Below are 52,821 nucleotides of genomic sequence, written 5' to 3' on the forward strand. Positions count from 1 at the left end.
TCGCCCCCGAAAAACACGGGGTGGGAAAACACCGAATGAATTATTTAAGGGAATACGAACATGTTTACTTCCAGATTAACGATGTTGCACTTATTATGTGAATCTACCAAATCTATTTATTCCGAAAAAAAACTTATTTCAATTAATTATTCAGACTCTTATAAGAGTCTGAATAACTTTATTCTCCAATAATTAACGTAAAAAGAAAACAATTTATTCTAATATTTTCTCTGCATATAAAATTAATGATGAATTAGCTCCAATAAATACAGCGTTACCGTTGAAGGTTTCGCGCCTTTATCTACCAACGTTAATTTATTATTAGCTATAGACACATTAATCTGGTTAGTCACCTCTGGCGGCGTCATTTTTTCCAGCGATCCGCCTTCTTGAATACGATATGCTTTAACTTTAAATTTCTTGCAACCTATATGATCAATCACCACTGTAACGCCGTGATCACTATAAGTATAATCACGAGTTTTAGGCCTCAAAAGAGAATCTTCAGGAAGTTGTTGTACTGGCTCTTTCTGCACTACCGCATTATTAGATTGAATGGTTGTCGGATCAACACCGCCAAACCATTTATTCTTACTACCGGTATCCGTTAATTGATCTAATGTTCGGCTGGTATCCAAATAGTATTGTCGATATAAATCCGCAGGAACTGGTGCTACATTACCATCAGAAAAACCCTTATCCACTTTATAATTTGCCGCGAGGATGTTAATTTTATTACCCGATTTATTTTCGGCAGCCAAAACCGTCAAGCCAGTTGAAAAATCCTTTTGACCACTTAATATATAAGGTGTTTTCAACATTTTAGCAAAAAGACCAAAAGATTGGGCTGAATAGGTACAGAAATTTCTAACACTTGGGTTTTTAGAATTAGGTTGATCATTAAATAAACCAAAAGGTAAACCATCACCCCGATAATAATGAGCCAGGTCAACTTTGGTATATTGCATATAAATCAATGAGGAGGCGATATAGGCTGCATTTTTAGGACTCTGCACTTTTGTAAATGTATTTCTCGATCCAAAAGGAGTAGAGTTCCACTCAGTACAAATACTCTCAGTTTTAGTAAAGCCATAAGTATGCAAACTTTTCTGAATCGTATTACCCATATCAATAATGTTTTGCGGGTCCCCAGTATCAACGTATCCATGCCAGGAAAAGAAATCTAACGGTACATTATTATCACGACAATATCGGAAAAATCCATCAATATAATGTCCTCCTGCATGATTACTAAACGAAATACCTGCACCACCGACTTTAGCATCAGGATCAACCACCTTAATTAATCTCACTACTTTTTCATATAATTGATAATACTTTTGTGGATCATCACTATTCCAGAAAAACAGCAAATCAGGCTCGTTCCAAATCTCCCAATAACTTATTTTTCTCGGCAGCCCAATGTTGGCATAGTTTACACCATAACGATTCACCAAGGCTTTAACTAATGCTGCATAAACATCAAAATCCTCTGGCATTTCATAACCGCCATCAAGTGAACGCCCAATACGAAAAAAAAGTTGTCGCTGAATATTATCTGGATTCACATCTACTTTATTATTCAAAACATCACGCAAATAAGCATCGGTCATTTCATAATTGGCATCTTTTAATGCAAGATTCACATCATGATTTCTCATCCCAATAGCCGCATTGGGAAAAATACTTCTGACATTTGCAATATCAGCAACAAGCTTTTTAGCCGCCGGTTTCTTTTCCTCCGGCACATTGATAATCATTTGATCTTGGTTGTTTTTCCTATCCACCTGGAAATAATTATCTATATCCCCAATACCAAAGCCGTCATGGAGCCGGACATGTGTAACTCCCATCTGATTAAATTCATTATCTAAATCAGGGAAACCTGGCGCTATCGATTTAGGAAGACCATTGACACCATTAACCGCTTTAAGATGTGAGTTATACCCCGCTGATAAATCTCGATGATTTTTATTAAATGAAAAAATTTTAGTCATAATACCCTCTATATTAATTAAGAAATTGTACTCCTATAAACCAAAAACAATATCAAAGAATAAATAAATTTATCTGAAAACTCAATAACAATAAATGAATGGAAGACCCAGACAATAGTTAAATATTACTTTTAACTACACCTTAAAATTACCAGCTATTACTTTGAATTTATTGAATTAAATAAACAATTACATTAACACAATTATTTAAGATAATAAAATTGACTCGACGGCCTATTTACTCATAGAATCATAAAAAGAGAAAAAAACACACAATAAAACCATACAGAGCGTAGATTATATTTAAAAACATCGTACAAAAGATCATTGACACATATTAAAAACATATTTCCAACCTTAACAAGCCACCATGAAATATAAAAAACCATATAATTCAATTAATTGCTATCAAAATGGCTCTTTTCAGAGCCTATCAGATTAAAATAATTTTATTTTTCATTGATTAATTGAACAGGGGAGATAATTTACAATAATATCTCTATTGCATATAAAATCAATTATCATCCAGCTCTAATGAATATAATGTTACCGTTGCAGGCTTCGCTCCCTTATCCACTAGCGTTAATTTATTATTAGCTATAGACACATTAATCTGATTAGTCACTTCCGGTGGTGTCATTTTTGCCAGAGATCCACCTTCTTGAATACGGAATGCTTTGACTTTAAATTTTTTATAACCTATATGATTAATTACTACGGTAACACCTTGGTCGCTATCAGCATAATCACGATTTTTAGCTCTCAACATATTATTATCTGGAAATGGCTTAACAGGCTCATGTTGTACTACCGCGTTATCAACGTGAACGGTTGTCGGATCAACACCGCCAAACCATTTATTCTTACTCCAAGTATCCGTTAATTGATTCAGTGTTCGGCTGGTATCCAAATAGTATTGTTGATATAAATAATCAGGGGCTGCATTACCATCGGCAAGACTCTTATCAACTTTATAATTTGCGGCAAGGATATTAATTTTATTGCCTTCAGCATTCTCAGTTGCCAAAACGGTTAAACCTGTTGAGAAATCCCTATGACCACTTAAGATATAAGGTGTTTCAAACATTCTGGCAAACAGGTAAAAGGATTGAGCTGAATAAGTGCAAAAATTTTTAGCACATGGGTTTTTAGGATTAGATTGGTTATTAAACAAACCAAAAGATAAGCCATCTCCGCGATAATAATAAGCTCTGTCAGCTTTTATATATTGCATATAAATCAACGTAGAAACAATATATGCCGCATTTTTAATTCCCTGAACTTTTGTATATGTATTTTTTGTTCCAATTGGGCTAGAATTCCATTCAGTACAAAAACTTTCTGTATTGGTAAAACCATAAGTATGCAAACTTTTTTGAACCACATTCCCCAAATCAATAATGTTTTGTGGATCTCCAGTTTCAACGTATCCATGCCAGGAAAAGAAATCTAACGGTACATTATTATCTCTACAATATTGTAAAAACTCATCAAGATAATCTTCTTGTCCTCTATCAATAAATGCAATACCCGCACTACCTACTTTAACCGAAGGATCAATAGCTTTAATTATTCTTGCAATCTTGGCATATAATTCATAATATTTTTTAGGATCATCATTATTCCAGAAGAAAAATAAATCAGGCTCATTCCAAACTTGCCAGTAAGTTATTTTTCTTGGTAAACCAATTCTGGCATAGTTTAAAGCATAGCGATTTACCAACGTGGCGACTAATATTGCATAAATATCAAAATTCTGCGGTATTTCATAACCACCATCACCGGTACGTCCAATACGAAACATGATTTGTCGCTGAATATTATCTGGATTCAGCTCTGCTTTATTATTCATAATATCGCGCAGATAATCGTCAGTCATTTTATAATTAACCTCTTTTAATGCCAGACTAATATCATTATTTCTCATCCCGGCAGCCGCATTGGGAAAGATGCTTCTGATATTTGCAATATCAGTGAGCAGTTTTTTAGCCGCGGGTTTATTTTCTTCTGGGACATTAACAATTATTTGATTTCGATCATTAACTCTATCCACCTGGAAATAATTATCCATATCGCCAATACCAAAACCATCATGAAGCCTGATATTCGTAATTCCCATCTGATTAAATTGATCATCTAAATCAGGGAAACCCGGCATCAAAGATTTAGGAACACCATTGACACCATTAACTTCTTTAAGCAATGAATGATTCCCTGCGGATAAATCTCGATGATTTTTATTGAATGAGAAAATTTTAGTCATAATAAACCTCTATACTCATTAAGAATGATATTGTTATAAGTGTAAAATAATATAGAAGAATAAATATATTTCTCTGACAACTCAACAACAATAAATGAACCGGATACTTAGAGAATAGTTAAATATCACCTTTAACTATATCTTAAAATTACCACCTATTAATTTTAATTTATTACAGCAATCAACAATCACATAGATATAATTATTTATGCCAATAATCTAACCTGTGATTTATTTAACAAAATCAGCACCAAAGAACATATATTTCAATAATAAATTGATATTAATAACGATAGTAAAAAAACACCCAATAAAATCGTATAGTGAGTGAATTATATTAAATAATATCACATAAGATCATTAATATATCTTGGCAAGCCTCTTTTGCAATAACGACATAAATACCGTTAATTTTGCTGGCGGGTGAGCAAGTGCCCGCAGTAAATAAATATCTTCTTTACGTCCATCTGGATCATCAAATAAAGGAATAAGTTTTTCAGAACGAATATCTGCTGATACCACCCAATTAGGCAGAAGCGCTATTCCAAATCCACTCACTGCGGCCATTCTCAATGTTTCAAAGTCATCACTGCGAAAAATTCTATTCTCATCGTTGAAGTTAATATAATCCCGATAACGTGACCAGCAAATGCCCACGGGGTCATGATGTTTATCAAGCAAATAGTGATTACTTAATTCGGTAAATGACGTCGGTGTTCCATGCCTTTGAATATAGCCTGGGCTGGCACAAATAATCCAAGTTTGTGTAGAGATGCACTTTGAATAAAGCGTGCTATCTTTTAATTCACCAATACGAATAACGGCATCAAGACGATCTCTGACAGGATCAGTTAAACGTTCGGTTTGATCAAGTTCAACCTGAATTTTAGGATATTGAGTAAATAGCTCTGCTAGCATCGGAATAATATGTTGACGCCCAAAGGTTGGCAAACAAGCTATACGTAATACCCCTTGCGGCTCACCATTCAATGCCGCTAATTCAGCCTGAACATCAACAAGATCATTGATAATACCTTGCGCCTTTGAAAATAAAATCTCCCCGGCATCAGTCAACGATAAACCACGGGTAGAACGAAAGAATAGTTTTGTCTCTAGCATCTGTTCGAGGTTATCTACTTGACGAGTGATAGAAGATGCCGCCATACCTTGCAAACGAGCAACGGCAGAAAAACTTTGTGAGCGGGCAACATGAATGAATGTTGCTAGCATATCGGTACGTAATAAATCTTTCATCGCAATTTTTACCTTCGAATATTCAAACGCCTTATATACCTTATAGATTTCAAGATGCATCGCGACGGCAAGGGAGCGAATCCCCGGGAGCATAGATAACGATGTGACCGGGGTGAGTGAGTGCAGCCAACAAAGAGGCAGCTTGAAAGATAACGGGTATATATTACAAATAATACACAACATCATAATAACGCTATCATCTTTGCATTCTACGCAAAACAACTTCGCTCGCTCTCTTCATTCCCGCAATCTGCGGATAGTGTCAAAATCATTTCATCATAATTCCGGCCAAATGCTGAGAGTTCCCATGTCAAATACAGCAATTAAACCAAATCCTATTTCTTCCGTTTCTCTTATCTTATTATCTGCTGCTTGTGGTTTTGCTGTAGCGAACATTTATTATAACCAACCATTATTGCCAGTAATTGGGACAAGTTTTAACGTTAATGGTTCAATATCTGGCTGGATCGCGACACTAACGCAGATCGGCTACGCAATGGGGCTTCTCTTTTTTGGACCACTTGGAGATGCACTAAGCCGTCGCAAACTGATTTTCTGCCTCTTAATCGGCAATATAATCAGCCTTATCTTATGTGCCACAGCACCAAATTTTACATATCTTCTGGCAAGTAGCCTGATTGTGGGGCTAACTTCTATTTCAGCACAGATCATCATTCCTGCCGTATCCGGCTGGGTAATCCCAGAAAAGCGCGGCCGAGCGGTAGGAAGCCTGATGAGTGGCCTTTTTGCCGGAGCACTGCTTGCCAGGGCACTGAGTGGTGCAGTCGGAGAACATGTCGGCTGGCGTGAAATGTTTATATTGGCAGCTTTAATTGATATATGCCTGCTTTTTCTGGTCTGGTTTATATTGCCACAAATAGAAATACCACACACGATAACTTACAGCCAACTTCTTATTTCACTCGGTAAATTAATAAAGCAACAATCCCTTTTGCGTGAAGCAGCATTATCCGGTTTTTTACTGTTTGCCGCTTTTAATACGCTGTGGGGTTCTCTGGCCTTATTGCTTTCTCAACCACCTTACGGATGGGGAAGCGATATTACAGGCCTCTTTGGTTTGACGGGAATTGTGGGAATGTTAGCTTCACCAATAATAGGTTCATTGACAGATCGCTTTGGTGGGAGAGCTATTGTTGCCACAGGTGCTTTATTAGTGACATTAGCCTTGTGTCTAATTAGCGGCACGAGCCACAGTATTCTATTTTTATTCGCCAGTATTATTCTATTGGATCTTGGTAGCAGAGCGGGTTTAGTGGCAAATCAAACACGGTTATACACATTATTACCTGATGCCCGTAGTCGGCTTAATACCGTATTTATGACCTGCTATTTCACCGGCGGCGCAATAGGTTCCTCTTTGGGAGCTGTCGCAGCCTGGCATTTTTCTTGGTATGGCGTCGCTTTCAGCGGCGGAGGATGCGCATTATTAGCCGTTCTGAGGGTTCTGTTTAGTTCAAACAGCAGATAGAAGTTACGTCAGTGAAAATCATACATTCAATCATAACCCATAAGTTATGCATAACTCTTGAGTTATGCCTCAAGATGCGATATAACCTCCTCTGTTAAAGGAGGCTGAATGTTTGAGTTGATATTTCACCCTGATGCTTTAGATGAAATTCGGGCGCTTGATAAACCAATGAAAGCAAAAGTATTAACGGCACTTGATAAGCTAGAAGCAAAAGGCAATGCATTACGTTATCCCAATACTGATATTATTCGTGAGGGATTATTTGAATTGCGAGCTGGCAAGAAAGATATTACGCGAACTTTTTTTGCTTTCGCCAAAGGAAAGAAAATTTATATCTTACGTACATTTATAAAGAAAACACTAAAAACACCACCCACCGAAATAGCCATAGCCTTAAGAAGGCTTGAGGAGTTGAATGATGAGCATTAAAGGTGTCCCATATTCCGACGTTAAAGCTGAACTGCTTGCTGATCCAGAAGTTCATACCCTTTATATGGCTGAGAAAAAAGAAGAAGAGTTGAAGGAGCTTCTTCTTAATATGCGTAATCAGGCAGGATTAAATAGCACCCAAGTTGCCGAACGGATGGGAATCACTCAACCCGCCGTAAGCAAACTGGAAAGAAATGCTGGAAAGGCCAGTATTTTAACACTTGAGCGCTATGCTGCTGCTTGTGGAGTCAGTTTAAGCATTAGCTTTCTGTCTAATTAAGAGCAAGTAAAGCTGCCACCCTTAGTGACTGAATTAAGTTATTAGCAATCTGATCCTCATGATGAGGTTTATCTGTTCTCACCGAAAATCTCATTTACCACTTTATTTCCACTAATGCTTTCTAATCTCAACCGCGCTTTCCAGCGCGGTGATTTATTGAAGCGGTCACTAACCTGATGAAACTGTTTCCATCCCTACCAAACCTACTTTCAGATAGCCCGATTTACGCAAAGAATCCATCACGCTCATCAGTGTTTCATAATCCACGGTTTTATCAGCTTGAAAGAAAATGGTTGTCTCTTTATTGGATTGGGTCGTCTGATCCAATACCGCCGCCAAAGTATCATAATCGACCTGTTGATCTCCGACATAAAGCTGGCGATCAGCTTTAACCGTCAAGAATACCGGTTTTTCTGGACGCGGCTGCGGTTTTGCCGATGAAGCGGGTAAATCCACTTTAATATCAACGGTTGCCAGTGGTGCTGCTACCATGAAGATAATCAATAACACCAACATCACGTCAATAAATGGTGTGACGTTGATTTCATGCAATTCGCCACTATCATCCAGATCTTCATTAAGACGTATTGCCATAAATCACCTTGTCTTGCTATTTGCTAAATCCAGATCACGGCCAAGCAGTAATATTGACTGTGCCGCCATGTCACCAACCTGACCACGGTAAGCAACGATCATACGGGCGAAGATGTTATATATCACAACGGCAGGGATCGCTGCGACCAAACCAAGTGCTGTCGCTAACAAGGCCTCCGCAATACCCGGCGCCACAACCGCGAGGTTAGTTGTCTGTGAGTGGGCAATACCGATAAAGCTATTCATGATGCCCCACACCGTACCAAATAAACCAACGAAAGGAGAAATCGCCCCAATGGTTGCCAGATAGCCATTACCACGCCCCATATGACGGCTGATAGCCGCAACGGAACGTTCCAGACGGAAAGCGGCACGCTCTTTCGTGCTATTCAAATCAGTACTCTCAGAAGATAATTGACGTTCTGCCTGTACTTCACTCAGCAACAAGCGGCCAATACTGTGTTTGCTGAAACCTTCGGCAATTTCCGTAGCCTGATCAAGGCTATTCACGTCCGTTAAAGCGAATTGCTCTTTACGTAAACGACGGCCGGCAGCTATCAGTTCAGTACCTTTTGAGAAGAACAGAGCCCAAGTAATAACAGAAGCAATCACCAAGCCAATCATCACGGTCTTAACCACAACATCAGCGTTCTGATACATCCCCCAAATAGACAGATCAGTAGCAAAGCCACTAGAAAGGCTGGCTTCATCAGCAGGAGCTTTAGGTGCAACCTCATCCGTTGCAACCGGCGTCACTTGGGCGCCCTCCGTCGCAGATGCCGTTTGCAACGCAATCTGATTTGCAAGTGGTGCAGTTGCATCCGTCACCGCCGGGGGGGATGCCGGAATAGACCCTGAAATCTGTACGGTTTTCGCCGTGTTATTGGTCTCTGTTGCAGATGCTGGTGCTGTATCAGCCAATGCCGAACCTGCCAGCCCGAGCGCTAATATTATTGAAACAGTCAAATTTCGCATCAGTTGGCCTTTACTCCCTTTGCTATAAACCTTGTTATTTAGCAGTGAATTACTTTTCGTCATCTCACTAACCTTATTTATACTGAGTCTTTGCTCATCTTCACCAGATTGAATGAACATGCAGGCTGATAATATCAAACCTTAAGTGATTTGATAGTAATTATCATTATTGTTTAATAAAAAAGTATTACCCCTTCACAAAATAAAGTTAAGCACCCCCTACTCACAGGTAATGAGATGAATTTTCGTCAAGTTGTTCTAATCCCTTTGTACAAAAAGGTCTAAATCTTTTAACGTGTTAACTCTATTTTTTACACCATTTCAAAAATTGAAGTGTTCTAAGGTAGCAATGGATCATGGCAGAAAAAAAACTGGAAACTTCACTGGTCAATGCTGGTAGAAGCCAAAAATTTACTCAAGGCGCGGTCAATCCCATCATTCAGCGAACATCATCGGTGATCTTCGATTCTGTCGCCGCCAAAAGACATGCGACGCAAAACCGGGACAAGAGCGAACTGTTTTATGGCCGCCGTGGGACACAGACTCATTTCTCTTTTCAAGCAGCAATGGCTGAACTAGAAGGTGGCGCCGGCTGTATGCTTTACCCTTCTGGTGCTGCCGCGGTTAGTAATGCCATTCTCGCTTTTGCCGCCGCCGGTGATCATATTCTATTAACCGGTTCGGCTTATGACCCGACGCAAAGTTTCTGTGACAAGATATTGTCACGGATGAATATTACCACCGATTATTTCGATCCCATGATTGGCGAAGAAATTGCTGATCTGATTAAGCCTAATACCAAAGTGGTGTTTCTTGAATCCCCTGGCTCCATCACAATGGAAGTACAAGATATCCCCGCGATTGTCCGCGCAGTGCGCCAAGTCAATCCGGATATTGTCATCATGATCGATAATACTTGGGCAGCAGGCGTGCTGTTTAAAGCGCTAGAATTCGGCATCGATATTTCGATTCAATCAGGCACCAAATATATTATTGGTCACTCAGACGCAATGTTAGGTATTGCTGTGGCTAATGAACGCTGTTGTGTACAACTGCGAGAGAGTTCCTATTTGATGGGACAAATGGCAGATGCCGATACAGTTTATATGGCCAGTCGTGGATTACGGACTTTAGCTATTCGCCTGAAACAGCATGAAAAAAGCAGTATTGAAATCGCACGCTGGCTGCAACAACGAACCGAAGTCGCCGCAGTCTATCACCCCGCTCTGCCTTCCTGCCCCGGTCACAATAATTTTATCCGTGATTTCAGTGGCAGTAGTGGCCTGTTCTCTTTTCAATTGAAAGAGAAATTAACCCCACAGCAATTTACGGATTATCTGGATAATTTTCACCATTTTAAAATGGCATTCTCATGGGGCGGTTTTGAATCCCTGATCCTGGGTTATCAACCAGAAGAGATAAAAATGATGCGCCAGTACGGTGCGCCACAAAGAACGGGCACCCTGTTCCGCCTGCATGTCGGGCTGGAAAATGTTCAAGATTTGATTGATGATCTCACAGAGGGATTTAGTCGAATTTCGGTTGATTAATTTTGTTGTTATTCAATGTAATAAACTGAAAAACTTAACACTTGGAAGTCAGCATGAAACAATAATATAGATATTGCCAGTACAATGCATTTGCATTACACTTCGTTGAACAGATTCTCAAATCAGCATAACGAGGTAGAAATATGCACGCATTACCAAGTGTTGAGTTCGAGGTTGGTGCAGAATCCAAACTTACCCGTCGCAGTCAGACAACCATCCCAACATCTGTCCGTAAAGCGCTTAAGCTAAAACCAGGTCATGACAGTATCGCATATAAGATTTTATCTTCCGGTGATGTACTTATCAGTCGTAAAAATAGTGAAGAAGAAAAAGATCTTGTCATGGAATCATTTCTGAACTTTCTGGCAAAAGACATTCAGAAATATCCTGAACAAGTACAACAATTAGATGAACAACTCATTAACCGGGCGAAGTCACTTATCGCTGGAATAGACATAGATCTGAACAACCCATTATCTGCTGACGATGAGTAAAGAACTATGTATGATCGAGTGTGTGTAATAAACGGATGGGCTCTTTTTGCTCATCCATGCTTTATAGAACAATTAAAACAAGCAATAGATAAGGTAGTACAACTTCAGCAAAAATATCCAAATGACTACTTGAAAAAAAATGATACAAAACGCCTGGCTGCAATCATAAAACTCGTTACTGAAATTATTCCCAATGACCCAGCTAATATAGCCTTTCGTTTAGGTGACACATTGGGTGGAAAAAGAAAACACTGGTTCAGAGCAAAATTTTTCCAACAATATCGCCTTTTTTTCCGTTTCCACGCCGAAAGTAAAATTATTATCTTTGGCTGGGTAAATGACGAGAGAACAAAAAGAGCATATGGTGATAAGCATGACGCTTACAAAGTATTTGGTGAAATGCTTAACGTTGGACATCCACCGGACGATTGGAATTCTCTTTTAAAAGAGTCTATTGATTCACCACATTTAACTGAATTTATTAATGATGAGGATATTCTGGATGTGGTTCGTGAGCGTACCAAAAATCCAGCAAAGCGGATCAGAATTAATCTAGATGAAATTTAACATCGATTTTGATGAGCGAGCCTTAAAATGTACTTTGAAAAGGTTGCGATGAATCGCTCCTTTTCTATTTTTTTAACTTTTATTTGATGGTTATGTGCCCCAATTGATTCATTAGTATCAGCCATTAATTTTCTCTTATAAGGGATAAAGTCAAGCCATGCCAAAACTTTTACTGTAAACTGACTTTATATATACAGATGAAATAAATTTATTTTATACCCTATAGATTTCAAGATGCATCGCGACGGCAAGGGAGCGAGTCCCCGGGAGCATAGATAACGATGTGACCGGGGTGAGTGAGTGCAGCCAACAAAGAGGCAACTTGAAAGATGACGGATATATAACAGTCACAGGATAAGCAATGGAAGTACTAAACGGGATCATGCAGGCATTATGGCAGCATGACTTTTCTAAACTTGCCAACCCCGATGTTCTCTGGATTATCTATGGCATTCTATTCGTGACGCTGGTTCTGGAAAATGGCTTATTACCTGCCGCTTTTCTGCCTGGTGATACTCTGTTAATCCTTGCCGGTGCATTAGTTGCCAAGGGAGTCATGAGTTTTATCCCAACCGTTTTTATATTAACAGCGGCGGCAAGTATCGGTTGCTGGCTCGGCTATCTTCAAGGGTTATGGCTTGGTGATACCAAACGGGTTAAAGATTGGCTGGCACAACTTCCTATTCAGTATCGTCAGCGAGCTAACGAGTTGTTTTTCAAACATGGTCTGGCCGCGTTACTGATTGGCCGTTTTTTGGCTTTTGTCCGCACTCTGTTACCAACATTGGCTGGTATATCCGGTCTTAACAGTAAACGCTTTCAAGTTTTTAACTGGTTGAGTGGCTTGCTATGGGTTGTCATCGTGGTCGGTTTTGGTTATCTCCTCAATCAGATCCCGTTTATTAAAAATCACCAAGATTTGGTGATGAATATTTTGATAATTTTACCCATAGTGCTGTTGTTAAGTGGTTTAAGCGCCTCTCTGTTGATGTACTGGCGCCACAAGAAAATCTCGGCGATAAAACGTAAATAAAAGTCATTATGGTTTACAAGCAGCAGCAGGGTTTTTATCCTTAACTTAATGTACCAATATTATATAGGCTAAGGCTCAGCACTAAGTGATATTGTTGGTATCGATGCGCCACCAAACCGGTTAATTCATGTGTTTGGCCATGTATTGATCACAATACATGGCTTAGATCACGCCAATTGTATTACTTCCTTCAATTACGCTTAATATCAACTTAATATCAATCGCCATAATTTTAACTGATATTTTAAGTCTATCTTTTTATAGGAGTTAGTAATGGATAATCAACCTATTATCAGACTTGCTGATGGGAATCACATGCCACAATTGGGGCTTGGATCATGGGCCGCAGACGACCAGCAGATAGCAGAAACAATCCATGCTGCACTGGATATCGGTTATCGGGCAATTGATACCGCCGCTATCTACAACAATGAGAAAGGCGTAGGCAACGCGTTACAAGAAACAGATATCCCCCGTGAAGATATCTTTGTTACAACTAAATTGTGGAATGACAGACACCTTGATGCCCGTGCTGCCTTGGCAGAAAGTCTGGAAAAGTTGCAACTGGATTATGTTGACCTTTACCTCATTCACTGGCCTGCACCACCGCAAGATCAATATGTCGGTGCCTGGCAACAATTGATTGAATTACAGAAAGAGGGGTTTATTCGCAGTATCGGTGTTTCTAACTTCCAACCTGAACATATCCAGCGACTGATCAATGAAACCGGCGTTCATCCCGTCATTAATCAGATTGAGTTGCACCCTCTGCTACAACAACGTCAGCTTCATGCCTGGAATGCCACACATAATATCGTTACCGAATCCTGGAGCCCACTGGCACAAGGTGGTGAAAACGTATTTGATAATCAACTGGTTCAACATCTGTCACAAAAGTATGGCAAAACACCCGCGCAGGTTGTTATCCGCTGGCACATTGATAACGGCATGATTGTGATCCCAAAATCAACCACGTTATCGAGAATTAAAGAGAACTTTGATGTGTTCAACTTCAAACTAGAAAAAGAAGATTTGACCGCGATGACTACGCTAGATATCGGTAAACGTCTGGGACCAACCCCTGAAATATTCGTTGATTTCAGTGAATTCATTCAGCTTCTTGAGCAAAATAACGCTAATAATCAGTGCTGAAAAACGGCTGATAAAATTGATAAGGTGATAGTGGGCAAAACAGAATTAAAACGTGCGCGGCATCAACGCCGCGCCCCGATTTTGCTGAGCTATTTTTATAGTTCTACCGATTATCACTCATCTGGTTTTTTCCATTATTGATTGACCGGTATAGTCACTAACTGCCCAACAGAGCCACGATCGGCCATTTCCAGAATCTGACTGTAATATAGGAATGGGAAGTGTTCATAAGAGGGCTGGTTCATATAAACCAGCAACTCCACCCGCCCATCAACCCAAACTGTATCCTTCCAACCATAATCTTGCGGTTGAGGGGCCTCACCGTTGTGATTAATCACCTTAAACTGCACACCTTCAATATGGAATGGTTGTGGGGCAGAGGCATTTACGATCCAACGCTCCCACGTTCCTTGCTGGCTAGTAATATCCACCCGATTCATATTCCATAACGCACCGTTTATTCCAGGCGTATTATCATCAAGATAAATTTCCCGGTTACGGATTGCATTGGAAACTGGCGTAACATCATCAACCAGACGAGATGGGAGATTATCTGTCACCAGAGATAATAAACCGGTTGCTTTAATGGTCAGAACAGTGCTGGAAATCAACACGGTAGAGGGTTCAAACAACCCACGTAACTTATCAAGTACCCCGGCTGATTCACCTGCGGTAACAACAACTTCGTCCTCTTTGGACATATCAATTAATACCTCACGCCGTTCTCCTGGCGCAAGGGAGAGTTGCTGAATGGCTATAGGAGCAGGTAATAACCCCAAATCAGTGCCTATCATATAGAAAGGACGGCCATCACCAATCTGTAACTGATATCGGCGGGCATTGGATGCATTGAGTAAACGTAAACGGATCCAGCCACGAGATACCTCAATAAAAGGATTTTGTACGCCATTAACTAACAGAGTATTACCGATAAATCCACTATCAGAGGCCGGCTGATACTCAGGAACCCCAAAGTTATCCAACCGTTTATCTTGAAGAATAACCGGGAAATCATTAACACCATAGTGTTTCGGCAACGGCAAATGGCGGCTGGTTTCATCTTCTACCAACCACATACCAGCCAAACCTTTATAAACATGTGGCGCCATCCGATTAGGTGTATTGGCATGATACCAGCAAGTTGCCGCCTGCTGACGAATAGGCAACACTGGCGACCAGCCAGACCCCGGAGAAATCTGACGGGCAACCCCACCGGTCAACGTACCCGGTAATTGCAATCCGCTGACAGTCATCGAAACCGGCTCCGCTAACCGATTACTGTATATCAGTTTGACATCATCGTTTTTATGAACCCGTACAGTCGGACCAAGATATTGGCCATTAATTCCCCATACACTGGTTTTATATTGTCCATCAAAAGTCCAATGCGCTTTTTGTAAAGTCAGAAATAACGGCTGCCCACCACGGGATTCCAATAAAGGGGGAACCGGCAAAGCAGTCTGCTGATTTTTGCTGGCTCGAACCAATAGAGGAGCGGCTCCGATACACATCGCCAAGCCTGATACCTGAATAAATTGGCGCCGACTAAATGACATATTTTCTCCGCGACAAACCTAATTAAATTCCGGGTTTATATGCCTCAAAAATAGTTGAGACACTGCAATCATTCACCCCGGAAGCGAATAACTCATTATTGAAGTTATTAAAGCTTATTATCCTTTTGATTGCGCTTAACAAAAACATTATTTATCAAGCTCTCATCATAACGCGAATATGGAGGGAATTAAACTATCTGAATGCATTACACGAATCTCTCTCGGTCAGCGATCAGTACATGTCATTTCCGACTAAGAATAAATTGTGGTCATAGACAACGAACAAAAATCCTCACATATACTAAATATGTGAGGATTAAAGTACGCTTAAAAGCTATCGCCTTTGTCAGACCCGCACTTTATTATAAAAGAGTGGCCCTATATAACCTATTATGAGTATATTATGAGTACTTACCCTATTTCTCCATTACAACCAATTCTTCATCCAATGCATCTATCTTAGCTTTCATCACTTGATGACAATATTCTGCCAACTCGCGCACCTGCTCTTTGGTATAGCCAGAAGTATCAATGGGAGGCAACATTTCAACAATGACGGAACCATTATTCCAGCGATTCAGCTTAATACGTCCATTAGTGATGGAAGAAACGCAGACCGGGACAATCGGCACTCCCGCAGAGATCGCAGCATGGAAAGCGCCAGTTTTAAACGGCAATAAACCACGACCACGACTACGTGTCCCTTCCGGAAACATCCAAACAGAAAGACGACGATTTTTAATCTGCTCCACAACCTGGGTAATCGTGCCATGTGCTTTGGCGCGGTTAGCACGATCAATCAGAATATTGCCAGCCAACCAATAAAGCTGACCAAAAAATGGGATCAGCACCAAAGTTTTTTTACCGACTGTCACTGTGCCCGGCTGAACCGCATTGGACATAGTTATCATGTCATAGTTGTTTTGGTGGTTGCCAATGTAGATACTCGGACCATAATGCCTGGCTTCAGCAGGAATACGTTCAATAATTTTGACGCCAAATATTTTTGACAACCGACCAAACATATTACCAAACACCATAACATGGTCAGGGTGACGTGGTCTGAATAAACAGTAAATAGCACCAGAGACACACACTACAATCGAAAACAGAATAACAATAATGCCGCGAATAATTGCTAACATAGCCGCCTCTTATAATCCCACTATTTAATTACGTTAGTAGCAGAAGGTGGGGTCTCAACCTGAACCCGTTCAATACGCTGCAATCCACGAGGCAGAGGTGTTCCCTTACGACCACGTTCTGCACGGAATTTCTGAAGATCTTCAGGACGCAACGTCAATTTACGCTTTCCAAAGTAAAGTGTAATAGACGATTGTGGCGGTAGTATCAATAACCAACTCAACAGGTCATTTTCTGCGGCTGACTGAACAGAAATTATCTTATTCCCTTTCCCTTTAGAAAGTTGCGGCAAATCTGCAACCGGGAACATTAACATCCGGCCTGCGCTGGTAATTGCCAACAACATATCATCCTGCGGGTTATTTATTTCCAGCGGCGTCATGACGCGAGCATTTTCCGGCAATGTAATCAGTGCTTTACCTGCTCGATTTTTAGCAACCAAATCACTAAAAGTACAGATAAAGCCATAACCAGCATCAGAGACCATCAGAAACTTCTGCTCATCCGACGCCATCAGTACATGCTCTACCGTTGCCCCCGCGGGTAAAGTCAATTTACCCGTTAGTGGTTCCCCCTGCCCTCTGGCAGAAGGTAAATCCCGCGGATCAAGCGAGTAACTGCGACCTGTTGTATCAATAAAAACAACCGGCTGATTGCTCTTACCACGAGCCGCACCACGGAAGCTATCACCTGCTTTGTAATTCAGCCCAGCCGGATCGATATCATGGCCTTTCGCACTACGAACCCAACCCATCTCGGACAATACGATTGTCACCGGCTCAGAAGGTGTGATGTCATGCTCACTCATCGCTTTGGCTTCATCACGTTCTCTCATTGGAGAACGACGCTCATCACCATAAGTGGCCGCATCAGCTATGATCTCTTTCTTCAACAGCGTATTCAGTTTGCGCTCAGAACCCAAAATCGCCTGTAACTTATCGCGCTCTTTTGCCAGCTCATTCTGTTCGCCACGGATTTTTACCTCTTCCAGTTTAGCTAAGTGACGTAATTTCAGCTCAAGAATGGCTTCCGTTTGCGTCTCACTTAAACCAAAACGTGACATTAATACCGGTTTTGGCTCATCTTCACTACGGATAATGTGAATGACTTCATCAATATTGAGAAATGCGATCAGTAAGCCTTCCAACACATGCAGGCGCTTAAGGACTTTTTCCAAACGATGGTTCAGACGTTTACGAACTGTTTCCCGGCGGAATACCAACCATTCGGAGAGGATCTCAACCAGCCCTTTCACGGTCGGACGATTATCCAATCCGATCATATTCAGGTTGACACGATAACTCTTTTCCAAATCTGTAGTGGCAAACAGATGATTCATCACCTGCTCCAAATCAACCCGGTTTGTACGAGGGACAATAACCAGACGAGTTGGATTTTCATGATCAGATTCATCTCGTAAGTCGTCAACCATAGGCAGCTTTTTAGCCCGCATTTGGTTAGCGATCTGTTCCAACACTTTGGCACCAGAAACCTGATGCGGCAGCGCAGTGATCACGACATTGCCATCTTCTTTTGACCAAACAGCTCGCATCCGTACCGAACCACGGCCATTTTTATAAATCTTACGGATATCTTCGTGAGAAGTGATGATCTCCGCTTCAGTCGGATAATCAGGACCTTTAACGTGCTCCATCAGATCATCAAGGGAACTCTGCGGCTTATCCAGCAGCGTGACTAGTGCATTCGCCACTTCACGCGCATTATGGGGCGGAATATCTGTCGCCATCCCCACCGCAATACCGGTGGTGCCATTCAGCAAAATATTTGGCAAACGCGCCGGCAGCATTTTCGGTTCCTGCAACGTACCGTCAAAGTTTGGCACCCAATCAACTGTACCGTGCCCTAACTCAGTCAACAGTAACTCGGCATATTTGGACAGGCGAGACTCGGTATAACGCATTGCGGCGAAAGATTTGGGATCATCCGGCGCCCCCCAGTTCCCTTGCCCATCCACTAAAGGATAGCGGTAAGAAAACGGCTGCGCCATTAACACCATAGCTTCATAACAGGCGCCATCACCATGCGGATGGTATTTACCCAGTACATCACCCACGGTACGGGCGGATTTCTTAAATTTGGCGGTATTGTTCAACCCCAGTTCTGACATGGCATAAACAATACGGCGCTGAACCGGTTTCAAACCGTCACCGATAAAAGGCAACGCCCTATCCATGATGACGTACATGGAGTAGTTCAGGTAGGCGTTTTCAGTAAATGAGTGGAGCGGCAGACGCTCCACGCCATCATGAGTTATCTCACTCATTCGCTAATTTCCTCAGAATCTTTTTGACTATCCCTGTGGGTGTTACACTTCAATTTCTACCGTATCGCCCTTCTCTTGCAGCCAGTTACGGCGATCTTCTGAACGCTTCTTCGCTAGAAGCATATCCATCATAGAGAAGGTTTCCTGGTAGTTTTCATCATCGATAGTCAACTGCACCAGACGACGGGTATTCGGGTCTAACGTTGTTTCACGCAGTTGCATGGGGTTCATCTCACCCAATCCTTTAAAGCGCTGTACGTTAGGCTTACCCCGTTTGCGGCTTAGACGATCCAACACCGCACTTTTTTCCTCTTCATCCAGTGCGTAATACACTTCTTTACCTAGATCAATACGATATAAAGGCGGCATTGCCATATAAACATGGCCGTTCTTAACCAATGTTGGGAAATGGCGGACAAACAGGGCACACAATAGCGTCGCAATATGCAAACCATCTGAGTCTGCGTCTGCCAGAATACAGATTTTGCCATAACGTAACTGACTGAGATCGTGGCTATCCGGGTCGATACCAATTGCAACAGAGATATCATGGACTTCCTGTGATGCCAACACTTCATCTGAAGAAACTTCCCAAGTGTTCAGAATCTTCCCTTTCAGCGGCATAATGGCTTGATATTCACGGTCACGCGCCTGTTTTGCCGATCCCCCCGCAGAATCCCCTTCTACCAGAAACAGTTCGGTAAAATTGAGATCCTGTGATGTGCAGTCAGCTAGTTTCCCCGGTAATGCCGGGCCACTGGTCAGTTTTTTACGCACAACCTTTTTCGCTGCACGCATTCTACGTTGTGCACTAGCGATCGCCAGTTCGGCCAACTGCTCTGCTTCCTGAACGTTCTGGTTTAACCATAAGCTGAAAGCATCTTTGACAACACCAGAAACAAAAGCGGCGGATTGGCGCGAAGAGAGGCGTTCTTTCGTCTGACCCGCAAATTGCGGATCCTGCATTTTTACCGACAGAACATAAGCACAGCGATCCCAAATATCATCGGCAGCAAGCTTCACACCTCGTGGCAAAATATTGCGGAATTCGCAAAATTCACGCATCGCATCCAGTAATCCCTGACGCAGCCCGTTTACATGTGTTCCCCCCTGCATCGTCGGGATGAGGTTGACATAACTTTCAGCCAGTAGCTCTCCCCCTTCCGGCAACCAGAGTAACGCCCAATCAACCGCTTCGGTTGCACCACTGAAAGTACCGACAAAAGGCGCTGCCGGCAATGTTGTCAAGCCATTAACCGCAGCCATTAAATAGTCGGTCAGACCATCAGCATAACACCATTGCTGTTCGGTATCGTTGATCTTGTCTTTAAAAACAATTTTCACTCCCGGACATAAAACTGCTTTCGCTTTCAGCAAATGGGTCAAGCGAGAAACCGAGAAACGTGGGCTATCAAAGAAACTTTCATCAGGCCAGAAGTGAACACTGGTACCGGTATTGCGTTTACCGCAACTACCTATCACTGCCAATTCCTGCACTTTATCGCCATTCTCAAAAGCAATCTGATAAATCTGACTGTCACGGCGAACGGTGACTTCAATCCGCTTGGACAAAGCGTTAACCACCGAGATCCCCACACCGTGGAGACCGCCAGAAAACTGATAGTTTTTATTCGAAAATTTACCACCGGCATGTAAGCGGCTCAGGATCAACTCAACCGCTGAAACTCCTTCTTCTGGATGAATATCAACCGGCATGCCGCGGCCATCATCAATGACCTCCAGTGACTGATCGCTATGAAGGATCACTTCAATATGTTTAGCGTGACCTGCCAAAGCTTCATCCACGCTGTTATCGATCACTTCCTGTGCCAAATGGTTCGGACGCGTTGTATCAGTGTACATTCCCGGACGACGGCGAACCGGTTCCAGACCACTGAGAACTTCAATGGCATCTGCGTTGTAACTAGATTGAGTCATGTTGTAATTCTGTTGGTTGCTTCTTGATTAAAGGGCTAATCAGTTTTGTATACTGTTGATAATACCAGTCGTTCAAACATTTTTGGCAAGTTTTTTCTCGCCATCACTAGAAAGCCCAAGAAAGTTGATGATTTGTGGGAAATAGTGTTCAAATCCGATAAAAGAATGATTACCACCAGATTCAATAGTTTGCTTACATAATACCAGATAAGCAACCGCTTGGCGGTAATCCAGCACCTCATCTCCGGTTTGTTGCAATAACCAGATAAGATCCGGTGACTCCAATGGTTCAATCCGCATACTTTTGAGATCATGAATATGGCGCGATTCCAACGTATATCGTTGGTTAGTATAGGGGTTAATATTTTCCCCAAGATAATCCCGCAGTAATTCAAACGGACGCACGGCTGGATTGACGACCACAGCGGGCAAGCTGAAACATTGTGAAAGCCATATCGCCAAATAACCACCGAGAGAAGAACCAACGATACCCAAATCATCCCCGGCATGCTCCATCACCAGATTTTCTAGCAGCTCAGCCGCTTCTTCAGGATAAGGGGGTAACTGAGGCACCAGCATGTCAATTTCAGGATGATGCTGATACAGCCACGCTTTTAAGGCATTGGCTTTTGCAGACTGCGGGGAACTATTAAAACCGTGCAAATAGAGTAACGTTGACATCAGACCGTGCCCCTCAATTGTGCATAAATACCACCGGCCACTATGCTCCTGTGCGACATGCCACAGATAGTGAGGCTTGGCAAATCCAATAAGCAGAGAGTAACACAGCAACACAAGGAGACAAACACAACCTAATATCCATCCGAATCTAAATCAGGGCAGAATTCATTACTTGCCAGTCTATAGACCTGGGTTGTCAGACCAAATTCGCCATTATCGGCAACAGACAATTCGAGATAACGCCATCCCGGAGCAACAGTATCAAGCATAAAATTGGTACAATGTGGTTTGAATTGCAAACATGTTGATGGTGTCGCCATCATACGGATGCCATTCCAATCCAGATCCATCTCCTGATGTATATGCCCACAAAGCATCGCCTTAACCCGTGAGTAACCCTGCAGATACTGGGCCAGAATATGTGAATTGCGCAAACTATGCTGATCCAGCCAGGTACAACCTGATGGTAATGGATGATGATGAAGCAAGATCACCGCGTAACGTTCAGGGTACCTATCCAGGCACTTTTTCATCCATTCAAGCTGATATTCCGACAACTCCCCGTGGGGAACGCCCTGCACCTGACTATCAAGCATCAAAAGTTGCCAGTGCTTACCGACTAAAATCTGTTTCGACGGAGAAACGCCAGCCGCCGCTAAAGCATCCACCATCGCAGGTTGGTAATCATGATTGCCGGGCAACCAGACACAAGGTGCCGGTAAACGGGCAATACCATCAGCAAAATGTCGATAAGCTTCCAACGACTGATCCTGCACCAAATCACCTGTCGCTACGATTAAACCAATATCAGCATTTTGTTTAAGGATGGCATCCAGCACCGCTTGGTAACTGCGATAAGTATTGATACCCAATAAAGTATCTTCTTTGCTGGCAAAAAGATGCGTATCTGTTATTTGCAATATTTTGGCTGTGGTTCCCTCTACCACAGGCAGTTCAAACTGGCTTTCCAAATGGTTTCCTTGTCCTATAAGTCATCAACGAGCATCATAACTCGTTTTAACGCAAGAGATCTGCTGACTGGCACACACTTCCCTTTTCTCGGTTAAAAATTAGGAATCATCTGAATTCCATTCTTTTTTTAACTTTTCATGGTGTAATGCCAGCCATTGTATCGCAATAACTGAAGCAGCATTATCAATAATTCCCTCTTCCATCCAATGATAAGCTTGTTCACGGCTGACTACATGCACCCGAATATCTTCATGTTCACCAGATAATCCATGAATACCAGTAGCTGTCGTCGCATCCACTTCCCCCACCATCACAGAGATACGTTCCGTTGTTCCTCCGGGACTGGAGAGATAACTCAACACTGGTTTGCAACGTTTAACTTCGATTCCTGCCTCTTCCATCGTTTCTCGGCGCACCACCTGTTCCACATCTTCGCCCTCTTCAATCATACCGGCAACAATTTCCAGTAACCACGGCGTTGCTTTCGTCTCTATTGCCGGAATACGTATCTGCTCTATCAATACAACCTCATCACGACGTGGATCATAAGGCAACAATGCACCGGCATGGCCCCGCTCAAAAACTTCACGGCTAACCTCTTCACTCCAACCACCGGCAAACAGACGATGACGGAAACGGTAATTTGTCAGCTTAAAGAATCCATTATACAAACTTTTTTTCGCGATAATTTCTATATCCTGCTTATCCAACATGACTGGCATTAACGGCTTCTTATGCATAAAATTCTCCTAAATCGTTCCTGACTTGCTAGCCACTAAGATGATATTAATCAAGCAGAGTTAAAAAATTCACTCTTTGATGGTGTAAAGTTAAGCTAAATTAAGGCAATATGGCACAAACGGCTACCTTTCGCTGATAGCATACTCTGCTAGAATCAGTAACATTTCGTTTTTCACCAAGGCAACGTAAGAGTCTATCCCAATAAGCGTAATTGGTGCAGGCCGTTTTTGTAAATGAACAGTGAACTCAGACTGTGCTCAGCACCTGAAGCATTCACTCTTTATCACAAAACATGGCAAATAAAATAGCCTAATGGGATAGACAACGAGCAAAATAGCTGTGCAATCAAGGAATTACAATGAAAAAACTGCTCTCCATTTTTATCGCTATGAGCCTGACGGGATTTAGTTCAATGGGTCAGGCTGAAGATCTTTTGCAAGTTTATAAGCAAGCAAAAGAGAGTAACCCTGAACTACGTAAATCAATGGCTGAACGTAATAAAGCTTTTGAAAAAATTAATGAATCCCGTAGCCCATTATTACCTCAGTTGGAATTAAATACAGGATACTCCTATAACAGTGGTTACCGCGATCAACGTGACACAGAAAGCAATACATTGAATGCAAAGCTTGGTTTGACTCAAACCATTTTTGATATGTCTAAATGGCGCCTATTGAACTTAGAAGAAAAAACGGCAGGTATTGCTGATGTTACCTATCAAAGCAGTGAACAAAAACTGATCTTGGATAGTGCAACAGCTTATTTCAAAGTACTGCGTACCATTGATACACTCTCCTACATTGAAGCTCAGAAAGCGGCCATTTACCGCCAGTTGGATCAAACGACTCAACGTTTTAATGTCGGTCTGGTTGCAATTACTGATGTCCAGAACGCTCGTGCTAACTACGATGACGTACTAGCTCAGGAAGTTGCCCGCCGTAATGATCTGGACAATGCACTGGAAGCTCTGCGTCAAGTAACCGGTATTTATTACCCTCGGCTAGCCTCGCTGAATATTGATCATTTCAAAACACAAAAACCAGAAGCAGTGGATATTCTGCTAAAAGAGGCAGAGAAACGTAATTTAGGTCTACTATCTGCCCGTTTAGGTCAGGATCTGGCTCGTGAACAAATCAAAGCGGCCCAAACAGGGCATATGCCAACTATCAATTTAGGCGCTTCTACCAATGTTTCAAACAGCCAGAATCATGCACCAGGCAGATCAAACAACTATAGCGGTGAAAACAGCGTTGGCCTGACACTTAGTCTGCCAATTTATAGCGGCGGTGCCACCAGTTCCCGCGTTGAACAGGCACAATATGGTTTTGTCAGCGCCAGCGAACAATTAGAGAGCACCTACCGCAATGTTGTACAGACTGTCCGTTCTTCCTTTAACAACATATCTGCTTCCATCAGCAGTATCGACGCCTATAAACAGCTTGTTGTTTCTGCGCAAAGCTCACTCGACGCAATGGAAGCGGGTTATCAAGTTGGTACACGCACCATTGTTGATGTACTGAATGCCACTACCAAGTTGTACGATGCCAAACAGAAGCTATCCAATGCTCGCTATGATTATTTGATTAATCAGCTAAATATTCAGCATGCACTGGGTACGCTAAATGAGAAGGATTTAGTTGCTCTAAATAATTCGCTAGGTAAACAGCTCTCAACTTCCGCTAACAGCATTGTTCAAGAAACAGCAGCACCAGCAACATCTGCTCGTAACTGATTCAGTTCTTCACTCTCACTAATTAACGGCCCGCCATAAAGCGGGCTGTTTTATTTCTTACTTACCAACTAAATTTAGGTGCCGAAAGAAAAGCCGCTATTTTTCTTAATAAAAAATATATAAATTAAAAAAATCCTTCAAATGGATTCCAACTCTGACTATTTAGCTTTTCTTTCAAATAGTAGGCATAGTTAGCAGTAGTACCCCATATTGCTGAAAATGCAAATTTAATCCCCATTCCGACAGCAGGAGAAATATCAATACTCAGAGCATCTTCAATAACTCCCAATATAATCACTACTAACAGCGACTCCAAATAAAGTCAGGTTCTTCCGCCATAAACCTAAAACAAAAAAGTAAATAAAACCAAAGAAGAAAGCGATAAAATTCATATTTAACAAGATACGACGCATAAATGGTTCTGCTTTCGTAGCAGCTTTGTACTCAGGCGCTTTAGGAGCACCATTGCGCTCAAAGAATGTAAAACGCGTCTGCCATCTTTCTGAATAATGACTCTTTTCCATACGACTTAATTTCCTTAATTAAAATAAAAAATACAACACCAATAATATAATAACAATTTGTTATTAATTTAAGATTATATTCCTAACATTACCCATTGGAATTATCACCGAGAATAATGCAATTAGTAGATTCACTTACATAATAATCTTACTCGTTTAATTACCATAAGTTACAGGAGCAGGATTAATATCATAAAATATTAATAACAGCACCCATTTTTTAAATTCACATATCTATTTCACAACATTAAAACCAGATTAAACAAAAATACCAGACAATCAATATCCCGCCGTCTTTTCAGCCAGGCAAAAAATTAGGCTGGCAATCCTAAGGTTTATGCTTTAATTTTGTTCATATTTCCCCTATCCTTAAAGCTATTTCATGAAAGAATTATAGACACCTAAAATCTGGGTATACGACTATGACAATAAAGCGGACTAAAGATATTAATCACGACACATTCCGTAAGGCTTGGCGCAACTATCGCCTTGCGCCTGTGGCAATGGCTGTCAGTGCGGTTTTCATGTTATCTGCCTGTGAAAAGAGTGATGAAACTGTCTCTCTTTACATGAATGCAGATGAATGTTCTCAAGCCAATCCATCACAAAGCGCGCAATGTACTACTGCTTACAACAATGCGTTGAAAGAAGCGGAAAAAACAGCGCCTAAATATGCCACCAAAGAAGACTGTATTGCCGAATTTGGTGAAGCACAATGTACTCAGGCCCCGGCACAAGCTGGCCCCGGTACCGCCACTTCTAGTACCACCACTAATGGCGAAGCACAAGCACAACAGCAGCAAAGCGGCAGCTTCTGGATGCCGCTGATGGCGGGCTACATGATGGGACGTCTAATGGGGGGTGGTTCAGCACCATCACAACCTCTGTTTAGCTCCAAATCCCCCACCAGCCCGGCAAACGGCCAATTCGTTGATGCATCAGGTAAGAGTTATGGAGCAGCAACCGCAGGGGGCCGTTCCATGACGGTGCCTAAAACAGCTATGGCGCCAAAACCAGCAACAACGACAACCATTACCCGTGGCGGCTTCGGTGACTCTGTTGCAAAACAGTCAGCCATGCAACGCAGCGCCTCTTCGGGTTCCACATCCCGTTCAGTGGGAGGCTAACCACGGATGAAACGTATTGCGATTACTGAACGCCCGGATTGGCACGAAAAAGCGATAGAATATGGTTTTAATTTTCACACCATGTATGACAAACCTTACTGGTGTGAAGAGGCTTATTACCAGTTTTCTCTTGCCCAAATTGAAGAAATCGAAGCTACCACCGCAGAACTACACCAAATGTGTTTGCAGGTAGTGGAGAAAGTTGTCGATAGTGAAGAGTTGTTGACTAAGTTTCAGATTCCAAAGCATTGTTGGGATTTTGTCCGTAGTTCCTGGATTACCAGCCAGCCATCACTCTATTCCCGTTTAGATTTGGTTTACGACGGTAAAAGCCCGGCAAAACTGTTGGAAAATAATGCTGATACACCAACTTCGCTGTATGAGTCCGCTTTTTTCCAATGGATCTGGTTAGAAGATCAGATGAATGCCGGGTTGCTGCCAGCACATGCCGATCAATTCAACAGCATGCAAGAGCAATTAATTGAACGCTTTGCTCAGTTGCGTGATGAACATGGCTTTGGCTTACTGCACATGGCTTGCTGTCAGGATACGGAAGAAGATCGCGGTACCGTTCAATACTTGCAAGATTGTGCTCTGGAAGCGGGTGTTCCAACCGAGTTTTTATTTATTGAAGATATCGGTCTGGGAGAGAAAGGGCAGTTTACAGATCTAAAAGACCAGGTGATCAGCAATCTGTTCAAACTCTACCCTTGGGAATTAATGTTCCGTGAGATTTTCGCTACTAAATTGGAAGATGCTGGCGTTCGTTGGTTAGAACCCGCCTGGAAAAGTATTATCTCCAATAAAGCATTGCTACCCATGTTGTGGAAAATGTTTCCAAATCATCCAAACTTGCTACCCGCTTATTTTGCCGATGATAACTACCCAGCAATGGATAGCTATGTTATTAAGCCGCTGTTCTCACGGGAAGGGGCTAATATCCGCATCATTGAAAAGGGTAAGGAAATTGCCAGTGTTGATGGTCCTTACGGTAAAGAAGGCATGATCGTTCAGCAATTTCATACATTGCCAAAATTCGGTGATAATTATACGGTAATTGGTAGTTGGCTGGTGAATGATCAGCCTTGCGGCATTGGTTTGCGGGAAGACAGTGAATTAATCACCCAGGATTTATCTCGCTTCTATCCACATATTATTTTGGATTAATTACTAATCAGGGAGGAATTAGAATAGGTTGTCGCAACGCCAAAGATTCCTCCTTCAACAATCCGATAAAAAACATTGTATCCTTATAAACTTATAATAAAGGTAAATACTATGGCGAACACGATATATTTAACCATTACAGGTAAAAAACAAGGGCTGATATCCAGTGGTTGTTCTACCTATGATTCCATAGGGAATATATATCAAACAGGTCATGAAAATGAAATTTATGTTTATTCATTCGACCATGATATTAGCAGAGAACAAAATGTTAATCACTCACCTATTTCAATCACTAAACCTATAGACAAATCATCTCCTCTATTAGGTATAGCAATATCAGAAAATGAATCCATAAATTGTAGATTAGATTTTTATAGAACATCAAGTAATGGTGCTCAGGAAAAATACTACTCAATTGATATTATGCATGCCTCGATAAAAAGCATATCCACTCATTATCCTAATTCACTTACCCATAATGACGCACAGCCCTACGAAATAATATCCATTGCCTATGGCAATATAACATGGAAACACCATATTGCAGGTACATCTGGATATAGTATATGGGATGAAAGAGTTCGTTAAAATCAATATGTTGGGGAGAAATCCCCAATATATTTTCAATTATTTTATCTCTTTTGAAAAAATCAATACTAGACATTTATTTACTTTATGAATAGTTTATCATAATATCAAATAATAATTAGAGCTTATTAAACTCATTTAACATTTTCAGCGAAGGTTAATTCTAAGCAATGATCTTTTTTCTCATCACCAACTATAGATGATTTTGACAATATAAAAGAATCATCATATATAGTCTCAGAACCTTTCATATACCATATTGCATCATTATTTACTATATAGCCAGTTGATTTTATATAATCAACAATTCTATTATAACTATTTTCCATATCTATCAAATCACAAGAATAAATAGAACTATATATAGGCGATGATTCATCATTCGGATAATATCCGAAAAAATAATTTTTAGAAATACGAGGAGCTTCTTTTATTTTTTCATTAGTAAGAAGATGATATTTTAAAAAATCATTTTCTTTATAAATAACATTAGGCATCATAAATAACCATAAAAATAAGCATATACAAGATAACGCCATCATTAATATTATTACTATTGTCACGGTTAATTTATTCATAATTTCAGACCATAAATAGTTGTAGGTTTATACCCTATGGATTTCAAGATGCATCGCGACGGCAAGGGAGCGAATCCCCGGGAGCATAGCAAACTATGTGACCGGGGTGAGTGAGTGCAGCCAACAAAGAGGCAACTTGAAAGATAACGGGTATATAATGACTAATAACAATATCCTTTCTATAAGAATAAAAAGGTTTAATTATATTAAGGTAATAAGGGAGGCTTTTCTTATATGGGAAAGCATTATTAGGATACTTATCAGGATCAGGAAAAAACCAAGGTTTAAGTTCTCTATTCTTATACTTACCAACGGGACCATAATAATCCCATATTTTATATGCATATTCTTTATCTTTGGGTTTTATTAAAGACATATAATCTCTTGGCAATACAGATTTATAGAAACCTAATAAATTTTAAACTAAATCCTCACAACTAAACCCGCTATCACTAAAATGGGAAAAAAATGAGTTTGATTGTAAAGTCTCAAACTCCAATGAAACACAATACATTATTGAAAATGCAATGGACCTTTTAGTTTCTATAGATAATCCTTTTTTTACCATCCACTGAGCAGCAACTCTGGTTGAAATATTATATTTACTCATCTCCTGAAAATAGTAAACCAAGAAATAGCCTTTTTTATAAGGTGAACCATTACCTTCAGTGATTAATTGATCCCACAACATTTTAGAATCATCACCTTTCGCATGACCTAAATCAATCCACCCTAAATCTTCAGTATAAATTAATCTACCGTTTTCTATATCTTTTCTACTCGTCATTCACTAATCTACCTATGCAACATTTAATTATATTGAAATTACAATTGTAGCTACCCATTTTCTTGGGCTAAAAAGCATATTACTAAGTTTATAATCCTTCCAGATCGTATTCTCTTGTTATACTCACAAAATCAATATTTTTACATATGTAAAAAATCACGAGAAGAAATTCAGAAATAAGTATTAGCACTAAGATAATTAGTGATGGAATCTAATCCGACGTAAGGCCATGTTTCAATGATCATAGCGCAGACAAGATGGTGATGATCTCACCACCAGAAGTCGCCAAAAGGGTAAATAACCTTCAATCAATACAGCACGTAAACCGGCGATTCAACCAACCTGCACAGACAACATGCTCAGCGAACCAGACACAATACCATCTACTGGAATGGAAACCGCCTCTTTTCTATCCCACGTTCCCATGATATACAGCAATGGCAAAAAGTGTTCAGGAGATGGATTCGATAATAGGCCATCTTCCCTGTCCAATGCATGAATCAAAGGGTAAGGCTGCTCATAACTGGTAAGGTTATCACGCACATAATGGTTAAATGATTCCGCCCAAGGGTACAGTTCAGCATTAGGTTCTTGCCGCTTCATAGTACGAAGATTGTGTACCACATTACCACTCCCTAGAATCAAAACACCTTCATCTCGTAAAGCCGCCAGCTTTTTCCCCAATTCATAGTGGTACGTCGCTGGTTTGGCGTCATCTATACTCAGTTGAATCACAGGAATATTAGCCTTAGGATACATCTTAACCAGAATACCCCAAGTCCCATGATCCAATCCCCACTGATGATAATCGGCATAAATTTCTACAGGTTCCAACATCTCCTGTACTAAAACCGCCAGCTCAGGTGATCCCTTCGCTGGATACTGAGTTTCATACAATTCCTGAGGGAAGCCACGAAAATCATGGATAGTTCTCGGTTGAGTCATGGCTGTCACCGCCGTGCCATTGGTATACCAATGAGCAGAAATCGCCAGAATCGCTCTGGGTATAGGCAGCCTTTCACCAAGTTCACGCCACACATTGGTATAGCGATTTTCTTCCAGTACATTCATTGGGCTGCCATGACCAATAAACAATGCCGGCATTCTGGAAATATTCATCACGACCTCTCACACCAAATATAGGTAATTTTAATACTTGCGAACAGGTTACGCCTTTCAGATAAGTAAAACAGTGGGCTAACGGTGATGGAGTTTTTCAAAAAAACTGAAAAGCCACAGCTTGCGCGAACTGTGACTTTAGAGAGTACGTACGTTATAACTGATATTTCATCCGGTTATCGGACAATTACGACTCAGCTTGCTATCTGCTCTATTGCCTGGCGATAAATCACCAGATCCTCAATAGTGACTACCGGCATATTATGTCGTTTCGCAAATTGCACTACCTCCGGGGTACGCGCCATTGAACCGTCATTATTGGTTAATTCGCACAATACACCTACGGGTTTAAAACCGGCCAAACTGACTAAATCAATTGTTGCCTCAGTATGCCCCTGACGAACCAACACGCCACCAGGTTGAGAGCGCAGTGGAAAAACATGTCCCGGACGGTTCAAATCACTGGGTTTGGCATTATCTGCAATCGCTGCACGGATAGTCGTGATACGGTCAGCCGCAGAAACCCCCGTCGTCACCCCTTGAGCGGCCTCAATGGTTACGGTGAATGCAGTCTGGAACGAACTAGAGTTATTTTCTACCATCATGGGCAATTGTAATTGCTGGCGGCGCTCTTCTGTCAGACATAAGCAGACAATACCACTGCCATGACGAATAGTCAGCGCCATTTGCTCTACGGTCATTGTTTCGGCCGCAAAGATAATGTCACCTTCATTTTCACGATCTTCGTTATCCAGCACCATCACCCCCCTTCCATTACGCAAAGCGTTAATGGCGTGTTCAACACGTTCTGATGATGTGCCATATTCAGAAAGTAGCGTCTGATTCATGGTAAAGAAACCTCATTAAAATTTATGGATTACCAGAATCAGGGCGGTCTTGAGGAGTTCTCGCGATGACATTACGCCGTAACATTAATGCTATTAATATAATGCGCGAATGCCATAGCCGGAACAACAGACGAGCACAAAGCCCGACAGATGTCGTTATTCTCTCCCATCCGGACTATCACCGTCGGCTCCAGAATTACACTGGATCTGCTGACCTCCGCTTTATCACAAAAGATAACCTCAAACGGAGCGCTCGCGGGCTTCACCAAGCCACCCGAAAGATGGACTGATGTTACCGCCGGTGGGGACTTTCACCCCGCCCTGAGATAAGCCAGTGAACTATAACGCTAATATTTACCGGCGGCAATCAACAAAATCAAATGTGAAACCTAGCTCACAATGGTTTGTGGTTTTGCTATCTGGTATTACACTATTCAGGAATTATTTATGTCATAAAAAGGATGCATCATGCTCGATCCCAAAAAAATTGAACAAATTGCCCGCCAGATCCAGGATTCTTTACCAAAGGGGGTTAAAGAGTTTGGTGGTGATGTAGAGAAAAAATTACGGATGGTTTTGCAATCCCAACTTGGCAAGCTTGATTTAGTGAATCGTGAAGAATTTGATATTCAAACTCAGGTTCTGTTACGTACTCGTGAAAAATTGACCGCAATGGAACAGCGTTTAAATGAACTAGAAGCGAAGTTTGAAAATAAGAATGTTCCATCTGCTAATGACACAGCAAAAGAAGAGTAATTATTACCATACAAAAATAACCGTGATAATGAGCAGAATGTGATATCTGCTCATTACACATTCACACTAATCAGAAATTAATGCTGTTCTTTACCGTAATGCTCAGAACGTGGACCATAAAGCAAGCCACGACTACCACCGGCTGTCAGTAAGCGGTTACTTGTAATGCCGGCAATTTCATGACCTTTATCCATAATGGTATTCGCTATCTGTGAAACTACGGCAGATACCAACATGCCAACAAGGCTATTCGAACTACTTTCATTTTCAGTCGATGAGGCAACCGCCCGTCCATGCCACAATTGTTTACCATTACGCAAATCCACCAGCTTCGCTGAAGCCGTTACACGCGTATCGCTGTTGATAATCTGATATTGCGTACCATATTCCTCAATATCCAAATAGAGCGCGGAATCCGCGCCAAAAATATCATGCAATTTTTTGTAACTGATATTCTGAACATCCTGCGCCGCTGTCATGCCATTTTGCTGAAATGTCTCTTCCACAACAGCAACCGGAAAAACGTAATAGCCCGATTCCGCCAATGGATATGTCACATGAGAAATCAGGCTGTGCCCTGCTTTGACTTCCAGAGATTTATTTACCGCCGGCAGAACCAGAATGGATTTCGGTTTGCTCTCTCTAAATGCAGAATAATCATAAGGGACAGATTTACTACATCCAGTCAGTACAAACGCCGCCAATAAACTAAATGCTAAAAGAATACGGTTCATTGCATAGTTCCTTTATTTTTACTTAATAAAAAGTCCATAAATGGCGCTGACTCAGGAAACAATTTTTTCTCTGTTTCAAACTGATGGAATGCTTCTGAAACACGACCTGTTTTGCTATAAAGCAGACCCATCTGTGCATGCAGCCCAGGCGGTACAGGTTTATCTTTCGCTTTCGCTCTTTCAATTACCTGCTGCAAAGCCTGTAACTGCTCTTCAAACCCTATCTTATCCTGCTGATAATATTGATAAATTGTAGGTTGGTATTTATCCCACTCATAAATTGTTTTTGGCTGCGTGACGCAACCCGCTAAGGCCATAGCTGCCAGCAATAAGCCCGCTTTTTTCATTAACATCATGAATATATATCCCTATATTTCTTAATTAGATGGCTTCCATGCACCGGTTTCAATACTTTCAACCAGACGGTTTACTGCTTCACGAATAGCCAGATCCAGTACCTTACCATTCAGTGTTGAATCATAGCTGGCAGTGCCACCAAAGCCGATAATTTCACGGTTGGATAATTTATACTCCCCAGCCCCTGCTACAGAGAAAACCACTTCGGAAGTTTCTACATTCACCACATTCAGCATGACTTTAGAATAAGCCACCTGGGATTTACCACGCCCTAACAGTCCCCATAACTGATGATCACCCACTTCCTTGCGGCCAAATTCAGTTACATCACCGGTAATAACGTAAGCAGCACCTTTCAACTTCTGCGATTTACCTTGTAAACCCGCTTCTGCTTTCAGTTCCGCCATATTAGTACGTTCCAGCACCGTAAAGCGTCCAGTCTGCTGTAAGTGCGAGACTAAAATCGTTTTAGATTGGTTACCAAGGCGATCAATTCCGTCGGAGAAAATGCCATTTTGATAGCTAGAACGGTTTTCAAACTTACCGATCGCAATTGGACTACGAACACCCTGATGTACCGTATTATAAGAATTAACTTTTTGTACCTGGACGGTATTAGAAGATTCAGTTGTACACCCTGCTAATATTGCCGAAGCTAAACAAATTGAAGATAAAATCAACTTACCTTGCATAAGAACTTATTCCTGCGTAAAAATTTATCCGTTTTATCTACTAACCTTAAGATGTAAAAGTTATAGATAAGATATTTTATTAAAAAATCATTTACATCAGAAATCATTATGAATAAGCCAGCGTTATGTGACCAGCATTTTATGCCAAAAAGATAAAAAATTATCTGTCACATCACACTTCTTCTGATTAACCCCTTATCACCCAGAGAATAAAATTACACTAAATCAAATTATCATTAAAATATTTTAATGATAATCATATCGTTAATTAAATTACTCGCACACGATATTAAAAATATCTATATTATTTATGATGAAATATCACTCAATCAAGCACAAGTTAAATAAAAAATAGCCAGGAAGATTTCATCTCTTACCCGGCCTTCATTCTAATAATATGATCAAATAAATAATCTACAGCGTTCAATACAGTAATATCTTCTGGCTGTTTTCAATAACAAGCTAAAGCATTATTTACTGATTTTTAATCGCCTTGATGATATTAGTTGTTGAAATACCATCTTCAAAGTTCAATACCTTGACTTCTCCGCCCGCAGCCCAAACTTCTTCACTGCCAGCAATTTCTTCCGGTTTATAATCTCCCCCTTTTACCAATACATCCGGCAAAACATCCGCAATCAATCGCTGTGGTGTATCCTCTTCAAACGGCACAACCCAATCCACAGCGCCCAGAGCAGATAATACAATCATTCGTTGCTCTAGTGGATTAACAGGACGGCTCTCGCCTTTCAGCCGTTTAGTTGATGCATCACTGTTAACAGCAACAATTAACCGATCACCCAGTTTACGGGCATTCTCCAGATAAGAGACATGACCTGCATGCAGAATGTCAAAGCAGCCATTGGTCATCACAATCCTTTCACCACGTTGACGCGCATCAGCAACAGCCTGTTTAAGCTGAAATTCGGTCATCATTCCGAAACCCGTTTCAGCACGGCCACGGATAGCATTCTCCAGTTCAATCGGCGAAACGGTCGACGTTCCCAGTTTGCCAACGACAACTCCCGCAGCCGTATTCGCCAGGAAACAAGCTTCATTCAGTGATTTTCCAGCCGCAATCGCTGTTGCTAACACGCCAATAACCGTATCGCCAGCCCCCGTAACATCAAACACTTCCTGCGCCTGCGTAGGCAAATGTAATGGCGGTTGATCAACACTCAATAAACTCATCCCCTGTTCAGAACGGGTGATCAGTAATGCCTGAAGATCCAAATCCTTAACTAGTCGAGTACCCTTTTCAACCAATTCATTATCATCTTTGCAGTGGCCCACTATCGCTTCAAATTCAGACAGATTCGGCGTTAACAAAGTTGCACCACGATAACGCTCAAAATCATTACCTTTCGGATCGATTAATACCGGAACCTTAGCCGCGTTTGCCAGTTTGATCATTTCCTGAACCTGACTCAATGCACCTTTGGCATAGTCAGATAGAACCAATGCCCCAATATGGGGTAACGCCTGTTCAATGCGCTCAAACATCGGCTGCGCATCGACGTTATCGAAACCTTCTTCAAAATCTAAGCGAATTAACTGCTGGTTACGGGAAAGCACTCTCAACTTAGTGATTGTCGGATGGGTTGGAACAGAAACAAAATCACAGCGCACCTTAACGCTACTCAGTTTCTCACTCAGTGCATGTGCTGCGTCATCAATTCCAGTCAAACCGATTAAACGCGAATTTGCGCCAAGAGCAGCAATATTCATAGCAACGTTAGCAGCCCCTCCCGGACGCTCCTCAATAGTATTGACTTTTACAACAGGCACCGGCGCTTCCGGTGAAATCCGGCTGGTCGGTCCATACCAGTAGCGATCTAACATAACATCACCGACGACTAAAACTCCTGCACAGTGAAAATCCGGGAGTGTCATTTTCATCCCTTGCTCCAAATATTAGATATTAAATTGGTGCCAAATATTATCATACGACCGTAAAATCCCTACACCAAACCAGTAAAACCCGTTATTGTTCACCCAACCACTGTTGCCAACTACGACGTATCCGTTCCTGTTGTTCACTGAAACAATGGGTTGATACCCGACTGGAAAGCGTCTGTAACGCCAGATGATGTAGTTCATCACGCATAGAAACGTAAGCCTGCGTTAATGCGGCTGCCTCATCTTCATCCATAATTTCATAAGCCGCCATTAATTGAAAAATCCGTACATTATCCGACCAACTCACCAAACGCGCATTTTCAGTAGCATAACGAAGCACCAAATATTGAGCGATAAATTCGATATCGGTGATCCCTCCCGGATCAGCTTTAATATCAAATTGATCTGAATGGTGACTGCCTAAATGTTTATGCATCTTTTCCCGCATTTCCCTTACTTGCTGACGTAACAAAGCGGGTTCTCGTCGCGTACATAATGTCTGATGGCGTATCCGCTCAAAATCCCGATGCAAGTTTTCATCACCAAATACCATACGGGCACGTACCAACGCCTGATGTTCCCAAGTCCACGCTTGATTCTGCTGATAATCAGCAAACGCACCGATGGTACTGACTAACATGCCTGATTCGCCTGAAGGACGCAGGCGGACATCCACGTCATACAACACACCAGAGGAGGTTCGAGCACTGAACAAGTGCATAATTCGTTGGGCAAGACGCAAATAAAATTGTCTAGCATCGATCGATCGATCGCCATCAGTCATCACATCCACCGGGCAATCAAGCAGGAAAACTAAATCAAGATCAGAACTGTAGCCCAACTCCCAACCACCCAATTTGCCATAACCAATCACAGCAAATCCCAGACCTTGCCGCTGACTCAAATGTGATGGAACACCATAACGTTTTGCCATTTGTCCCCACGCCTGTTGAACAACTGCTTCAATAATCGCTTCTGCCAAATAAGTGAGATGATCACTGACTTTCATCACCGGCAATACACCAGTGATATCCTCCGCCGCAATCCTCAGTAATTGAGCCTGCTTAAACTGGCGGAGCGCTTCTAGTTGTTGCTCTTCATCATCTTCTGGTATCCGCAACAAATATTGCCGCAATTCATCTTTATAGGCATTTAATGGCAAAGGCTCATACAGAAACTGTGGATCAAGCAGTTCATCCAGCAACAATGGATGGCAGGCAAGCTGAGTCGCAATCATCGGTGAAGCAGCACACAGCCGGATAACATGTGTCAGTACAGCTTCCGATTCAAGTATCAGTTCCAGGTAAGTTGTACGGCTGACAATACTTAACAACAACGGAATAACCCGCTCTAGTACTATACTGACATCTTGATTATTGACATCTTGTCGCAAACAGACTTTTGCCAACAAACGTGGCATCAGATGGTCAAGCACATCACGCCCACGAGGGCCAATGGTTCTTTTACCCACATCATGGCGGAACACAGAAATAATATGCAATATCTGCTGTGCAATTTCTTCATCCAAGTGCGGAGCTAGTATGATTAACTCTTCTTTTTCGAGTTCTTCCAGCCACAAACTTTTAAATGGTACATGACTAGGTTCCTCTTCACTATTATCACTGTCATCGCCAATCAATTGCGTAAAAATAGCCCGAACAGCACCCATCTTGCTGTTCAATTCAATTATCAGAGCGTCCCAACTTTCAAATCCCATGCCCCATGCCAGTCGCGAACGATTCAGCTCATCTTCTGGCAGAGTCTGAGTTTGTTGATCATTAATTGACTGTAAAAGATTTTCTAACCGCCGCAAAAAAAGGTAACCGTCAGCAAGTTGTTTCACCTGCAATGATTGTAAAAGCGTCAACCGCGCTATTATTTGCAGAGTTGGTAACAACGCCTGAGATTGCAAACACAGTTCACGTCCACCACGAATAAGCTGGAACACCTGGGCGATAAATTCAATTTCACGAATACCACCAGCCCCCAGTTTGATATTGTCTTTCAAGCCACGGCGACGCACTTCCCGTTCAATCATGCCTTTCATATTTCTCAGGGATTGAATCACACTGAAATCAATGTAACGGCGAAAGATAAATGGTCTCAACATCCGGCGTAGCTCTTTACCATACGCTTGGTTGCCCGAACCCATAATCCGTGCTTTCACCATCGCATAACGTTCCCAATCACGCCCTTGCTCTTGATAGTAATCTTCCAGTGCAACAAAACTAAACACCAATGGGCCACTATCACCGAACGGGCGCAAACGCATATCTACCCGATACACAAAACCATCCACAGTTTGTTGATCGAGCACTTTGATAAGACGCTGCCCCAAGCGGGTAAAAAACTGGGTGTTATCCATTTCACGCCGGCCACCTTGGGTAATGCCGTTTTCAGGATAGACAAAAATCAGATCAATATCAGAAGAGAAGTTCAACTCACCACCGCCCAGTTTTCCCATACCGAGAATCAACAGCGGTTGTGGTTCGCCTCGCTCATTACAAGGCGTTCCCCAATCCTGACAACAACGCTGATACAACCAATCACGGGCAGCAATAATCAACGTTTCAGCCAACATACTAAGCTGTTGCAGTGTCTCCTGAGTCGTCATGCTATGTAGCGCCTGCGACCAGGCTATTCTGACCAGAACCTTGTTACGGAACTGGCGTAAAACCCGCATGAGGGTATTTTCATCCTCTACTGATGCGAGTAATTGTTGCAGCCATTCAGCATATTGATGCCACTCCTGCGCTTCAGGTGGATGTTGGCGGATCTCAGCTAACCATTCAGGATGAGTTTGCAGGTTTTCAACAACAAAATCGCTCAGGGATAATATGGCCTGCTCATGAGCAGCAACAGGCTCAACGTTCAAAGTTAGTTGATGAAAATGTTCAGTCACACGCTGTAACTGGGCCAGAAGCGGAGTTGAAAGTGGCAACATAGAGAATTCCTGTTATTTAAACGGAGAGATTTATTAACCACATAGATCTATTAACCACATAGTCAGTGCCAACTTACATTGCAAATAGAGCGAGCTATAACACAGCGTTTCGGCGTCTGTTTCCGTATCCAATAATTTCTGGTTGATAGCAACTAATTGGTTGTCCAACTGTTCCGGCTCACTAGAATATTCGATCGTCTGCTGAATCAAAGTCAGTACTTGCTTTAAGCCATCTCGACCGTCTGATAAACCGGCCAGCCAACATTCCTCTTGCTCCTGCCAATGGGCTAATATTGACGTAAGTACCGAAGGCAATGACTGCTGCATATCAATTTCCACCTGGATTGAAGGCCAAACTGCTTTTGGTTTTCCCTGAGCTAATTGATAACCACGGGCCGCTTTGCTTCTATTTCCTTGCCGCAAGCCATTTGATGTTGCCAACTCAACCGCCAATGCTAATACATCGGCTATGATTCCTTGTTTTAACTCCAGTTCAAATTCACAGATTGGCTCCTTGCGATTGGCTGCAATAATTTCTCCCTGATCAAGCACCACTTCAATCTCACTTTGTCCATAAGTCACCACCCACTTCTCACGCATAAAGTCAGTACTGAATAACGCATTCAAACGGGATTGCAATGCTTCCACATCACAGTTGTCAGGCCAGATGTGCGGTGGAAACAGAGTCAATGCCAGTTCCGGCTTTGCCAATGGCACATTATATTCCGGTCGCTGATGCAAACCGCCAACCACCTTACCAACTGTTTTAACCGTCATCTCATATTGATCATCAAAACCACGGATCCTCAACCCCATATCAAGACCACGCAGTTGATTATCCGACGTTTCAAAATAGATATTGGTCAACTTTTGGGGAGAAAAATAGTAATGCGGAAATAACAATAATTGCTGGCGAATTGTAGGAATAACTTGTGGTTTGACGATAAGTTTTAATTCAATTTCTACACTCATATCTACACCGTTGATGACAATCTTTGCTCTCATCTTACCTTGATTTCGCTTTTTGCTACGACGAGTAAGAAAAAAATTAAAATTTCCCTTTTCTGCAAGTTATGATAGTCATTAACAGGAAATTCGTTCAACAGATAACAAGCCCCGTATTCAACCAATTAGAAAAATGTCATTTTGGTTTACTGATTGCTCTAGCAAACTTAACTCTTTACTATCAAATTTTAAACTCACCATAGATAAAAAACGGTTGAAATCACAATGCGAAAACTACATTTACTTCTCACGGCATTAATAAGCCTCAGCTTTTCGCTCACTACCCACGCGGAAGGAAAGCGCTATGTATCTGATGAGTTATCTACCTACACACACGCCGGGCCGGGTAACCAGTATCGTATTGCCGGTACACTGAATGCCGGTGATGAAGTCACATTGATAAGCATCAATCGGGATAGTAATTACGCTCAAGTTAAAGATGATAAAGGCCGCCTTGTCTGGCTACCCGTTAACCAACTCAGTAATAAACCAAGCCTACGTACCCGCCTCCCAGAATTGGAACAGGAAGTGAAAACATTGACGGAGAAGTTAGCCAATATAGACAATAACTGGAATCAGCGCACTGCCGACATGCAACTAAAGGCGGCCAATAGTAGTAGCATTGTTGCAGAACTGAAAAAAGAGAATGAGAGGTTGAAAAACAAACTGACGGTAGCAGAAAAAAAGCTTGATGCTGCAAATCTACAGCTTGATGACAAACAACGTAATATCATTCTGCAATGGTTTATGTATGGCGGTGGTGTTGCAGGCGCTGGTTTAATCTTTGGGCTATTACTGCCGCATATGATCCCTCGCCGTAAGCGAAATGACCGTTGGATGAGTTGATAAGGAACATGTTAGGTGAGAGTCTATCTGGTTGGCGGCGCAGTACGTGACCGACTGCTAAATTTTCCTGTAAAAGAGCGGGATTGGGTCGTTGTGGGTGAAACATCAGAAACGCTGTTATCCCTAGGATATCAGCAAGTTGGCAAAGATTTTCCGGTGTTCCTGCATCCCCAAACCCATGAAGAGTATGCCTTAGCACGCACTGAGAGAAAATCCGGCCTGGGATATACGGGTTTTACTTGTTATGCAGCGCCGGATGTCACACTGGAAGACGATTTGCAGCGTCGTGATCTGACAGTTAATGCGATCGCTCAAACACCCACTGGTGAACTGGTTGATCCTTATCATGGTGTTGATGATTTGAACAATCGTATTCTACGCCATGTTTCTGATGCTTTCTCTGAAGATCCACTAAGGGTACTACGAGTAGCTCGTTTTGCCGCTCGTTTCGCCCATTTAGGGTTTACCATCGCGCCCGAAACACAAGCATTAATGTCAAATATGGCAACCAACGGCGAGTTATCAGTACTCACACCAGAACGTGTCTGGAAAGAGACCGAGAAAGCCCTTGCTAGCCCTTCCCCTCAGGTCTTTTTTCAGGTTTTACGTGATTGTGGTGCATTGGGGGTGTTGTTTCCTGAAATTGATAATTTGTTTGGTGTTCCCGCACCAGAGAAGTGGCATCCTGAGATTGATACCGGTATTCATACGTTAATGGTGCTGAAAGTAGCGACTGAATTAACAAATGAAGTCGATAGTCGTTTTGCTTCTCTATGCCATGATCTTGGTAAAGGGCTGACACCACCAGAACAGTGGCCTCACCATTATGGACATGGGCCAGCAGGTGTTAAGTTAGTTGACCAATTATGCCAACGTCTGCGTGTTCCTAATTCTGTTCGTGATTTGGCAAAACTGGCTGCTCAGTATCATGATTTAGTGCATACCGTCGCTCAATTGCGGCCGAAAACATTACTTAAGTTGTTTGATGCTGTTGATGCATGGCGTAAACCACAGCGAATAGAGCAATTAGTTATCATCAGTGAAGCCGATGCGCGGGGTCGTATCGGTTTTGAAGATACACCCTATCCACAAGGTGATTATCTGCGACAGGCATTCAAAGTTGCCAGCCAAGTTCAGGTGAAAAATATTGTAGACAGTGGATTACGTGGCGCTGACATTGGTCATGAGTTACAACGTCAGCGTCAGCACGCATTGGCGGAATGGAAACAACAAGACAATACAGTTCAAGACAATACGGTTACCTGAAACATCCCCTGATATCAAACACTAGGCAATATGATATCAGGGGGAATCATTCACTACATAAATACCCAGTACACAGCGGCTGCCACAATAAAGCGGTAGATAGCAAATGGGATAAAAGATATACGCTTAATCAATGCCAGAAAAGTTTTAATGGCGGCTAACGCGACAACAAATGCAGTAACAAAACCAACAGCAAACATTGGGATATCAGAAGCACTCAAAAAGTGCAGGCTCTTATATAAATCTAATCCACTTGCTCCCATCATCATCGGTACAGCCAAAATAAACGAGAATTCTGATGCAGTATAACGATTAACCCCCATCAGCATTCCACCAGAAATTGTCGCACCTGAACGGGAAAATCCCGGCCATAAAGCTAGACACTGAAAACAGCCAATCATAAAAGCCTGACGATAAGTAATATCATCCAGCCCTTCTGCTTTTGGTGTTTTAGGTTTCAAGATTTCTGCTGTAATTAGCAACCCACCACCAATAACCAAGGCATACATCACGCTTTGTGGGTTAAACAGTGATTTGATGACATCATGGAACACCAACCCAAGCGTCACCGCAGGTAGCATTGCCAAAATAATATGGCTCAATCTCAGTTTGCCATTGGTTTTACCTTCATGAGGAACTTCACCAAAGTGGATGCCAATGAGCCCAAACAAGCGACGCCAAAACACTACTACCACAGCAAGGATAGATCCAAGTTGGATAATAACTTCAAATGTTTCAGCTTTATCGCCAGTAAATCCCAACATATGGCCAACAATGATCATATGGCCGGTAGAGGAAACAGGAAGAAATTCAGTTAGCCCTTCAACAACACCAAGAACCGCTGCATGAAACAAGGTAGAAAGGTCAGTCATATAGAGAGGTCGCCCATTAATAAATACCCGAAACAAGTAGCATGGAATAACCCCAGCTACCATTATTCTCATTGTCATTAATCAATTAACATGATTATCAAGCCTGGCACTACTGCACGCCAGTCTATGTAAGAACAATGACAATAATATGGCAGCTGAATTCACTACTGATCAGATTATTTTTTTCTTTCAATAATAACACCCACTTGACGAGCCTGTGCGACAGCACCCGGTTTACTCACTTTTATCCGTACCCACGGCGAATTAAAGCGTTTTAACAGTAGATCCGCTACCTCTTCAGCCACTCTTTCAACCAGAGCAAAATTCTGATTTTCTACATGACTGATAATCGCTTCGCTAACTTTGGCATAATCCAGACAATATTCGACATTATCACTGGAAGATGCGCGTTTATTATCCCATCCCATTTCGATATCGAACACTAACTTCTGTTTAATGGTCTGTTCCCAATCGTAAACACCAATTGTGGTAATAACGACTAACTCCTCAATAAATACGATATCCATCACGTCATTTTCCTGTTTTTCAACTTGTCGGATACCACTTCCGACTAAATATGCGTATTATCCATGACTAGGCTAAGAAAACGACCATTATTATTGGGGAGACATTATGAGTGCTATCGCGCTTGGTATGATCATCTTCGCGTATCTTTGCGGTTCAATTTCCAGCGCAATACTTATTTGTCGTCTGGCTGGGCTACCTGATCCTCGTCAACATGGCTCAGGCAACCCAGGCGCGACAAATGTATTGCGAATTGGTGGCCGCAGTACTGCGGCAATAGTACTAATTTGTGATGTTCTAAAAGGGATGATCCCCGTCTGGTTGGCTTATCAATTCTATGTTCCCCCTTTCTATTTAGGAATTACAGCAATCGCTGCTTGTCTCGGCCATATTTACCCGATCTTTTTCCAATTTAAAGGCGGTAAGGGTGTCGCAACTGCTTTTGGTGCTATTGCGGCAATTGGTTGGGATCTGACAGGTTTGATGATGGGTACTTGGCTGCTGACCATATTATTGAGCGGCTATTCTTCTTTAGGGGCCATTGTCAGTGCCTTGATAGCACCATTCTATGTCTGGTGGTTTAAACCCGAATTCACTTTCCCCGTAGCCATGCTCTGCTGTCTGGTGTTACTACGTCACCATGATAATATCCAGCGCCTGTGGCGCGGCCAAGAAAATCGTCTCTGGAACAAGCTAAAAAAGAAAAAAGAGATGACCGAAAAAGAAAAAAACCGAACAGAAAAAGAGCAAAGAAAAGAAGATTAACAACTAAGGCCGGATAAAAACCAGCAACTCATTGAGTTACTGGTCTTTTATTTTCATTATATCAAGAAGATTTATAATGGAGGTAATTCCGACAATGGCCAGCGGGCTTTGACTGTCACGCCAAGTGAGTCATTCACCTCTCCTTTTAGGCGGACCATGCCGGCAAGCGCAATCATGGCGCCGTTATCTGTACAGAATTCAGGGCGCGCATAAAATACTTCGCCACCCAATTTTGCCATGACTTCTTCCATTTTAATACGCAATGCTCTGTTGGCGCTGACACCACCAGCCATCACTAGTCGCTTGAACCCGGTATGCTCAAGCGCTCTTTTACATTTAATCGCTAATGTATCAACTACCGCGTCTTCAAAAGCGCGGGCAATATCCGCTCTAGTCTGCTCATCATCGCTGTTACTATGAATAGTATTAGACGCAAAAGTTTTTAATCCTGAAAAACTGAAATCCAACCCAGGACGATCTGTCATCGGGCGAGGAAATACAAAACGCCCAGCTTCTCCTTTCTGAGCCATTCTGGAAAGTATCGGCCCTCCTGGATAATCCAATCCCAGTAACTTAGCTGTTTTATCAAATGCTTCACCAGCGGCATCATCTATTGATTCACCAAGTAGCTCATATTTACCGATACCCGTCACACTAATAAGCTGTGTATGACCACCAGACACCAGCAAAGCCACAAACGGGAATTCAGGGCTGTTATCTTCCAGCATTGGAGCTAGTAAATGCCCTTCCATATGATGAACAGGAATCGCAGGAACATCCCAAGCAAACGCCAGAGAACGGCCAATCGTCGCCCCCACCAATAACGCACCAACCAGACCAGGACCTGCTGTATAAGCCACCGCATCAATATCTTTACAGGTTAATCCTGCCTCTTTCAAAGCAGCTTGAATTAAGGGCACTGTTTTGCGGATATGGTCACGTGAAGCCAATTCAGGCACGACACCACCGTAATCGGCATGCAGTTTAATCTGACTGTATAATTGATTTGCCAATAAACCAGCTTTGTCGTCATAAATTGCGATTCCGGTTTCATCGCAGGACGTTTCTATACCTAAAACTCGCATTACACTACCTATATTCCACAGAAGAGAGCCAGTTTATCATTAATAAGTTAATTTGCGCGGCTTACATGCTGACTATTTTTGCTGCTTAGTCTATAATCACCCCTCTACATAAAATCCCTGTGTGGTTATCATCAATATTACGGAACTGATTTGCAGATCACCGTCGTAATGTTGTTGTTTCAATTTGCTGTGGCGCTTTACAAAGCCGTGTTCATTGAAGTAAAATTCCGCACCATTTTAAGATGGCTGGCATCCCACGCCAGCAAGACCGATTTCTATTGAGGTGAGAGGCACATGCCGGTAATTAAAGTACGTGAAAACGAGCCATTCGACGTAGCATTGCGTCGCTTTAAGCGTTCCTGCGAAAAAGCAGGTGTATTAGCAGAAGTTCGCCGTCGTGAATTCTATGAAAAACCAACGACTCAGCGTAAACGCGCTAAAGCTTCTGCTGTAAAACGTCACGCTAAAAAGCTGGCTCGTGAAAACGCACGCCGCACTCGTCTGTACTAATCCTTGCGGTTGATCCGCATAGTGATTGAATTTGCAGACAACAGTAACAATAGTTGCAGATAAAGGCCGTGCTTTCCGAAAGGGAGCGCGGTTTATTGTCGTTCATCAACAGGCGTAAAAGGGCTTATGGCTGGACGAATTCCGCGCGCATTTATCAATGATTTATTAGCTCGTACCGATATCATCGATCTGATCGATGTTCGTGTGCCACTTAAAAAACAGGGTAAGAATCACCACGCGTGCTGTCCATTTCATAACGAAAAGACACCCTCGTTTACTGTTAATGGCGATAAACAGTTTTATCATTGCTTTGGTTGCGGAGCTCACGGCAACGCCATCGATTTTCTGATGAATTACGATAGACTTGAGTTTGTCGAATCCATCGAAGAATTAGCTGCTATGCATGGTCTGGAAGTCCCTTATGAAGCAGGTTCCAGTAGCAGTCAGATAGAACGTCACCAAAGACAAAACCTTTATCAACTGATGGATAAGCTTAATAGCTTCTATCAAAATGTATTAAACACCCCTGCTGCACAACAAGCCCGGCAATATCTGGCTCAGCGTGGGCTTAGTGAAGAAATTATCCACCGTTTCTCGATTGGTTTCGCTCCCGCTGGTTGGGACAACACCTTGAAGCGGTTTGCTCATAATGCGGAAGATCGCCGACAGTTAAATGATGCTGGAATGCTGGTCGCAAATGATAATGGCCGTACCTATGACCGCTTCCGCGAACGAATAATGTTTCCAATCCGTGACCGTAGAGGGCGCGTAATTGCATTTGGTGGACGAGTTCTGGGAGATGCACTCCCAAAATATCTCAACTCACCAGAGACTGAAATTTTCCATAAAGGCCGCCAGCTATATGGCCTCTATGAAGCACAACAAAATCACAGTGACCTTTCACGATTATTAGTAGTTGAAGGTTATATGGATGTGGTAGCACTGGCGCAGTTTGGTATCGATTATGCAGTTGCCTCACTAGGTACTTCGACTACATCGGAACATATTCAATTACTTTTCCGCGCTACTGATAACGTCATCTGTTGTTACGATGGTGACAGAGCCGGGCGTGATGCAGCATGGCGGGCATTGGAAACAGCGCTCCCTTATCTGAATGATGGTAGGCAGTTACGTTTTATGTTTTTGCCTGATGGCGAAGATCCTGATTCACTAATCCGTAAGGAAGGCCGGAAAGCATTTGAACAAAGAATGGAACAATCTCATACATTGTCTGAATTTCTGTTCGAATCATTACTGCCACAAGTTGATTTGAGTAATCCTGAAGGGAAAACAAAACTCAGTTCACTTTCCGTACCATTGATCAACCAGATTCCGGGGGAGGTTCTGCGTCTCTATATGAGACAAGAACTTGGCAATATGATGGGCATCCCTGATGCAGTGCAGTTGGAACGTTTATTGCCGCAGCATCTGGAAAGTGGGAATAATTATCAGATGCCGCAGCTAAAACCGACAACTATGCGTATACTTATAGGACTGTTGGTACAAAACCCACACTTAGCCGCTTTAGTTCCCCCCCTACAGGGAATTATGCAGGCCAAAATTGCAGGCTTACCATTATTTATGGAGCTTGTGGAGGTTTGTCTTACTCAGCCAGGGCTGACAACTGGACAACTGCTAGAGCAATATCGTGATAATAAATTTAGTAAACAACTTGAAAAATTAGCTACATGGAACGATATACAAGTAGAAGAAATAGCAGAAAATACATTTCGTGACGCGTTGGATCATCTTGTTGATTCAGCGTTAGAAGAACGTTTAGACATTCTTATCGCCAGAGCAAGAACTGAAGGCCTGACACCGGAAGAGCGCGAAGAAGTTCGCTTGATTAATGAATCCCGTGCCAGAAAGTAAACACTGAATTCACGGCTTAAATGCCGCATTAGGTAGGGAAATAACCCTACATTTTGCCGCTATAAGTGGGCAGCGGCAATATAACGAAAACGCCCTTAAAAGTTATTGTTGGCAGATTAGTTTCGCCGACCGACACCAACCCAAATACTCTGAAGTGTGGATACCGTCTTATGGAGCAAAACCCGCAGTCACAGCTAAAGCTACTTGTCACCCGTGGTAAGGAGCAAGGCTATCTGACCTATGCTGAGGTCAATGACCATCTGCCGGAAGATATCGTCGATTCCGATCAGATCGAAGATATCATCCAGATGATCAATGACATGGGCATTCAGGTAATGGAAGAAGCACCTGATGCCGATGATCTGATGCTAGCAGAAACCGCTAACGACACAGATGAAGACGCTGTGGAAGCTGCTGCGCAAGTACTGTCTAGTGTTGAATCTGAAATCGGTCGCACCACCGACCCGGTACGTATGTACATGCGTGAAATGGGTACCGTTGAGTTATTGACCCGGGAAGGTGAAATTGACATTGCTAAACGCATTGAAGATGGCATCAATCAGGTACAGTGTTCCGTTGCTGAATACCCTGAAGCAATCACCTACTTACTGGAACAATATGACCGTGTGGAAGCAGGTGAGGCTCGCCTGTCAGATCTCATCACTGGTTTCGTTGACCCGAACGCAGAAGAAGAACTTGCACCTACTGCCACCCACGTTGGTTCTGAACTTCCACAGGAAGAGCTCGATGATGATGAAGACGACGATAATGAAGACAGTGATGACGATAGTGATGATGACAACAGCATCGATCCAGAATTAGCGCGCCAGAAATTTCAAGAACTGCGACAACAGTATGACATCACCCGTCAGGAAATTAAGGAAAACGGCCGCAATCATCCAAATACTGCGGCCGAAATCTTAAAACTTTCAGAAGTTTTCAAACAGTTCCGTCTGGTGCCAAAGCAGTTTGATTATCTGGTCAACAACATGCGTTCTATGATGGATCGCGTTCGCCTTCAAGAACGCCAGATCATGAGAATGTGTGTTGAACAGTGCAAAATGCCGAAGAAGAACTTCATCACTTTGTTCTCCGGTAATGAAACCAGCGACATTTGGTTTACTGCTGCAAAAGCAATGAACAAACCGTGGTCTGAAAAACTCCTTGAGGTGGAAGAAGAAATACAGCGTAGCCTGCAAAAACTTCGTCAAATTGAGGAAGAAACCGGTTTAACCATTGAACAGGTGAAAGACATCAACCGTCGTATGTCCATCGGTGAAGCAAAAGCCCGCCGAGCGAAAAAAGAGATGGTTGAAGCCAACTTACGTTTGGTTATTTCAATTGCCAAAAAATATACCAACCGTGGCCTGCAATTCTTGGATCTGATCCAAGAAGGCAACATTGGCCTGATGAAAGCGGTTGATAAATTTGAATATCGTCGTGGTTACAAGTTCTCAACTTACGCCACATGGTGGATCCGTCAGGCAATTACACGCTCAATTGCCGACCAAGCTCGTACCATTCGTATACCCGTTCATATGATTGAGACAATCAACAAACTCAATCGTATTTCCCGCCAAATGTTGCAGGAAATGGGGCGTGAACCAACGCCGGAAGAGCTGGCAGAACGTATGTTGATGCCGGAAGACAAGATCCGTAAGGTACTAAAAATTGCCAAAGAACCTATCTCAATGGAAACACCAATTGGTGATGATGAAGATTCACATTTAGGTGATTTCATTGAAGATACAACGCTGGAACTGCCGCTGGATTCTGCAACCTCAGAAAGCCTGCGCTCAGCAACCCACGATGTCTTGGCAGGTCTGACCGCTCGTGAAGCAAAAGTACTGCGTATGCGTTTCGGTATTGATATGAATACTGACCATACATTGGAAGAAGTCGGTAAACAGTTTGACGTTACCCGTGAACGTATCCGCCAGATCGAGGCGAAAGCACTACGTAAACTACGACATCCAAGCCGTTCTGAGGTTCTACGTAGCTTCCTTGATGAATAATCAAATTTATTCATTCTGACTAAAAAGCGTCTGCTCCGGCAGACGCTTCAGATTATTGACAAAGTGCTGGTTTTTTATCCGGCACTTTGCTTTAATCAAATTCCGTTTACCCGACGGAGCTTGCCGCCATGTTAAGAATCCCCCCTCCCCAGACGTTTCCCCCCGAAACGCTCTCACTCGATGACCTCGTGCCTCAAAATCACCTAGTTCGCAAAGTCGATGCCGCCGTTGATTTCGAATTTATCCGGGACTTAGTTGCCCCTTTGTATTGCCACAATAATGGCCGCCCGGCGATAGACCCGGTTATGCTGATTAAGATGATGTTACTGATGTCCTTATTTGGCATCCCCAGCGAACGCCGGCTGGTGCAGGAAATTCAGGTCAATATGGCCTACCGCTGGTTTTTGCGGCTCGGGCTGACAGAGAAAGTCCCGGATGCCTCCACGCTCAGCCAGAATCGGTGCCGCCGATTCAACCATTCCGATGTGTTCCAGCACATTTTCGACAACATTGTCGAACAGGCTATCGGTAGAGGTTTTGTCGGCGGCCGGGAACTTTATACAGACAGCACTCATCTGAAAGCCAGTGCCAATCCCCATAAATCCGACAGTATTCTGCGTCCCGTTCCTCCGGGCGCTTATCTGGACGAGTTGGAAAAAGCAGTGAATGAAGACCGGGCTAAGTCCGGAAAAAAAGCCTGAAGCCAGCCCATAAGGAACGGCAAAGACAGACCAAAGTCAGTACGACTGACCCGGAAAGCGGGTTTATGCACCGGACGAACAAACCCAAAGGATTCTTCTATCTCGACCACCGTACCGTGGATGGAAAAGCCAATATTATTCTGGATACCTATGCCACAGCGGGCAATGTCCACGACAGCCAGCCCTTGATAGGGCGTCTGACGCGTCAGCTGGATCGTTTTCCGCTTAATCCGGTCGCCATCGTACTGGATGCAGGCTATTTTACGGCCCCAGTTTGCCACCTGACCCTAGAGCTGGGTCTGACACCGGTCATCAGTTATCGGCGCCCAAACAAAGGGCCGAATCTCTTTCAAAAGAAACAATTTATTTATGATCCGCAACAGGATTGCTATGTTTGCCCGCAGGGCGAAAAGCTGATTTATAGCACCACAAGTCGTCAGGGATACCGTTATTACCGGACGGCGGCGGGTATTTGCCAGAATTGCCCGCTGCGGGCGGCCTGTACCCGGGCGAAAAAGGGAAAAACCATCACACGGCATATCTGGGAAACGGGCAAAGAAAAGGCCAGAGAAATCCGTTTGAGTCCGTGGGGTAAAAAGGTGCACAAGCGGCGAAAAGAAACGATAGAACGGAGTTTTGCGGATGCGAAGCAGCATCATGGGCATCGTTATGCCCTTTTTCGCGGGTTGCGGAAAGTTCAGATACAGTGCCTGTTGGCGGCAACAGCACAAAATATCAAGAAGATAGCTTTACTGGTGGCGGCACTTTATTGGTTTTATCTGTGGTTTACCCGTGAATGTATTGGGGCAGAAAGCCAATCCAGTGTAGGAAAAGGGCGTATCGGGGATCTATAAGGAAAAATCGGAAGATAATGAGTGATAACGACAAACCCCATTACTTTCAACGAGGTTTGTCAGCAGTCTGAAGCGTCTGCTCAGGCAGACGCTTTTGTCTTTTATATCGGCGATACTGTGACTGCCCCCCGCCGTAAAAAACGGCGAGGCTTCCCACTTCTCAGGCCGCAACCGTCTTTATGACGGATTTACGCTGGCCTCCGTGGGCAGAAACGACGAGTCCCGCCGCCTGTAATTCTGTTATGCCTTTGCGCTGTATGTTGATCGCCGCATTAATATCGCGGTCATGTTCGACATGACAAACCGGGCATTGCCAGATCCGCTTATTTAGCGGCATTTCCGGCTCTTTGTGACCGCAGCAATGGCAGGTTTTCGAACTGGCGAACCACTGATCCAGTTTGACCAGGTGGACCCCCGCCGCTGCGGCTTTGTATTCCAGTTTCATGAGGAAGCTATTCCAGCCGGCATCCCCGATAGCGCGGGCAAGGCGGCGATTCTTCATCATGTTGGCCGATTTCAGCGTCTCAACAATGACCACTTGGTTTTCGTCAACTATTGTTCGAGAGAGTTTGTGTTGAAAATCGGCGCAAACATGGACTACCCGCTCATGGACTGCCGCCAGACGTAATCGGGCCTTACCGCGGTTAGCGCTGCCTTTTTGTTTGCGGGAGAGCGATTTCTGCTTTCGACGCAGGTTACGGACGGCGTTGATAAGGTATTGGGCGCGCAACTTCGGATTGAAAAAATTATCAAACGCAGTATTCAAATTAATCACCGCCTGCTGTAACGCGATGGAATCATATGCCTTGAGCCAGGCGTACTTGCGGGATTTCTTCGCGACCGCCAGTAGCGGCTTGAGGTCTTTGCGCGGATTTAAACTCACGCCGTGACGTTTGTAAGTATGCTTTTTGATGTGCAGCGCCTTGTTGTACGCAAAACAGACCACACCGAACAGACTGTTAAGATACTCGGCCTGTTCGGGGGTGGGGTAGATGCGGACTTTGGTCGCTCTTAACATATTCAGCGCTCATTGATAAAGAGCATTCATTTTAGCCTGTTTTACAGGCAGATATCAATTCAGCCAGGATACGTCGCAGTAGCCAGCCCTAAAGCCCTTTGGGCTTTTCGCCTTATATCCCCGTCCGCACGAGGGTGTCGCAAAAGGTCGGCATTGAAAATAACCCCACAGAAATTTATTGCCTGTTATTGGGACTGGCAACCCATGACAGGCTAAAAATAGCCCATAATATCAGGGCAA

The 52,821-nt window shown here is 42.7% G+C and carries 49 protein-coding genes, 1 pseudogene and 1 riboswitch; of the genes and pseudogenes, 20 read left to right on the forward strand and 30 right to left on the reverse strand.

The window, feature by feature from the left end; translation table 11 throughout:
• Positions 1-242: 242 nt before the first annotated feature.
• The 3 genes from ACGF5R_RS17035 to ACGF5R_RS17045 all read right to left on the reverse strand — a co-directional run bounded on the left by ACGF5R_RS17035 (position 243) and on the right by ACGF5R_RS17045 (position 5,514).
• Positions 243-1,997 (reverse strand): glycoside hydrolase family 39, encoded by a 1,755-nt coding sequence (locus ACGF5R_RS17035; protein WP_387691939.1) that lies wholly within the window; start codon positions 1,995-1,997, stop codon positions 243-245.
• 514 nt (positions 1,998-2,511) lie between these two features.
• Positions 2,512-4,260: a glycoside hydrolase family 39 gene (locus tag ACGF5R_RS17040; RefSeq protein WP_387691941.1), complete on the reverse strand. Its 1,749-nt coding sequence runs from the start codon at positions 4,258-4,260 to the stop codon at positions 2,512-2,514.
• Between the two features lie 360 nt (positions 4,261-4,620).
• On the reverse strand, positions 4,621-5,514 hold the full coding sequence (locus tag ACGF5R_RS17045) for a LysR family transcriptional regulator (RefSeq protein WP_387691943.1): 894 nt from the start codon (positions 5,512-5,514) through the stop codon (positions 4,621-4,623).
• Between the two features lie 307 nt (positions 5,515-5,821).
• On the opposite strand from ACGF5R_RS17045, the gene ACGF5R_RS17050 reads away from it, so the two are divergent.
• From ACGF5R_RS17050 to ACGF5R_RS17060, 3 genes are all read left to right on the forward strand, one after another.
• On the forward strand, positions 5,822-7,003 hold the full coding sequence (locus ACGF5R_RS17050) for an MFS transporter (protein WP_387691945.1): 1,182 nt from the start codon (positions 5,822-5,824) through the stop codon (positions 7,001-7,003).
• A 108-nt stretch (positions 7,004-7,111) separates the two neighbouring features.
• A complete protein-coding gene (locus ACGF5R_RS17055) occupies positions 7,112-7,432 on the forward strand; it encodes a type II toxin-antitoxin system RelE/ParE family toxin (RefSeq protein WP_112878292.1) in 321 nt (106 codons plus the stop codon).
• Positions 7,422-7,712 carry a helix-turn-helix transcriptional regulator gene (locus ACGF5R_RS17060; protein WP_262980378.1) on the forward strand — a complete coding sequence of 97 codons (291 nt, stop codon included), beginning with the start codon at positions 7,422-7,424 and terminating at the stop codon, positions 7,710-7,712. Before ACGF5R_RS17055 ends, ACGF5R_RS17060 begins: the two co-directional genes overlap by 11 nt.
• 168 nt (positions 7,713-7,880) lie before the next feature.
• Here ACGF5R_RS17060 and exbD read toward each other — a convergent pair whose 3' ends face one another.
• Positions 7,881-8,306, reverse strand: coding sequence for a TonB system transport protein ExbD (exbD, locus tag ACGF5R_RS17065; RefSeq protein WP_262980371.1), 426 nt, complete (start codon positions 8,304-8,306; stop codon positions 7,881-7,883).
• Positions 8,307-8,309: 3 nt separating this feature from the next.
• Positions 8,310-9,344, reverse strand: a complete 1,035-nt coding sequence (exbB, locus tag ACGF5R_RS17070; RefSeq protein WP_387691947.1) for a tonB-system energizer ExbB — start codon at positions 9,342-9,344, stop codon at positions 8,310-8,312.
• A gap of 293 nt (positions 9,345-9,637) precedes the next feature.
• Here exbB and metC point away from each other — a divergent pair, with 293 nt between their 5' ends.
• From metC to dkgA, 5 genes are all read left to right on the forward strand, one after another.
• A complete protein-coding gene (metC, locus tag ACGF5R_RS17075) occupies positions 9,638-10,831 on the forward strand; it encodes a cystathionine beta-lyase (RefSeq protein WP_112878295.1) in 1,194 nt (397 codons plus the stop codon).
• A gap of 143 nt (positions 10,832-10,974) precedes the next feature.
• Positions 10,975-11,325, forward strand: coding sequence for a type II toxin-antitoxin system PrlF family antitoxin (locus ACGF5R_RS17080; RefSeq protein ID WP_112878296.1), 351 nt, complete (start codon positions 10,975-10,977; stop codon positions 11,323-11,325).
• Between the two features lie 6 nt (positions 11,326-11,331).
• A complete protein-coding gene (locus tag ACGF5R_RS17085) occupies positions 11,332-11,892 on the forward strand; it encodes a type II toxin-antitoxin system YhaV family toxin (RefSeq protein WP_350388248.1) in 561 nt (186 codons plus the stop codon).
• 361 nt (positions 11,893-12,253) lie between these two features.
• Positions 12,254-12,925, forward strand: coding sequence for a DedA family protein (locus ACGF5R_RS17090; RefSeq protein ID WP_112878297.1), 672 nt, complete (start codon positions 12,254-12,256; stop codon positions 12,923-12,925).
• A gap of 273 nt (positions 12,926-13,198) precedes the next feature.
• Positions 13,199-14,077 (forward strand): 2,5-didehydrogluconate reductase DkgA, encoded by an 879-nt coding sequence (gene dkgA, locus ACGF5R_RS17095; protein WP_262980373.1) that lies wholly within the window; start codon positions 13,199-13,201, stop codon positions 14,075-14,077.
• A 134-nt stretch (positions 14,078-14,211) separates the two neighbouring features.
• Here the strand turns inward: dkgA and ftsP are convergent, their stop codons facing one another.
• The 7 genes from ftsP to nudF all read right to left on the reverse strand — a co-directional run bounded on the left by ftsP (position 14,212) and on the right by nudF (position 23,391).
• A complete protein-coding gene (gene ftsP / locus ACGF5R_RS17100) occupies positions 14,212-15,633 on the reverse strand; it encodes a cell division protein FtsP (RefSeq protein ID WP_112878299.1) in 1,422 nt (473 codons plus the stop codon).
• Between the two features lie 416 nt (positions 15,634-16,049).
• Entirely contained in the window at positions 16,050-16,778 is a 729-nt protein-coding gene (locus ACGF5R_RS17105) for a 1-acylglycerol-3-phosphate O-acyltransferase (RefSeq protein WP_112878300.1), read from the reverse strand.
• Between the two features lie 20 nt (positions 16,779-16,798).
• Positions 16,799-19,060, reverse strand: coding sequence for a DNA topoisomerase IV subunit A (gene parC, locus ACGF5R_RS17110; RefSeq protein WP_112878301.1), 2,262 nt, complete (start codon positions 19,058-19,060; stop codon positions 16,799-16,801).
• A gap of 42 nt (positions 19,061-19,102) precedes the next feature.
• Entirely contained in the window at positions 19,103-20,998 is a 1,896-nt protein-coding gene (gene parE / locus ACGF5R_RS17115; protein WP_387691950.1) for a DNA topoisomerase IV subunit B, read from the reverse strand.
• A gap of 72 nt (positions 20,999-21,070) precedes the next feature.
• Positions 21,071-21,679, reverse strand: a complete 609-nt coding sequence (gene yqiA / locus ACGF5R_RS17120; RefSeq protein WP_113042386.1) for an esterase YqiA — start codon at positions 21,677-21,679, stop codon at positions 21,071-21,073.
• Between the two features lie 131 nt (positions 21,680-21,810).
• Entirely contained in the window at positions 21,811-22,650 is an 840-nt protein-coding gene (cpdA, locus tag ACGF5R_RS17125) for a 3',5'-cyclic-AMP phosphodiesterase (RefSeq protein ID WP_112878304.1), read from the reverse strand.
• Between the two features lie 99 nt (positions 22,651-22,749).
• On the reverse strand, positions 22,750-23,391 hold the full coding sequence (gene nudF / locus ACGF5R_RS17130) for an ADP-ribose diphosphatase (RefSeq protein WP_112878305.1): 642 nt from the start codon (positions 23,389-23,391) through the stop codon (positions 22,750-22,752).
• 359 nt (positions 23,392-23,750) lie between these two features.
• Between nudF and tolC the strand changes: the two genes are divergently transcribed.
• Complete coding sequence (gene tolC / locus ACGF5R_RS17135; RefSeq protein WP_112878306.1) at positions 23,751-25,124, forward strand: outer membrane channel protein TolC; 1,374 nt, start codon at positions 23,751-23,753, stop codon at positions 25,122-25,124.
• Positions 25,125-25,248: 124 nt separating this feature from the next.
• On the opposite strand, the gene ACGF5R_RS17140 is transcribed toward tolC, so the two are convergent.
• Positions 25,249-25,413 carry a DUF2628 domain-containing protein gene (locus tag ACGF5R_RS17140; RefSeq protein WP_240000806.1) on the reverse strand — a complete coding sequence of 55 codons (165 nt, stop codon included), beginning with the start codon at positions 25,411-25,413 and terminating at the stop codon, positions 25,249-25,251.
• Positions 25,400-25,648 carry a DUF2628 domain-containing protein gene (locus ACGF5R_RS17145; RefSeq protein ID WP_240000807.1) on the reverse strand — a complete coding sequence of 83 codons (249 nt, stop codon included), beginning with the start codon at positions 25,646-25,648 and terminating at the stop codon, positions 25,400-25,402. The genes ACGF5R_RS17140 and ACGF5R_RS17145 overlap by 14 nt, the downstream gene beginning before the upstream one ends.
• Before the next feature lie 422 nt (positions 25,649-26,070).
• Here ACGF5R_RS17145 and ACGF5R_RS17150 point away from each other — a divergent pair, with 422 nt between their 5' ends.
• The 3 genes from ACGF5R_RS17150 to ACGF5R_RS17160 all read left to right on the forward strand — a co-directional run bounded on the left by ACGF5R_RS17150 (position 26,071) and on the right by ACGF5R_RS17160 (position 28,533).
• Positions 26,071-26,775 (forward strand): DUF1190 family protein, encoded by a 705-nt coding sequence (locus ACGF5R_RS17150; protein WP_112878307.1) that lies wholly within the window; start codon positions 26,071-26,073, stop codon positions 26,773-26,775.
• Positions 26,776-26,781: 6 nt separating this feature from the next.
• The gene (locus tag ACGF5R_RS17155) at positions 26,782-27,942 is read left to right on the forward strand and encodes a glutathionylspermidine synthase family protein (RefSeq protein ID WP_112878308.1); all 1,161 of its coding nucleotides are present in this window, start codon (positions 26,782-26,784) and stop codon (positions 27,940-27,942) included.
• A 111-nt stretch (positions 27,943-28,053) separates the two neighbouring features.
• Positions 28,054-28,533 (forward strand): Hcp family type VI secretion system effector, encoded by a 480-nt coding sequence (locus ACGF5R_RS17160; RefSeq protein ID WP_088373685.1) that lies wholly within the window; start codon positions 28,054-28,056, stop codon positions 28,531-28,533.
• 134 nt (positions 28,534-28,667) lie between these two features.
• Here ACGF5R_RS17160 and ACGF5R_RS17165 read toward each other — a convergent pair whose 3' ends face one another.
• The 5 genes from ACGF5R_RS17165 to ribB form a co-directional block, all read right to left on the reverse strand.
• The gene (locus ACGF5R_RS17165; RefSeq protein WP_387691952.1) at positions 28,668-29,111 is read right to left on the reverse strand and encodes a hypothetical protein; all 444 of its coding nucleotides are present in this window, start codon (positions 29,109-29,111) and stop codon (positions 28,668-28,670) included.
• A gap of 43 nt (positions 29,112-29,154) precedes the next feature.
• A complete protein-coding gene (locus ACGF5R_RS17170) occupies positions 29,155-29,487 on the reverse strand; it encodes a hypothetical protein (RefSeq protein ID WP_387691953.1) in 333 nt (110 codons plus the stop codon).
• A gap of 42 nt (positions 29,488-29,529) precedes the next feature.
• Positions 29,530-29,898 (reverse strand): hypothetical protein, encoded by a 369-nt coding sequence (locus ACGF5R_RS17175; protein WP_112878311.1) that lies wholly within the window; start codon positions 29,896-29,898, stop codon positions 29,530-29,532.
• A 333-nt stretch (positions 29,899-30,231) separates the two neighbouring features.
• Entirely contained in the window at positions 30,232-31,017 is a 786-nt protein-coding gene (gene ygiD / locus ACGF5R_RS17180) for a 4,5-DOPA dioxygenase extradiol (RefSeq protein ID WP_112878312.1), read from the reverse strand.
• 194 nt (positions 31,018-31,211) lie between these two features.
• Positions 31,212-31,865, reverse strand: coding sequence for a 3,4-dihydroxy-2-butanone-4-phosphate synthase (gene ribB / locus ACGF5R_RS17185; RefSeq protein WP_387691955.1), 654 nt, complete (start codon positions 31,863-31,865; stop codon positions 31,212-31,214).
• A gap of 154 nt (positions 31,866-32,019) precedes the next feature.
• Positions 32,020-32,197: riboswitch (FMN riboswitch) on the reverse strand.
• A 136-nt stretch (positions 32,198-32,333) separates the two neighbouring features.
• Here ribB and ACGF5R_RS17190 point away from each other — a divergent pair.
• Complete coding sequence (locus ACGF5R_RS17190; RefSeq protein ID WP_139655559.1) at positions 32,334-32,621, forward strand: accessory factor UbiK family protein; 288 nt, start codon at positions 32,334-32,336, stop codon at positions 32,619-32,621.
• A gap of 77 nt (positions 32,622-32,698) precedes the next feature.
• Here ACGF5R_RS17190 and ACGF5R_RS17195 read toward each other — a convergent pair whose 3' ends face one another.
• From ACGF5R_RS17195 to ACGF5R_RS17220, 6 genes are all read right to left on the reverse strand, one after another.
• Complete coding sequence (locus ACGF5R_RS17195; protein ID WP_112878314.1) at positions 32,699-33,355, reverse strand: DUF799 domain-containing protein; 657 nt, start codon at positions 33,353-33,355, stop codon at positions 32,699-32,701.
• Complete coding sequence (locus tag ACGF5R_RS17200) at positions 33,352-33,711, reverse strand: DUF4810 domain-containing protein (RefSeq protein ID WP_387691958.1); 360 nt, start codon at positions 33,709-33,711, stop codon at positions 33,352-33,354. The genes ACGF5R_RS17195 and ACGF5R_RS17200 overlap by 4 nt, the downstream gene beginning before the upstream one ends.
• Positions 33,712-33,732: 21 nt before the next feature.
• Positions 33,733-34,404 (reverse strand): CsgG/HfaB family protein, encoded by a 672-nt coding sequence (locus ACGF5R_RS17205; RefSeq protein WP_387691960.1) that lies wholly within the window; start codon positions 34,402-34,404, stop codon positions 33,733-33,735.
• Positions 34,405-34,878: 474 nt separating this feature from the next.
• Positions 34,879-36,303, reverse strand: coding sequence for a bifunctional D-glycero-beta-D-manno-heptose-7-phosphate kinase/D-glycero-beta-D-manno-heptose 1-phosphate adenylyltransferase HldE (gene hldE / locus ACGF5R_RS17210; protein ID WP_262980405.1), 1,425 nt, complete (start codon positions 36,301-36,303; stop codon positions 34,879-34,881).
• Positions 36,304-36,388: 85 nt separating this feature from the next.
• The gene (gene glnE / locus ACGF5R_RS17215; protein WP_387691962.1) at positions 36,389-39,247 is read right to left on the reverse strand and encodes a bifunctional [glutamate--ammonia ligase]-adenylyl-L-tyrosine phosphorylase/[glutamate--ammonia-ligase] adenylyltransferase; all 2,859 of its coding nucleotides are present in this window, start codon (positions 39,245-39,247) and stop codon (positions 36,389-36,391) included.
• Positions 39,248-39,280: 33 nt separating this feature from the next.
• The gene (locus tag ACGF5R_RS17220; protein WP_112878329.1) at positions 39,281-40,219 is read right to left on the reverse strand and encodes an inorganic triphosphatase; all 939 of its coding nucleotides are present in this window, start codon (positions 40,217-40,219) and stop codon (positions 39,281-39,283) included.
• 258 nt (positions 40,220-40,477) lie between these two features.
• Between ACGF5R_RS17220 and ACGF5R_RS17225 the strand changes: the two genes are divergently transcribed.
• Both ACGF5R_RS17225 and ACGF5R_RS17230 read left to right on the forward strand, forming a co-directional pair.
• Positions 40,478-41,098, forward strand: coding sequence for a TIGR04211 family SH3 domain-containing protein (locus tag ACGF5R_RS17225; RefSeq protein WP_112878319.1), 621 nt, complete (start codon positions 40,478-40,480; stop codon positions 41,096-41,098).
• A gap of 15 nt (positions 41,099-41,113) precedes the next feature.
• Positions 41,114-42,364, forward strand: coding sequence for a multifunctional CCA addition/repair protein (locus ACGF5R_RS17230; RefSeq protein ID WP_387691964.1), 1,251 nt, complete (start codon positions 41,114-41,116; stop codon positions 42,362-42,364).
• Between the two features lie 53 nt (positions 42,365-42,417).
• On the opposite strand, the gene bacA is transcribed toward ACGF5R_RS17230, so the two are convergent.
• Positions 42,418-43,236 (reverse strand): undecaprenyl-diphosphate phosphatase, encoded by an 819-nt coding sequence (bacA, locus tag ACGF5R_RS17235; protein ID WP_112878330.1) that lies wholly within the window; start codon positions 43,234-43,236, stop codon positions 42,418-42,420.
• Positions 43,237-43,412: 176 nt separating this feature from the next.
• Positions 43,413-43,763, reverse strand: a complete 351-nt coding sequence (folB, locus tag ACGF5R_RS17240) for a bifunctional dihydroneopterin aldolase/7,8-dihydroneopterin epimerase (protein WP_112878331.1) — start codon at positions 43,761-43,763, stop codon at positions 43,413-43,415.
• Between the two features lie 106 nt (positions 43,764-43,869).
• On the opposite strand from folB, the gene plsY reads away from it, so the two are divergent.
• Complete coding sequence (plsY, locus tag ACGF5R_RS17245; RefSeq protein ID WP_112878321.1) at positions 43,870-44,526, forward strand: glycerol-3-phosphate 1-O-acyltransferase PlsY; 657 nt, start codon at positions 43,870-43,872, stop codon at positions 44,524-44,526.
• A 71-nt stretch (positions 44,527-44,597) separates the two neighbouring features.
• Here the strand turns inward: plsY and tsaD are convergent, their stop codons facing one another.
• Positions 44,598-45,611, reverse strand: a complete 1,014-nt coding sequence (gene tsaD, locus ACGF5R_RS17250) for a tRNA (adenosine(37)-N6)-threonylcarbamoyltransferase complex transferase subunit TsaD (RefSeq protein ID WP_112895531.1) — start codon at positions 45,609-45,611, stop codon at positions 44,598-44,600.
• A 294-nt stretch (positions 45,612-45,905) separates the two neighbouring features.
• Between tsaD and rpsU the strand changes: the two genes are divergently transcribed.
• The 4 genes from rpsU (at position 45,906) to ACGF5R_RS17270 (ending at position 51,563) form a co-directional block, all read left to right on the forward strand.
• Positions 45,906-46,121, forward strand: coding sequence for a 30S ribosomal protein S21 (gene rpsU, locus ACGF5R_RS17255; protein ID WP_387691966.1), 216 nt, complete (start codon positions 45,906-45,908; stop codon positions 46,119-46,121).
• A gap of 126 nt (positions 46,122-46,247) precedes the next feature.
• Positions 46,248-47,993 (forward strand): DNA primase, encoded by a 1,746-nt coding sequence (dnaG, locus tag ACGF5R_RS17260; protein WP_112895530.1) that lies wholly within the window; start codon positions 46,248-46,250, stop codon positions 47,991-47,993.
• A 170-nt stretch (positions 47,994-48,163) separates the two neighbouring features.
• On the forward strand, positions 48,164-50,008 hold the full coding sequence (gene rpoD / locus ACGF5R_RS17265) for an RNA polymerase sigma factor RpoD (protein ID WP_112878324.1): 1,845 nt from the start codon (positions 48,164-48,166) through the stop codon (positions 50,006-50,008).
• A gap of 128 nt (positions 50,009-50,136) precedes the next feature.
• Positions 50,137-51,563 (forward strand): IS1182 family transposase gene (locus ACGF5R_RS17270; RefSeq protein WP_387691967.1). Its coding sequence is split into 2 segments (ribosomal slippage): positions 50,137-50,704 and positions 50,704-51,563, totalling 1,428 coding nucleotides; the frame shifts between segments, so codons are not numbered across the junction.
• Positions 51,564-51,723: 160 nt separating this feature from the next.
• On the opposite strand, the gene ACGF5R_RS17275 is transcribed toward ACGF5R_RS17270, so the two are convergent.
• Positions 51,724-52,293 carry an RNA-guided endonuclease InsQ/TnpB family protein gene (locus tag ACGF5R_RS17275; protein WP_387691969.1) on the reverse strand — a complete coding sequence of 190 codons (570 nt, stop codon included), beginning with the start codon at positions 52,291-52,293 and terminating at the stop codon, positions 51,724-51,726.
• Positions 52,279-52,581 (reverse strand): annotated as a pseudogene (locus ACGF5R_RS17280) (helix-turn-helix domain-containing protein); the annotation flags it as partial. The gene ACGF5R_RS17275 and the pseudogene ACGF5R_RS17280, both read right to left, overlap by 15 nt.
• Positions 52,582-52,821: the final 240 nt, after the last annotated feature.

Origin of the sequence: Photorhabdus sp. RM71S, from assembly GCF_042879355.1 — a bacterium.
Classification (GTDB): Bacteria; Pseudomonadota; Gammaproteobacteria; order Enterobacterales; family Enterobacteriaceae; genus Photorhabdus; species Photorhabdus kayaii.

Excerpts from the sequence above, each read along its gene's own strand:
- ACGF5R_RS17035 (WP_387691939.1), bottom strand. The coding sequence starts at position 1,997 with ATGACTAAAATTTTTTCATTTAATAAAAATCATCGAGATTTATCAGCG.
- ACGF5R_RS17040 (WP_387691941.1), bottom strand. The coding sequence starts at position 4,260 with ATGACTAAAATTTTCTCATTCAATAAAAATCATCGAGATTTATCCGCA.
- ACGF5R_RS17045 (WP_387691943.1), bottom strand. The coding sequence starts at position 5,514 with ATGAAAGATTTATTACGTACCGATATGCTAGCAACATTCATTCATGTT.
- ACGF5R_RS17050 (WP_387691945.1), top strand. The coding sequence starts at position 5,822 with ATGTCAAATACAGCAATTAAACCAAATCCTATTTCTTCCGTTTCTCTT.
- ACGF5R_RS17055 (WP_112878292.1), top strand. The coding sequence starts at position 7,112 with ATGTTTGAGTTGATATTTCACCCTGATGCTTTAGATGAAATTCGGGCG.
- ACGF5R_RS17060 (WP_262980378.1), top strand. The coding sequence starts at position 7,422 with ATGAGCATTAAAGGTGTCCCATATTCCGACGTTAAAGCTGAACTGCTT.
- exbD (WP_262980371.1), bottom strand. The coding sequence starts at position 8,306 with ATGGCAATACGTCTTAATGAAGATCTGGATGATAGTGGCGAATTGCAT.
- exbB (WP_387691947.1), bottom strand. The coding sequence starts at position 9,344 with ATGACGAAAAGTAATTCACTGCTAAATAACAAGGTTTATAGCAAAGGG.
- metC (WP_112878295.1), top strand. The coding sequence starts at position 9,638 with ATGGCAGAAAAAAAACTGGAAACTTCACTGGTCAATGCTGGTAGAAGC.
- ACGF5R_RS17080 (WP_112878296.1), top strand. The coding sequence starts at position 10,975 with ATGCACGCATTACCAAGTGTTGAGTTCGAGGTTGGTGCAGAATCCAAA.
- ACGF5R_RS17085 (WP_350388248.1), top strand. The coding sequence starts at position 11,332 with ATGTATGATCGAGTGTGTGTAATAAACGGATGGGCTCTTTTTGCTCAT.
- ACGF5R_RS17090 (WP_112878297.1), top strand. The coding sequence starts at position 12,254 with ATGGAAGTACTAAACGGGATCATGCAGGCATTATGGCAGCATGACTTT.
- dkgA (WP_262980373.1), top strand. The coding sequence starts at position 13,199 with ATGGATAATCAACCTATTATCAGACTTGCTGATGGGAATCACATGCCA.
- ftsP (WP_112878299.1), bottom strand. The coding sequence starts at position 15,633 with ATGTCATTTAGTCGGCGCCAATTTATTCAGGTATCAGGCTTGGCGATG.
- ACGF5R_RS17105 (WP_112878300.1), bottom strand. The coding sequence starts at position 16,778 with ATGTTAGCAATTATTCGCGGCATTATTGTTATTCTGTTTTCGATTGTA.
- parC (WP_112878301.1), bottom strand. The coding sequence starts at position 19,060 with ATGAGTGAGATAACTCATGATGGCGTGGAGCGTCTGCCGCTCCACTCA.
- parE (WP_387691950.1), bottom strand. The coding sequence starts at position 20,998 with ATGACTCAATCTAGTTACAACGCAGATGCCATTGAAGTTCTCAGTGGT.
- yqiA (WP_113042386.1), bottom strand. The coding sequence starts at position 21,679 with ATGTCAACGTTACTCTATTTGCACGGTTTTAATAGTTCCCCGCAGTCT.
- nudF (WP_112878305.1), bottom strand. The coding sequence starts at position 23,391 with ATGCATAAGAAGCCGTTAATGCCAGTCATGTTGGATAAGCAGGATATA.
- tolC (WP_112878306.1), top strand. The coding sequence starts at position 23,751 with ATGAAAAAACTGCTCTCCATTTTTATCGCTATGAGCCTGACGGGATTT.
- ACGF5R_RS17145 (WP_240000807.1), bottom strand. The coding sequence starts at position 25,648 with ATGGAAAAGAGTCATTATTCAGAAAGATGGCAGACGCGTTTTACATTC.
- ACGF5R_RS17150 (WP_112878307.1), top strand. The coding sequence starts at position 26,071 with ATGACAATAAAGCGGACTAAAGATATTAATCACGACACATTCCGTAAG.
- ACGF5R_RS17155 (WP_112878308.1), top strand. The coding sequence starts at position 26,782 with ATGAAACGTATTGCGATTACTGAACGCCCGGATTGGCACGAAAAAGCG.
- ACGF5R_RS17160 (WP_088373685.1), top strand. The coding sequence starts at position 28,054 with ATGGCGAACACGATATATTTAACCATTACAGGTAAAAAACAAGGGCTG.
- ACGF5R_RS17165 (WP_387691952.1), bottom strand. The coding sequence starts at position 29,111 with ATGAATAAATTAACCGTGACAATAGTAATAATATTAATGATGGCGTTA.
- ACGF5R_RS17170 (WP_387691953.1), bottom strand. The coding sequence starts at position 29,487 with ATGTCTTTAATAAAACCCAAAGATAAAGAATATGCATATAAAATATGG.
- ACGF5R_RS17175 (WP_112878311.1), bottom strand. The coding sequence starts at position 29,898 with ATGACGAGTAGAAAAGATATAGAAAACGGTAGATTAATTTATACTGAA.
- ygiD (WP_112878312.1), bottom strand. The coding sequence starts at position 31,017 with ATGAATATTTCCAGAATGCCGGCATTGTTTATTGGTCATGGCAGCCCA.
- ribB (WP_387691955.1), bottom strand. The coding sequence starts at position 31,865 with ATGAATCAGACGCTACTTTCTGAATATGGCACATCATCAGAACGTGTT.
- ACGF5R_RS17190 (WP_139655559.1), top strand. The coding sequence starts at position 32,334 with ATGCTCGATCCCAAAAAAATTGAACAAATTGCCCGCCAGATCCAGGAT.
- ACGF5R_RS17195 (WP_112878314.1), bottom strand. The coding sequence starts at position 33,355 with ATGAACCGTATTCTTTTAGCATTTAGTTTATTGGCGGCGTTTGTACTG.
- ACGF5R_RS17200 (WP_387691958.1), bottom strand. The coding sequence starts at position 33,711 with ATGATGTTAATGAAAAAAGCGGGCTTATTGCTGGCAGCTATGGCCTTA.
- ACGF5R_RS17205 (WP_387691960.1), bottom strand. The coding sequence starts at position 34,404 with ATGCAAGGTAAGTTGATTTTATCTTCAATTTGTTTAGCTTCGGCAATA.
- hldE (WP_262980405.1), bottom strand. The coding sequence starts at position 36,303 with ATGAAAATGACACTCCCGGATTTTCACTGTGCAGGAGTTTTAGTCGTC.
- glnE (WP_387691962.1), bottom strand. The coding sequence starts at position 39,247 with ATGTTGCCACTTTCAACTCCGCTTCTGGCCCAGTTACAGCGTGTGACT.
- ACGF5R_RS17220 (WP_112878329.1), bottom strand. The coding sequence starts at position 40,219 with ATGAGTGTAGAAATTGAATTAAAACTTATCGTCAAACCACAAGTTATT.
- ACGF5R_RS17225 (WP_112878319.1), top strand. The coding sequence starts at position 40,478 with ATGCGAAAACTACATTTACTTCTCACGGCATTAATAAGCCTCAGCTTT.
- bacA (WP_112878330.1), bottom strand. The coding sequence starts at position 43,236 with ATGACTGACCTTTCTACCTTGTTTCATGCAGCGGTTCTTGGTGTTGTT.
- folB (WP_112878331.1), bottom strand. The coding sequence starts at position 43,763 with ATGGATATCGTATTTATTGAGGAGTTAGTCGTTATTACCACAATTGGT.
- plsY (WP_112878321.1), top strand. The coding sequence starts at position 43,870 with ATGAGTGCTATCGCGCTTGGTATGATCATCTTCGCGTATCTTTGCGGT.
- tsaD (WP_112895531.1), bottom strand. The coding sequence starts at position 45,611 with ATGCGAGTTTTAGGTATAGAAACGTCCTGCGATGAAACCGGAATCGCA.
- rpsU (WP_387691966.1), top strand. The coding sequence starts at position 45,906 with ATGCCGGTAATTAAAGTACGTGAAAACGAGCCATTCGACGTAGCATTG.
- dnaG (WP_112895530.1), top strand. The coding sequence starts at position 46,248 with ATGGCTGGACGAATTCCGCGCGCATTTATCAATGATTTATTAGCTCGT.
- rpoD (WP_112878324.1), top strand. The coding sequence starts at position 48,164 with ATGGAGCAAAACCCGCAGTCACAGCTAAAGCTACTTGTCACCCGTGGT.